55 protein-coding genes and 1 riboswitch (2 of these 56 running past the window's edge) are annotated in these 55,591 nt (G+C 65.2%); of the genes, 31 read left to right on the top strand and 24 right to left on the bottom strand.

Annotation, left to right across the window (positions count from 1 at the left end; all coding sequences use genetic code 11):
- A protein-coding gene (locus tag PSEEN_RS14105) for a LysR substrate-binding domain-containing protein (protein WP_011534204.1) crosses the window boundary here: on the bottom strand, nt 1–750 show its 5' portion. The gene continues 132 nt to the left of window position 1, outside the view; 750 of the gene's 882 nt are visible here — the first part of the coding sequence; it begins with the start codon at nt 748–750; its stop codon lies off the left edge, out of view.
- A 156-nt stretch (nt 751–906) separates the two neighbouring features.
- On the opposite strand from PSEEN_RS14105, the gene PSEEN_RS14110 reads away from it, so the two are divergent.
- Entirely contained in the window at nt 907–2,163 is a 1,257-nt protein-coding gene (locus tag PSEEN_RS14110) for a patatin-like phospholipase family protein (protein WP_011534205.1), read from the top strand.
- A 78-nt stretch (nt 2,164–2,241) separates the two neighbouring features.
- Here PSEEN_RS14110 and pobA read toward each other — a convergent pair whose 3' ends face one another.
- Nucleotides 2,242–3,429, bottom strand: a complete 1,188-nt coding sequence (gene pobA / locus PSEEN_RS14115) for a 4-hydroxybenzoate 3-monooxygenase (RefSeq protein WP_011534206.1) — start codon at nt 3,427–3,429, stop codon at nt 2,242–2,244.
- A gap of 157 nt (nt 3,430–3,586) precedes the next feature.
- On the opposite strand from pobA, the gene PSEEN_RS14120 reads away from it, so the two are divergent.
- Nucleotides 3,587–4,462 carry a helix-turn-helix domain-containing protein gene (locus PSEEN_RS14120; RefSeq protein ID WP_011534207.1) on the top strand — a complete coding sequence of 292 codons (876 nt, stop codon included), beginning with the start codon at nt 3,587–3,589 and terminating at the stop codon, nt 4,460–4,462.
- Between the two features lie 85 nt (nt 4,463–4,547).
- Nucleotides 4,548–5,603 (top strand): tetratricopeptide repeat protein, encoded by a 1,056-nt coding sequence (locus tag PSEEN_RS14125; protein ID WP_011534208.1) that lies wholly within the window; start codon nt 4,548–4,550, stop codon nt 5,601–5,603.
- Nucleotides 5,604–5,625: 22 nt separating this feature from the next.
- Here the strand turns inward: PSEEN_RS14125 and PSEEN_RS14130 are convergent, their stop codons facing one another.
- Nucleotides 5,626–7,605 (bottom strand): hybrid sensor histidine kinase/response regulator, encoded by a 1,980-nt coding sequence (locus PSEEN_RS14130; protein WP_011534209.1) that lies wholly within the window; start codon nt 7,603–7,605, stop codon nt 5,626–5,628.
- Nucleotides 7,606–7,672: 67 nt separating this feature from the next.
- Nucleotides 7,673–8,122 (bottom strand): nucleoside deaminase, encoded by a 450-nt coding sequence (locus PSEEN_RS14135; protein ID WP_044488171.1) that lies wholly within the window; start codon nt 8,120–8,122, stop codon nt 7,673–7,675.
- A gap of 143 nt (nt 8,123–8,265) precedes the next feature.
- Here PSEEN_RS14135 and PSEEN_RS14140 point away from each other — a divergent pair, with 143 nt between their 5' ends.
- Nucleotides 8,266–8,955 carry a type 1 glutamine amidotransferase domain-containing protein gene (locus tag PSEEN_RS14140; protein WP_011534211.1) on the top strand — a complete coding sequence of 230 codons (690 nt, stop codon included), beginning with the start codon at nt 8,266–8,268 and terminating at the stop codon, nt 8,953–8,955.
- A gap of 89 nt (nt 8,956–9,044) precedes the next feature.
- Here PSEEN_RS14140 and hppD read toward each other — a convergent pair whose 3' ends face one another.
- Nucleotides 9,045–10,118 carry a 4-hydroxyphenylpyruvate dioxygenase gene (gene hppD / locus PSEEN_RS14145; RefSeq protein ID WP_011534212.1) on the bottom strand — a complete coding sequence of 358 codons (1,074 nt, stop codon included), beginning with the start codon at nt 10,116–10,118 and terminating at the stop codon, nt 9,045–9,047.
- A 314-nt stretch (nt 10,119–10,432) separates the two neighbouring features.
- Between hppD and PSEEN_RS14150 the strand changes: the two genes are divergently transcribed.
- Together PSEEN_RS14150 and rarD are read left to right on the top strand one after the other, a co-directional pair.
- Nucleotides 10,433–12,019, top strand: coding sequence for an EAL domain-containing protein (locus PSEEN_RS14150; RefSeq protein ID WP_044488177.1), 1,587 nt, complete (start codon nt 10,433–10,435; stop codon nt 12,017–12,019).
- Between the two features lie 33 nt (nt 12,020–12,052).
- Nucleotides 12,053–12,940 carry an EamA family transporter RarD gene (rarD, locus tag PSEEN_RS14155; RefSeq protein WP_011534215.1) on the top strand — a complete coding sequence of 296 codons (888 nt, stop codon included), beginning with the start codon at nt 12,053–12,055 and terminating at the stop codon, nt 12,938–12,940.
- Here rarD and PSEEN_RS14160 read toward each other — a convergent pair.
- The gene (locus tag PSEEN_RS14160; RefSeq protein ID WP_011534216.1) at nt 12,903–14,474 is read right to left on the bottom strand and encodes a TerC family protein; all 1,572 of its coding nucleotides are present in this window, start codon (nt 14,472–14,474) and stop codon (nt 12,903–12,905) included. The genes rarD and PSEEN_RS14160 overlap by 38 nt on opposite strands.
- A 389-nt stretch (nt 14,475–14,863) precedes the next feature.
- On the opposite strand from PSEEN_RS14160, the gene PSEEN_RS14165 reads away from it, so the two are divergent.
- Both PSEEN_RS14165 and PSEEN_RS14170 read left to right on the top strand, forming a co-directional pair.
- Nucleotides 14,864–16,867 (top strand): peptidase U32 family protein, encoded by a 2,004-nt coding sequence (locus tag PSEEN_RS14165; protein WP_011534217.1) that lies wholly within the window; start codon nt 14,864–14,866, stop codon nt 16,865–16,867.
- A 223-nt stretch (nt 16,868–17,090) separates the two neighbouring features.
- Nucleotides 17,091–17,648, top strand: a complete 558-nt coding sequence (locus tag PSEEN_RS14170) for a TetR/AcrR family transcriptional regulator (RefSeq protein WP_011534218.1) — start codon at nt 17,091–17,093, stop codon at nt 17,646–17,648.
- A gap of 3 nt (nt 17,649–17,651) precedes the next feature.
- On the opposite strand, the gene PSEEN_RS14175 is transcribed toward PSEEN_RS14170, so the two are convergent.
- Entirely contained in the window at nt 17,652–18,530 is an 879-nt protein-coding gene (locus PSEEN_RS14175; RefSeq protein ID WP_011534219.1) for a LysR family transcriptional regulator, read from the bottom strand.
- Between the two features lie 107 nt (nt 18,531–18,637).
- Here PSEEN_RS14175 and PSEEN_RS14180 point away from each other — a divergent pair, with 107 nt between their 5' ends.
- Nucleotides 18,638–19,618 carry a polysaccharide deacetylase family protein gene (locus PSEEN_RS14180; RefSeq protein WP_011534220.1) on the top strand — a complete coding sequence of 327 codons (981 nt, stop codon included), beginning with the start codon at nt 18,638–18,640 and terminating at the stop codon, nt 19,616–19,618.
- A 6-nt stretch (nt 19,619–19,624) separates the two neighbouring features.
- Here the strand turns inward: PSEEN_RS14180 and PSEEN_RS14185 are convergent, their stop codons facing one another.
- Nucleotides 19,625–20,179, bottom strand: a complete 555-nt coding sequence (locus PSEEN_RS14185) for an ester cyclase (protein WP_011534221.1) — start codon at nt 20,177–20,179, stop codon at nt 19,625–19,627.
- 132 nt (nt 20,180–20,311) lie between these two features.
- Here PSEEN_RS14185 and PSEEN_RS14190 point away from each other — a divergent pair, with 132 nt between their 5' ends.
- The 4 genes from PSEEN_RS14190 (at nt 20,312) to PSEEN_RS14205 (ending at nt 23,802) form a co-directional block, all read left to right on the top strand.
- Nucleotides 20,312–20,707, top strand: coding sequence for a winged helix-turn-helix transcriptional regulator (locus tag PSEEN_RS14190; protein ID WP_011534222.1), 396 nt, complete (start codon nt 20,312–20,314; stop codon nt 20,705–20,707).
- Nucleotides 20,708–20,729: 22 nt separating this feature from the next.
- Nucleotides 20,730–20,935, top strand: a riboswitch (cobalamin riboswitch).
- A 109-nt stretch (nt 20,936–21,044) separates the two neighbouring features.
- Nucleotides 21,045–21,821: an ABC transporter ATP-binding protein gene (locus PSEEN_RS14195; RefSeq protein ID WP_011534223.1), complete on the top strand. Its 777-nt coding sequence runs from the start codon at nt 21,045–21,047 to the stop codon at nt 21,819–21,821.
- Nucleotides 21,818–22,780 carry an ABC transporter substrate-binding protein gene (locus PSEEN_RS14200; protein ID WP_011534224.1) on the top strand — a complete coding sequence of 321 codons (963 nt, stop codon included), beginning with the start codon at nt 21,818–21,820 and terminating at the stop codon, nt 22,778–22,780. The genes PSEEN_RS14195 and PSEEN_RS14200 overlap by 4 nt, the downstream gene beginning before the upstream one ends.
- Nucleotides 22,780–23,802: a FecCD family ABC transporter permease gene (locus tag PSEEN_RS14205; protein WP_011534225.1), complete on the top strand. Its 1,023-nt coding sequence runs from the start codon at nt 22,780–22,782 to the stop codon at nt 23,800–23,802. Before PSEEN_RS14200 ends, PSEEN_RS14205 begins: the two co-directional genes overlap by 1 nt.
- Here PSEEN_RS14205 and PSEEN_RS14210 read toward each other — a convergent pair.
- Nucleotides 23,774–25,411: an ATP-binding response regulator gene (locus tag PSEEN_RS14210; protein WP_011534226.1), complete on the bottom strand. Its 1,638-nt coding sequence runs from the start codon at nt 25,409–25,411 to the stop codon at nt 23,774–23,776. The two genes, PSEEN_RS14205 and PSEEN_RS14210, sit on opposite strands and share 29 nt — an antisense overlap.
- Before the next feature lie 106 nt (nt 25,412–25,517).
- On the opposite strand from PSEEN_RS14210, the gene PSEEN_RS14215 reads away from it, so the two are divergent.
- The 3 genes from PSEEN_RS14215 (at nt 25,518) to PSEEN_RS26185 (ending at nt 31,405) form a co-directional block, all read left to right on the top strand.
- Nucleotides 25,518–26,132, top strand: a complete 615-nt coding sequence (locus tag PSEEN_RS14215) for a LuxR C-terminal-related transcriptional regulator (protein WP_011534227.1) — start codon at nt 25,518–25,520, stop codon at nt 26,130–26,132.
- A gap of 477 nt (nt 26,133–26,609) precedes the next feature.
- Entirely contained in the window at nt 26,610–31,118 is a 4,509-nt protein-coding gene (locus tag PSEEN_RS14220) for an RHS repeat-associated core domain-containing protein (RefSeq protein ID WP_011534229.1), read from the top strand.
- Complete coding sequence (locus PSEEN_RS26185; protein ID WP_011534230.1) at nt 31,115–31,405, top strand: colicin immunity domain-containing protein; 291 nt, start codon at nt 31,115–31,117, stop codon at nt 31,403–31,405. The genes PSEEN_RS14220 and PSEEN_RS26185 overlap by 4 nt, the downstream gene beginning before the upstream one ends.
- A gap of 302 nt (nt 31,406–31,707) precedes the next feature.
- On the opposite strand, the gene PSEEN_RS14225 is transcribed toward PSEEN_RS26185, so the two are convergent.
- From PSEEN_RS14225 to PSEEN_RS14245, 5 genes are all read right to left on the bottom strand, one after another.
- Complete coding sequence (locus PSEEN_RS14225) at nt 31,708–31,977, bottom strand: DUF3077 domain-containing protein (protein WP_011534231.1); 270 nt, start codon at nt 31,975–31,977, stop codon at nt 31,708–31,710.
- Nucleotides 31,978–32,102: 125 nt separating this feature from the next.
- Complete coding sequence (locus tag PSEEN_RS14230) at nt 32,103–32,345, bottom strand: hypothetical protein (protein WP_011534232.1); 243 nt, start codon at nt 32,343–32,345, stop codon at nt 32,103–32,105.
- Nucleotides 32,346–32,752: 407 nt separating this feature from the next.
- Entirely contained in the window at nt 32,753–33,001 is a 249-nt protein-coding gene (locus tag PSEEN_RS14235) for a DUF6555 family protein (protein WP_011534233.1), read from the bottom strand.
- Between the two features lie 86 nt (nt 33,002–33,087).
- The gene (locus PSEEN_RS14240; protein ID WP_011534234.1) at nt 33,088–33,639 is read right to left on the bottom strand and encodes an ATP-dependent Clp protease proteolytic subunit; all 552 of its coding nucleotides are present in this window, start codon (nt 33,637–33,639) and stop codon (nt 33,088–33,090) included.
- Between the two features lie 14 nt (nt 33,640–33,653).
- Nucleotides 33,654–34,049, bottom strand: a complete 396-nt coding sequence (locus tag PSEEN_RS14245) for a low affinity iron permease family protein (RefSeq protein WP_011534235.1) — start codon at nt 34,047–34,049, stop codon at nt 33,654–33,656.
- 199 nt (nt 34,050–34,248) lie between these two features.
- Here PSEEN_RS14245 and PSEEN_RS14250 point away from each other — a divergent pair, with 199 nt between their 5' ends.
- Genes PSEEN_RS14250 through PSEEN_RS14265 form a run of 4 tightly spaced genes read left to right on the top strand, consistent with a single transcriptional unit; the run spans nt 34,249 to nt 37,584 of the window.
- A complete protein-coding gene (locus PSEEN_RS14250) occupies nt 34,249–35,016 on the top strand; it encodes an endonuclease/exonuclease/phosphatase family protein (protein WP_011534236.1) in 768 nt (255 codons plus the stop codon).
- Complete coding sequence (gene clsB / locus PSEEN_RS14255) at nt 35,013–36,215, top strand: cardiolipin synthase ClsB (protein WP_011534237.1); 1,203 nt, start codon at nt 35,013–35,015, stop codon at nt 36,213–36,215. Before PSEEN_RS14250 ends, clsB begins: the two co-directional genes overlap by 4 nt.
- A complete protein-coding gene (locus PSEEN_RS14260; RefSeq protein WP_011534238.1) occupies nt 36,215–37,174 on the top strand; it encodes a lysylphosphatidylglycerol synthase domain-containing protein in 960 nt (319 codons plus the stop codon). The genes clsB and PSEEN_RS14260 overlap by 1 nt, the downstream gene beginning before the upstream one ends.
- Before the next feature lie 17 nt (nt 37,175–37,191).
- Complete coding sequence (locus PSEEN_RS14265; protein ID WP_011534239.1) at nt 37,192–37,584, top strand: hypothetical protein; 393 nt, start codon at nt 37,192–37,194, stop codon at nt 37,582–37,584.
- Here the strand turns inward: PSEEN_RS14265 and PSEEN_RS27105 are convergent.
- From PSEEN_RS27105 to PSEEN_RS14285, 5 genes are all read right to left on the bottom strand, one after another.
- Nucleotides 37,581–37,709 (bottom strand): PSPA7_2676 family Cys-rich small protein, encoded by a 129-nt coding sequence (locus PSEEN_RS27105; RefSeq protein WP_269446427.1) that lies wholly within the window; start codon nt 37,707–37,709, stop codon nt 37,581–37,583. The two genes, PSEEN_RS14265 and PSEEN_RS27105, sit on opposite strands and share 4 nt — an antisense overlap.
- A 67-nt stretch (nt 37,710–37,776) precedes the next feature.
- The gene (locus tag PSEEN_RS14270) at nt 37,777–38,919 is read right to left on the bottom strand and encodes a carboxylate-amine ligase (protein ID WP_011534240.1); all 1,143 of its coding nucleotides are present in this window, start codon (nt 38,917–38,919) and stop codon (nt 37,777–37,779) included.
- 7 nt (nt 38,920–38,926) lie between these two features.
- Nucleotides 38,927–39,880 carry a methyltransferase gene (locus PSEEN_RS14275; protein WP_011534241.1) on the bottom strand — a complete coding sequence of 318 codons (954 nt, stop codon included), beginning with the start codon at nt 39,878–39,880 and terminating at the stop codon, nt 38,927–38,929.
- On the bottom strand, nt 39,880–41,217 hold the full coding sequence (locus tag PSEEN_RS14280) for an iron-containing redox enzyme family protein (protein WP_011534242.1): 1,338 nt from the start codon (nt 41,215–41,217) through the stop codon (nt 39,880–39,882). The genes PSEEN_RS14275 and PSEEN_RS14280 overlap by 1 nt, the downstream gene beginning before the upstream one ends.
- 121 nt (nt 41,218–41,338) lie before the next feature.
- The gene (locus tag PSEEN_RS14285) at nt 41,339–41,530 is read right to left on the bottom strand and encodes a con-10 family general stress protein (protein ID WP_011534243.1); all 192 of its coding nucleotides are present in this window, start codon (nt 41,528–41,530) and stop codon (nt 41,339–41,341) included.
- Nucleotides 41,531–41,785: 255 nt separating this feature from the next.
- Between PSEEN_RS14285 and PSEEN_RS14290 the strand changes: the two genes are divergently transcribed.
- Complete coding sequence (locus PSEEN_RS14290) at nt 41,786–42,994, top strand: Bcr/CflA family efflux MFS transporter (RefSeq protein ID WP_011534244.1); 1,209 nt, start codon at nt 41,786–41,788, stop codon at nt 42,992–42,994.
- A 5-nt stretch (nt 42,995–42,999) separates the two neighbouring features.
- A complete protein-coding gene (locus PSEEN_RS14295) occupies nt 43,000–43,620 on the top strand; it encodes a TetR/AcrR family transcriptional regulator (RefSeq protein WP_044488179.1) in 621 nt (206 codons plus the stop codon).
- Nucleotides 43,621–43,714: 94 nt separating this feature from the next.
- Here the strand turns inward: PSEEN_RS14295 and hpaR are convergent, their stop codons facing one another.
- Nucleotides 43,715–44,137, bottom strand: a complete 423-nt coding sequence (hpaR, locus tag PSEEN_RS14300; protein ID WP_011534246.1) for a homoprotocatechuate degradation operon regulator HpaR — start codon at nt 44,135–44,137, stop codon at nt 43,715–43,717.
- A gap of 182 nt (nt 44,138–44,319) precedes the next feature.
- Nucleotides 44,320–45,222, bottom strand: a complete 903-nt coding sequence (gene hpaA, locus PSEEN_RS14305) for a 4-hydroxyphenylacetate catabolism regulatory protein HpaA (RefSeq protein ID WP_011534247.1) — start codon at nt 45,220–45,222, stop codon at nt 44,320–44,322.
- 161 nt (nt 45,223–45,383) lie between these two features.
- On the opposite strand from hpaA, the gene PSEEN_RS14310 reads away from it, so the two are divergent.
- The 9 genes from PSEEN_RS14310 to PSEEN_RS14350 all read left to right on the top strand — a co-directional run bounded on the left by PSEEN_RS14310 (nt 45,384) and on the right by PSEEN_RS14350 (nt 53,436).
- Nucleotides 45,384–46,058: a fumarylacetoacetate hydrolase family protein gene (locus PSEEN_RS14310; RefSeq protein ID WP_011534248.1), complete on the top strand. Its 675-nt coding sequence runs from the start codon at nt 45,384–45,386 to the stop codon at nt 46,056–46,058.
- Entirely contained in the window at nt 46,055–46,834 is a 780-nt protein-coding gene (locus PSEEN_RS14315) for a fumarylacetoacetate hydrolase family protein (protein WP_011534249.1), read from the top strand. The genes PSEEN_RS14310 and PSEEN_RS14315 overlap by 4 nt, the downstream gene beginning before the upstream one ends.
- Entirely contained in the window at nt 46,831–48,291 is a 1,461-nt protein-coding gene (hpaE, locus tag PSEEN_RS14320) for a 5-carboxymethyl-2-hydroxymuconate semialdehyde dehydrogenase (RefSeq protein ID WP_011534250.1), read from the top strand. The genes PSEEN_RS14315 and hpaE overlap by 4 nt, the downstream gene beginning before the upstream one ends.
- 77 nt (nt 48,292–48,368) lie before the next feature.
- Nucleotides 48,369–49,292: a 3,4-dihydroxyphenylacetate 2,3-dioxygenase gene (hpaD, locus tag PSEEN_RS14325; protein ID WP_011534251.1), complete on the top strand. Its 924-nt coding sequence runs from the start codon at nt 48,369–48,371 to the stop codon at nt 49,290–49,292.
- A gap of 11 nt (nt 49,293–49,303) precedes the next feature.
- Nucleotides 49,304–49,714 carry a 5-carboxymethyl-2-hydroxymuconate Delta-isomerase gene (locus PSEEN_RS14330; protein ID WP_011534252.1) on the top strand — a complete coding sequence of 137 codons (411 nt, stop codon included), beginning with the start codon at nt 49,304–49,306 and terminating at the stop codon, nt 49,712–49,714.
- 7 nt (nt 49,715–49,721) lie between these two features.
- On the top strand, nt 49,722–50,525 hold the full coding sequence (hpaH, locus tag PSEEN_RS14335; RefSeq protein WP_011534253.1) for a 2-oxo-hept-4-ene-1,7-dioate hydratase: 804 nt from the start codon (nt 49,722–49,724) through the stop codon (nt 50,523–50,525).
- 180 nt (nt 50,526–50,705) lie between these two features.
- Entirely contained in the window at nt 50,706–51,506 is an 801-nt protein-coding gene (hpaI, locus tag PSEEN_RS14340) for a 4-hydroxy-2-oxoheptanedioate aldolase (RefSeq protein ID WP_011534254.1), read from the top strand.
- 235 nt (nt 51,507–51,741) lie between these two features.
- Complete coding sequence (locus PSEEN_RS14345; protein WP_011534255.1) at nt 51,742–53,040, top strand: NAD(P)/FAD-dependent oxidoreductase; 1,299 nt, start codon at nt 51,742–51,744, stop codon at nt 53,038–53,040.
- Between the two features lie 30 nt (nt 53,041–53,070).
- Complete coding sequence (locus PSEEN_RS14350; protein WP_011534256.1) at nt 53,071–53,436, top strand: cupin domain-containing protein; 366 nt, start codon at nt 53,071–53,073, stop codon at nt 53,434–53,436.
- Between the two features lie 161 nt (nt 53,437–53,597).
- Here PSEEN_RS14350 and feaR read toward each other — a convergent pair whose 3' ends face one another.
- From feaR to PSEEN_RS14365, 3 genes are all read right to left on the bottom strand, one after another.
- Nucleotides 53,598–54,569: a transcriptional regulator FeaR gene (gene feaR, locus PSEEN_RS14355; protein WP_083789180.1), complete on the bottom strand. Its 972-nt coding sequence runs from the start codon at nt 54,567–54,569 to the stop codon at nt 53,598–53,600.
- 178 nt (nt 54,570–54,747) lie between these two features.
- Complete coding sequence (locus tag PSEEN_RS14360; protein ID WP_044488182.1) at nt 54,748–55,311, bottom strand: DUF3156 family protein; 564 nt, start codon at nt 55,309–55,311, stop codon at nt 54,748–54,750.
- On the bottom strand, nt 55,292–55,591 hold the end of the coding sequence (locus PSEEN_RS14365; RefSeq protein WP_011534259.1) for an APC family permease. It continues 1,200 nt past the right edge of the window; only the last 300 of its 1,500 coding nucleotides appear in the window; its start codon lies off the right edge, out of view — the gene reads right to left on this strand; the stop codon is at nt 55,292–55,294. Before PSEEN_RS14365 ends, PSEEN_RS14360 begins: the two co-directional genes overlap by 20 nt.

Here is a 55,591-nt window from a genome sequence, read left to right on the forward strand (position 1 = left end):
CACCCGGTGTTCGACGGTTGCCGCCCGCGGCGGCAACAAGCTGATACCCATGCCATCGGCCACCGCAGCCTGGATGCCACTGAGGCTCGAACTGGTGAAACTGATGCGCCAACGCCGCCCCATGCTTTCGATCGCGCTGATCATGTCGTCGCGGTAAAGGCCTCGTGGCGGAAAGGTCACCAGGGGCACCGGGTCGAGGTCAAAGGAGGGGGCTTGCGCGCTGTCGATCCACTGCAGCCGCTCAGGCCAGCAAGCCACGCCTTCCCGGCTGTTGCGTCGCTGCTTGAGCAGCACCAGGTCCAGCTCGCCATTGTCATAGGCCTGGCTCAGGTCGCGGCACAGGCCGCTGGTGACTTCCAGCTTGACCTGCGGGTGACGCCTACTGAACGCCGCCAAGGCGTTGGTGGTACGCCCACCCACGAAATCCTCGGGCACGCCGAGGCGCACGGTGACGCCAACCATCGCCCCGGCCAGGGCCTCGAGCATCTGGTCGTTCAAGGCCAGCATATGGCGGGCGTAACCCAGCAACGTCTGGCCGGCATCGGTGGGCAATACGTCGCGATTGCCACGTACCAGCAAGCGATGCCCGACCATGTCTTCCAGGCGCCGGACCTTCTGGCTGATGGTGGACTGGGTGGAGTGCAGGCGCGCGGCCGCGGTGGTGAAGCTGCCGCAATCGGCGACCACGACGATGGCGCGGAGCAGATCGAGGTCGAACAGCGATCTATTCGGTTTTGCGCTGACGGACATCTCGGTATTCAAGTTCTGAATGACAAGACGGTTTTCTATCACGGCCTCTCGCGCCCGGCAACTGCCGATGCGCCAGGTGATGCTTCCTTGTTACCCAGCGGCTTGAGCACCTTCAACATGCCCTGAACCCATGAACCACTGGATACCGATCGCACCATGGAAATCGAAGATCTCATAGACAACCCGACGCTGCTCGACCTGCTCGCCCGCGTCAAAGAGGACTGCAAAGACAAAGCCTTCAGCGACATCGTCGATGCACAGGGCAACCAATATGTCGACCTGGTCATGGAAGGCGGGGGCATGCTGGGCATTGCCTTGGTGGGCTATACCTATGTCCTCGAACAGGCGGGTATTCGTTTTCTGGGCGTGGGCGGCACCTCGGCCGGCTCGATCAATGCGCTGTTGCTCGCCTCGCTCGACGAGCCGGGGAAACCCAAAGGTGAGAAGTTGCTGGCGGAACTGGCGAACACCAACCTGCGTGACTTTGTCGACGGCGATGCCGATGTGCAGGACTTCATCGAGAGCTGGCTGGGGGGCGCAGGGAAATTCAAGCTGGCCTTCAAGGCCGCGCAAGTCATCGACAATCTGCAGAATGATCTGGGACTGAACCCAGGCACGGCCTTCAGCGTATGGCTAGAGCAGCTAATGGCAAGGGAAGGCGTCCACGATTTCGCCAGCTTGGCGAAACGGATGCAGACCATGCCGGATGGCTTGCGCCTGAGGTCGGGCGTGCCGATCGACAAACCGGTCGAGGCGTTGTTTCGCCTTGCCATCATCGCGACCGATGTCACGACGCAAACCAAAGTCGAGTTCCCACGCATGGCCAGCCTCTACTGGGATGACGTCGACAGTGTCCATCCGGCCATGTTCGCCAGGGCCTCGATGTCGATCCCCTATTTCTTCCACCCGTTGAAGGTCGGAAACATCCCCAGCGACCAGGCGGCAGAAGCACGCTGGCAGGCGTGGGCAGGCTATCACACGGTGGACGAGGGTCGGCTACCGGATGAAGTGCTCTTCATCGACGGAGGGATCATGTCGAATTTCCCCATCGATGTGTTCCATGATTCGAACAAGGTCCCCAACAACCCGACGTTTGGCGTCAAGCTCGGCCTGGACAAACGCCTGAATGACATCAAGGGGCCTTTGAACATGCTGGTCACCCTCTTCAACACCGCACGCAACAGCCGCGACCTCGACTTCATCCAGCGCAACCCCGATTACAGCAAGCTGGTGACCTGGATCCCCACGGAAGGTTTCAATGGCCTCGACTTCAGCATGTCGGACGAAGACAAGATCAGCCTGTTCCTCGAGGGCGCGCGCTGTGCAGCCGAGTTCCTGAGCAACTTCGACTGGCCTGGGTACAAGGCGCTTCGGGCCCGCACCGCGCAGCAAGCCGCCGCCGCAGGGGCATGACTGCCCAACGCGCCCCGGCCAACCTTCAGTGCATCCGCACGTGGTTGGCCGGGGTTGCCTCGGCGCCAATCACCCGGACTACTCCACGGCCTCGAACGGTAACCCCACATAGTTCTCGGCAATGTTCGCCAACCCCGCCGCCGAACTCAGGAAGTACTCGCGGTCAGCCTCCTGCATCTTGCGGTCCCAGTCATCCTGCTGGTCGCCAAAGTCATGCAATAGCTGAGTCATGAACCAGCTGAAGCGCTCCCCCTTCCATACCCGACGCAGGGCCAGGGGTGAGTACTGGGCCAGCAGCTCGGTGCGCCCTTCGCGATACACCTTGACCAGGATCCGGTACAGGTAGTTGACGTCCGAGGCGGCGAGGTTCAGCCCCTTGGCCCCCGTGGGCGGGACGATATGGGCGGCATCGCCGACCAGGAACAGCCGGCCATGCTGCATCGGTTCGACCACCTGGCTGCGCAATGGCGCGATGCTCTTCTCCAGCGCAGGGCCGGTCACCAGGCGCTCTGCCACGTCCTGCGGCAGACGCGCCTTGAGTTCCTCCCAGAAACGCGCATCCGGCCAGTTCTCCACCCGCTCCTCGAGCGGCACCTGCAGGTAATAGCGGCTGCGTGTGTGCGAACGCTGGCTGCACAACACGAAGCCACGGTCATGGTGGGCGTAGATCAGCTCGTGACTGACCGGCGGCGTGTCGGCCAGCAACCCCAGCCAACCGAACGGGTAGACCCGTTCGTACACCTTGAGCACGCCTGGCGGAATGCTCTGCCGGGAGACGCCGTGAAAGCCGTCGCACCCAGCGATGTAGTCGCAGTCGACCCGCTGCGTTCGACCCTCCTTCTCGAAGGTCAGGTACGGCCGCGTCGTGTCGATGTCATGGGGCTGGACCCTGCTGGCCGAGTAGATGATCGGGGCGCCGCTCTGTTCACGGGCCTGCATCAGGTCACGGGTGACCTCGGTCTGGCCGTACACCATGACGCTCTTGCCGCCCGTCAGCGCCTTGAGATCCAGGCGTTGCCGACGGCCAGCCAGCACCAGTTCGACACCTTCATGCACCAGGCCCTCGCGGTCCATGCGCGCTGCCACCCCCGCTTCGCGCAGCAGCTCGACGGTCCCCTGTTCCAGGACCCCTGCGCGAATCCGCCCAAGCACATAGTCCGGCGCCTGGCGTTCGACGATCAAGGTGTCGATACCGGCCTTGTGCAGCAGTTGGCCGAGCAGCAAGCCGGAAGGACCGGCGCCGATGATTGCAACTTGAGTTTTCATTGTTGTTGTCTCTTGCTGTCGATGCCGGCCCTCGCCTGGCATCTGCCATTTGGGTTTCCTCCGCATTTTTAATGGCTTAGCACCTGGAAAAAGTGTGATTTACACTGTAAAAACTGCACTTTTACAAAAAACGTTCGATTAACGAACAGGCTACCCCATGTCGACAGCCCTTCCCGGCGTCCCGCTGTTCCAGCTTTATGGCGAATGCCATAGTCGAGCCGACACCGACCTGCTGCACTGCGAGTCGATTTCCGCGCGCAGTCGCCTGCACCATTGGGAAATCAAGCCGCACCGGCACGCCGAGCTGTTCCAGCTGCTCTATGTGCAACAGGGTGAAGCGCAGGTGGAAATCGAGGGCGCGCACAGCGTCATACGGCAACCGGCCATCCAGGTGGTCCCGCCCCTGACCGTGCATGGCTTTCGCTTCAATGAAGCGATCCAGGGCCATGTGCTGACCTTCGGCATGGCGCTGGTGGCGGAGCTCGAACAGCGCCTCGGCGCGCCATTGAGCGTGCTGGCCGCGCCGGGTTGCTATGCGCTGGGCCAGGCGAGTCGGCGACTGCGCACGCTGGTCGACACCTTGCAGCAGGAATACCAGGGCAACGCCCCGGCGCGCACAGCCATGCTGCAGGCATTGGTCACCACGCTGATGGTGTGGATCAGCCGCCAGCAACCCGACCAACCCCCGCGCAACCGTGGTGAACGTGACCGCCAGTTGCTCAGCCTGTACTTGCGCCAGGTCGAGGCGCATTACCGTGAACACCTGCCTGTCGAGACCTTCGCCACTCGCCTGGGCATCACCAGCCCCCAGCTTAACCAACTGTGCCGTGAACTGACCGGGCAGACCGCGCTGCAGGTCATCCACCAGCGGCTGCTGCTCGAGGCCCGGCGCAACCTGGTGTACACCCGCATGAGCATCGGGCAGCTATCGGACAACCTGGGTTTCAGCGACCCGACCTACTTCGCCCGTTTCTTCAAGCGCCTGAGCGGTCAGACCCCCAACGGCTTCCGGCGCTCGGCGCCCTGCGCATGAGCGCAGGGGTCGCGCAAGCCCGTGTGGTTGCAATTCACGCCGGGCTGTCCCAAGCTCTGCCCTCCCCCACGCCGCAGAACGTCCGATGCCCAGACGCCAGCTCATCTTGATCGCCCTGCTGCTCCTGATCCTGGTGCCAGGCGTGCTCGTCTATTGGTGGCATGCACCGCAACCCTCGCCGCCCAACGTGCCCCCACACAGCTACGCCAAGGCCTTGCGCCAGGCCCATGATGGCCAACCAGGCGCCGCGCGCGTGCTGTACCAGCAACTGCAACGTGACGACCTGGCGCCGATCCGCCGTGCCGCACTGTACGCCGAACTGCCCAACTATCCCTCGCCCCAGGCGCTGAAGCTGGCCCAGCAGGATCTCGAACACGCCGACCCCATGGTCCGCCGAGCCGCTATCGCCAGCATTCGTCGATTGCTGCCTGCGGCCCAGCGCAGCCTGGTGCTCGGGCCACTGTTGGAGGATGACGAGCAAAGTGTGCGCTTCGCCGCGGTCGATGCCCTGCTCGGTCTCGACCCGGATGCCATCGGCCTGTATTTCGGTCCGCTGCAGGATGCGCTGGAACAGTACGAGCAGACACTGGAGCAGCAGCCCGACGATGCTGGCGCGCAGGTTCACCTGGCCAGGCTGTACATGCATGAGCAAGCCTTCGAACCTGCAACCCGAGCCCTGCAACGCAGTCTCGGCCTGGCCCCCGAGGGGTTGGATGCCCTGGCCACCCAGGTGCGCCTGCTCGAGCGTCAAGGCCAGCATGACGCCTCACGCCAGGTGCTGGCCAAGGCCCTGGCCTTGCGCCCGGACTCGGCGTTCCTGCAGTACGAACTGGGGCTGTGGCTCACGCGCCACGAACAACCAGAATATGCCCTGCTGGCACTTGCCAGGGCCGTCGAGTTGGAACCGGACAACAGCGACTACCGCTATACCCTCGCCGTCACCCTGCACCAGCTCGAGCAAATCGATGCTGCGCAAAAGCAACTGGAGGCGGTGCTGAACCACGAACCGGCCAATCGCCGAGCACGAATTCTGCTGATCAAATACTGGAAAGAAACTGGCCAGTTGCAGAACGTCCAGGTACTGCTCGCCGAACTGGAGCGGCAGAACCCGGACGACCCTTACCTGCAGCAAGGCCTGTGAGGTTGAATGCGCGCCCCTGGCTTCACCCCTTCAGAATGCGGTGAACCTGCCCGACCAGGGTCTCCAGGGAAAACGGCTTGAACAGCAGGGCCGTGCCTGGCTCGTCGAGCATGGCCTGCTCCACAGGCTGCTCTGTAAAACCGGTGATGAAAAGGATCTTCTGCTCCGGCCTGATCAGCCGCAACGCCCTGGCGACCTGGCTACCGCTGAAGCCTCCCGGCAAACCGATATCGGTGATCACCAGGTCGAACGGCCCGGCATGACGGAATTGTCCCAATGCGGCGTTGGCGTCGGTCACGTCGCACACCTCGAAGCCGCGCTCCACCAGCACTTCCTTCATCAACGTGCGCAGATTGACTTCATCATCGACCAACAACACCCGCTCGCCCTGCCCCTGCCCAATCTCCAGCGGCAAGGGCTCGGGCAGCGTCCCCTGAAACCTGGGAAACATCAGTACTACCCGGGTACCTTTGTCCTTGGTGGACTCGATCCAGGCCTGCCCCCCCGACTGGCGTACGAAGCCATGGACCATGGGCAAGCCGAGCCCTGCCCCCTGGCCCAGTGGCTTGGTGGTGAAAAACGGTTCGAAAGCGTGCTCCAGGTCCTCTTGCGACATGCCATGGCCGTCATCTTCGACCTGAACCAGCACATAGTCGCCAGCCGGGACCCCGGCCGCCCCTTCAGTGGCGACGACAAGCCGTTCATTGACGGTACGGATCGACAGATTGCCACGGCCCAGGCACGCATCACGCGCATTGGCGCACAGGTGCAGCAGCGCATTGCGCAGTTGGTCAGGGTCGAGCTGGACGGGCCAGGGGGCTGCGTCCAACTGCCACTCCAGGCTCATCTGACCGCCCAGGGCCTGTTGCAGGAAGGGTTGAGCCTCGCGCAGCACACGATTGACATCCATCGCCACGGGGGCAAGTGGCTGGCTGCGGGCAAACGCCAGCAGGTTGTGGGTCAGGCCTATGGCGCGCTGGGCACATTCACGGGCCATCCGCACGTAGCTGTCCAACCGCTCCAGGCGCCCTTGGGAGATACGTCGTTCCAGCAGTTCCAGGCTGCTGCCAACCCCGGACAGCACGTTGTTCATCTCGTGTGCCAGGCCGCCGGCCACGCTGACCACCGACTCCATGCGCTGGCTATCACGCAAGGCCGCCTCGGCAAGGCGCTGGACGGCCTGCCGCTCATGGGTGATATCCCGCCCCACGAGAATCGGGAATTCCTGACCGGGTGTCGCGCTCCACCGAAACGAGCAGTAATGACCTTCACGGTGGCGCATCCGGGCTTCGAAGGCGTTCGTGACAATCCCCTGCTCAAGTGCCATGAGCGCCAGCTGCACCTCGCTGCGATCAGCTGGGTGGAACAGCTCCAGCAAGGGCCCCTCGACCTGCGCTGCCTGCTCCCAGCCCAGCAACCGGGACCAGGCAGGGTTGGCCGTGCGCAAGCGCAGCTCCCCGTCGAGTATCAGCATCACATCCGGAGACAATTGCCAGGTATGTTCAGTATCGGCCAGGTAATGCGCCAGTTGCCCTTCGAAGGACTGCGCCAGATCGCGCCACTCTCGCGTGCTCTGCACGCTCGCCGTAGTGTCGAGCAACGCGTGCAGAAAACCGGCGACTGACCCTTGATCATTGCGGATCGGCGAATAGCAGCAAGTGAACCACGCCTGTGTTTGCTTGCCGCCACGCAATACTGTCAGCGCCGTGTTCTCCACCAGGCTGCCTTGCCCTTCCAGGGCCTTGAACACGACGCCCCCCATGTGGTCCCAGGCGTTGTGCCAAAGCTGGTCGAAGCTGTCACCCTGAGCGGCGCTTTTCTGCCCCAGCAACGCCAGGTAGGCATCGTTGTGGATCACTGTCAGATCCGTCCCCCACACCAGTGCCTTGGGGAAAGGTGACAGCAACAACATGTCGACGGCGATACGCAAGGTCGGTGGCCACTGCGCCACAGGCCCCAGCGGCGTGCGCCCCCAGTCGAAACGGGTAATCGCTTCGCTCATCCGCGCCGCGACCGGGGACGCGGGCGCCAGGTGTATCACCTGGATACCCCCGGGCAGAGACGCTGCATCAGCGGCCAATATCTTCATTCCACAGTTGCGGTTTTTTCTCGATGAACTGCTGCATCAAGGTGCGGCAGGTGTGGTCGTGGCGAACGTCGAGCGCCACGCCTCGGTTTTTGAGCAGTTGCTCTTCGCCCAGGAATGTTTCGTTCTCGCCGATGACCACGCGCTTGATGCCGTAGAGAAGAATCGCGCCACTGCACATGGCACAGGGCGACAAGGTGGTGTATAGCGTCGCCTGCTGGTAGACACTGGCCGGCTGGCGCCCGGCATTTTCCAAGGCGTCCATTTCTCCATGGAGGATGGCGCTGCCCTTCTGCACCCGACGATTATGCCCCCGGCCGATGATCTTGCCGTCGTGCACCAGCACCGAGCCGATGGGGATTCCCCCTTCTTCCAGCCCCTTGCGGGCTTCGTCGATGGCCGCCTGCATGAATGCGGAGGTGTCCTGTTCCATGGTATCGCCCCGAGCTGTGTCTGATGTGCAGCAGCCTAGCACAGCGTCGGGCCACCATGGCGCCTTGCCAATCGACAGCTATGCTCAATAGGCTTTTCTTTCGCCGGTTAATGATTCTCACTGGGCTCAACGGGCATGCGAACATGAACAAGAAGATCCTGATCGTGCTGACCAATACCGCCAAGTACCCCGATCTCAAGCGGGCCACAGGGTTGTGGCTGGGTGAGGCCGTGCACTTCGTCGACAAGGTGCAACAGGCCGGCTATACGGTCGACTATGTCAGCCCGGCGGGTGGCTATGTGCCCATCGACCCGCACAGCCTGCAGATGGCACCAGAACTGGACTGGCAGTGGTACAACGACAAGGCCTTCATGAACCGCCTGGGGGCAACCCTTAATCCCGCTCAGGTAAAGGCCGAGACCTACAGTGCGATCTACTATACCGGCGGGCACGGCGTGATCTGGGATTTTCCCAATAGCCAACCATTGCAGGAGCTGGCACGCCGCATTTATGAGCGCGGTGGCGTGGTCGCCTCGGTGTGCCATGGCGCGGTGGGGTTGCTGAACATCAAGCTCAGCGATAACACCCTGCTGCTAAGAGGACGGGCGGTGACGGGTTTCTCCAACACCGAGGAGAAACTGGCCGAACTGGACAACGTGGTGCCCTTCCTGACCGAGAACGAACTCGGCGCACGCGGCGGCGAGTACAGCAAGGCAGATGATCCGTGGGTCCCCTTCGTGGTCGAAGACGACAGGTTGATCACCGGGCAGAACCCGGCCTCTACCGCTGGAGTGGCCGAGGCGGTCCTGCGCTACCTGGGCGCCAGCAAATAGCCAAAAACATCGCGGGGCCAGCCCGCTCCCACACCCTGAAGGGCGTGAGAGCGGGCTGGCCCCGCGATGGGTATTGCAGGTGAAGCGTCTTACTCGACGTTCAGCACGCCACGGCGTACCTGGTCACGCTCGATCGACTCGAACAGCGCCTTGAAGTTGCCCTCGCCGAAGCCATCGTCGCCCTTGCGCTGGATGAACTCGAAGAACACCGGGCCCAACAAGGTCTCGGAGAAGATCTGCAGCAGCAGGCGCTTGTCACCCGCCTCGGACGCGCCATCCAGCAGGATGCCACGGCTCTTGAGCTGGTCGACCGGCTCGCCATGGCCCGGCAGGCGCTCCTCGAGCATCTCGTAGTAGGTTTGCGGCGGCGGGGTCATGAAGCGCATGCCAAAGCCCTTGAGCGCATCCCAGGTCTTGAGCAGGTCGTCGGTGAGGAAGGCCACGTGCTGGATGCCTTCGCCGTTGAACTGCATCAGGAACTCTTCGATCTGCCCCGAGCCCTTCGACGATTCCTCGTTGAGCGGGATGCGGATCATGCCGTCCGGCGCGGTCATGGCGCGGGAGGTCAGGCCGGTGTACTCGCCCTTGATGTCGAAGTAACGGATCTCGCGGAAGTTGAACAGCTTCTCGTAGAAGCCCGCCCAGTACGACATGCGCCCGCGATAGACGTTGTGGGTCAGGTGGTCGATGATCTTCAGGCCGGCTCCGACCGGGTTACGGTCGACGCCTTCGATGAACTTGAAGTCGATGTCGTAGATCGAGCTGCCTTCCTCATAGCGGTCGATCAGGTACAGCGGCGCGCCACCGATACCCTTGATCGCCGGCAGGCGCAGCTCCATCGGGCCGGTTTCGATTTCCACCGGCTGCGCGCCCAGTTCCAGGGCACGAGCGTAGGCTTCGTGGGCGTTACGCACGCGGAAGGCCATGCCACACACCGACGGGCCGTGCTCGGCGGCGAAGTACGAGGCGATGCCCGGTTCGTTGTTCAGGATCAGGTTGATGCCACCCTGGCGATACAGGTGCACATCCTTGGAGCGGTGGGTCGCCACCTTGGTGAAACCGAGCATCTGGAACACCGGTTCCAGCACGCCAGGGGTCGGCGAGGCGAGCTCGATGAATTCGAAGCCTTCCAGGCCCATCGGGTTGTCGAAGATATCTGCCATTTCTATGTCCTCATCTGCAGCGAAAAACGATTGATCAGTTGCTTTCGATGTAGAACTGGCGTGGTGGTGAACACGGTATCCCGCGCACGCTGCGGGCGAGGAAGTCACCAATGATCAGCTTGAACCCATGGTATGTCATATGGACCCATTCTCGGCGGGTTTGATTCCCCGGGGAGCGGAGAACCTTATTCTTGTATTCGTAACCGGATTCTATAGTGCGTAAATCGGTTTGTCGCGCTTTAGTTCGCAGGGCCGCGCGACAAGCGGCTATCCTCTGCATAAATCACGTCCGTCCGTCCGAAGGTCCCCCGCGCATGCCCCTGACACCTAAACGCCCTGCCCGCTGGAGCTGGCGCATGTTGCTACCCTGGTGCGTGGGCGTGCTGCCGCTGCTGTGCGGGGTGGCGGTGATGCGCTGGCAGACCGAGCGCGAGCTACAGGCCAGCAGCGCGGCTACCGCCCGTGAAGTGGTAAAACACCTCGAGACTGTGCTCGACAGCCTCTCCATCGCCGCCCGTCACCTGCTGCCGAAGGCCGGCCAACCCTGCCAGGACGCGCAACTGGCGCTACGCATCGAGGTAACCCGCAACGCCTTCGTGCGCTCCACCAACCTGTTCGAACGCGACACGCTGTATTGCTCCTCCCTGTTCGGCGATTTCGACGAGCCAGTGGACGCCAGTGACTACACCGGCGGGCAACTGTGGCTGATGGACGGCAACTCGGTCACGCCTGGCCAGCCGCTACTGGCCTACCGCGTCAGCGAGGGTGACCGCGGCGCCATCACCACGGTGGATGGCAATCATCTGCTCACCGCCTTGCGCTTGATCGGCGAGGACGAAGAACTGCAGGTGCAGGTGGGCAACCACTGGATGGGCCGGGACGGCTTGGTACGCAACGGCACCCCGCCCGTCGCGGCCAGTGCGGCGGTAACCTTCTCCTCGACCCGCTACCCGATCAGCGTGCATGGCGGCTATGGGCCGGCCAAGCCAGGCGAACTGATGCGTTCACGCTACCCGGCCCTGCTCAGCCTGCTGCTGGTGCTGGGGATACTGGCCGGCGCCACCTGCCGCTGGCAGATCCGCCGCGCCTCCTCGCCCCGCGCCGAACTGCACCGGGCACTGGAGGCCGGCGAGTTCCTGCCCTACTTCCAGCCGGTGGTGCGCAAGGGCGACTACCACTGGGCCGGCGTCGAAGTGCTGATGCGCTGGCAACATCCGCGCGAAGGCCTGGTGCGCCCCGACCTGTTCATCCCCTACGCCGAGCACAGCGGGCAGATCGTCGCCATGACCCGCAGCCTGATGCTCAACACCGCGCAGGCCCTGGCCCCACACGCCGAGCTGCTGGAGGACGGGTTCCACATCGGCATCAACATCACCGCCGACCATTGCCGCGACCTGGGCCTGCTCGACGACTGCCAGACCTTCCTCCAGCACTTCCCGCCCGGGCGCGTGGTGCTGACCCTGGAGCTGACCGAGCGCAAGCTGATCGAGCCGACCCCCGTCACCCTGGAATTGTTCGAAAAGCTTCACGCGATGGGGGTGATGATCGCCCTCGACGACTTCGGCACCGGCCAGTCCAGCCTCAATTACCTGCGCCAGTTCAAGGTCGACTACCTGAAGATCGACCAGAGCTTCGTTGCCATGATCGGTGGCGATGCGCTCTCCCAGCACATCCTCGACACCATCATCGAACTGTCCGCCAAGCTGGGGCTGGGCATCGTCGCCGAAGGGGTCGAGACCGACATCCAGCGCGATTACCTGGCCCGCCACGGCGTGGACTTCCAGCAGGGCTACCTGTTCGCCCGGCCGATGCCGATCGCCGAGCTGCTCCTGGCCCTGGCCGCGCGCCCCGGCGGCCCGAGGTTGCCGCAAGGCGCGGCCCCTGAGATCATGCGCGGCTGATCCCACCGCTCACTTCCCGTTTTCGAGGCATTCGTGTCAAAAGGCATTGTTTCGTCGGTCATGGCGTCCTGTCTGTTCGCCGTGATGTACTTCTATACCTCCTTCCTCACGCCCCTGGACGGTGAAGAGATCTTCGGCTGGCGAACCTTGCTGACCCTGCCCTGCCTTACCTTGTTCATGCTCGTTTCCAAGGACTGGAAGCGCGTCGGCGAGCTGCTGGGGCGTGTCCGACGCACGCCGCTCCTGCTGCTGGGCATGGTCGGCACTTCCTGGCTGATGGGCGTGCAGCTATGGCTGTTCCTTTGGGCGCCGTTGCACGGGCGCAGCCTGGAAGTTTCGATGGGCTATTTCCTGCTGCCGCTGGCCATGGTCCTGACCGGGCGGCTGGTGTATGGCGAGCGCCTGTCACGCCTGCAGAAAGTGGCGGTGAGCTGCGCGGCCCTGGGCGTGGGCCACGAGCTGTACCAGCATGGCAGCTTCGCCTGGGAGACGCTGCTGGTGATGATCGGCTACCCGATCTATTTCGTCCTGCGCCGCCGCTGCCGCACCGACCACCTCGGTGGCCTGTGGTGCGACATGTGCCTGCTGCTGCCCTGGGCCCTGTACTTCGTGATCCAGGGCCCGCTGTCGGCGGCCGACCTTGCCGAACACCCCGGCCTGTACGGGCTGATCCCAATGCTCGGGGCGATCAGTGCCTGCGCCCTGATCGCCTACGTGCTGGCCAGCCGCCTGTTGCCGTTCAGCCTGTTCGGCCTGCTCAGCTACGTCGAGCCGGTGCTGCTGGTGGGTGTCGCCCTGCTGCTGGGCGAGACCATCGGCCCGGACCAGTGGCTCACCTACCTGCCGATCTGGGCCGCCGTGCTGGTGCTGGTGCTCGAAGGTTTCAAGCACCTGCTGCGCCAGCGTCGGCGCTCGGTGTAAGGCGCACCTGGCGCACCCGCCGCTCCTCCACCGCGACCACGGTCAGGGTCCAGCCGTTCCAGGCCAGCCGGTCGCCGACCACCGGCAAGCGATCCAGCAAGCTCATCACCAGGCCCGCGAGGGTCTGGTAGTCCTCGGTGGCGCGGGCGGCGAAGCCTGTCCGTGCCTGGATCTGGGCCAGGTTGAGGGCGCCACTGACCACGAAGCCGCCGTCCTCCTCGACCACGCCCGGCCCCTCGACCTCGCTGGCATCCGGCAGCTCGCCGGCAATCGACTCGAGGATGTCGGTCATGGTCAGCACGCCGGTGAAATCACCGAACTCGTTGACCACGAAAGCGATGTGCGTGGACTGCCCGCGCATCTGCTCCAGGGCGTTGAGGATACTGAAGCTCTCCAGCAGGTTGAGCGGTGCCCGCGCCAGGCTTTCCAGGTCCGGCTGATTGCCGGCCAGCAGTTCCCTGAGCAGCTCTTTCTTGTGCACGAAGCCCAGCGGCTCTTCGACCCGGCCATCGCGGATCAGCGGCAGGCGCGAGTACGACGAGTTGACCAGCACCTGGGTGATGGCCTCGGCGGGCTGCGACAGGTCGACCATGTCGACCTTGGCGCGCACGGTCATCAGCGTGCGGATCGGCCGCTCGGCCAGGTTCAGCACGCCACTGATCATCACCCGCTCGCGGCGGTCGAAGACCACCTGCTCGTCGCCACCGTCCACCAGGTCGGCGATTTCCTCGCCCAGCTCGTCGGCTTCCACCCGGCGCCCGCCCATCAGGCGCAACACGGCATGGGCGGTGCGCTCACGCAGCGGCCGGTGCTGCTGCAGGCTGCGCTTGCGGCGGGCACGGGCCAGTTGGTTGAACAGTTCGATCAGCAGCGAGAAGCCGATGGCCGCGTACAGGTAGCCTTTCGGGATATGGAAGCCCAGGCCCTCGGCGGTCAGGCTGAAGCCGATCATCATCAGGAAGCCCAGGCACAGCATGATCACCGTCGGGTGGGCGTTGACGAAGCGGGTCAGCGGCTTGCTGGCGACGATCATGATGCCGATGGAGAAGATCACCGCGATCATCATCACCGACAGCTGTTCGACCATGCCCACCGCGGTGATCACCGCATCCAGCGAGAACACCGCGTCGAGCACCACGATCTGCGCCACGATCGGCCAGAACGCGGCATGGCGCGTCACGCCACCGGACTGGGCGACATGCCCTTCCAGGCGCTCGTGCAGCTCCATGGTGGCCTTGAACAACAGGAACACGCCACCGAACAGCATGATCAGGTCACGGCCGGAGAAGGTCTTGCCGAAGATGTCGATCAACGGCGCGGTCAGGGTCACCATCCACGAGATGCTGGCCAGCAAGCCCAGGCGCATGATCAGCGCCAGGGACAGGCCGATCACCCGCGCGCGGTCGCGCTGATGCGGCGGCAGCTTGTCCGCCAGGATGGCAATGAACACCAGGTTGTCGATACCCAGCACCAGCTCGAGGACGATCAGCGTCAACAGGCCCAGCCAGGCCGTGGGGTCGGCTAGCCATTCCATCAGCGGGTACTCACAGGGGATGCGTCACGGGGACGGCGGAAGGTTGGCCGGGACGGCCGGGGACTGGGGGGCTCCGCGAAGGTGCTCATATAGACCTTGTTCGAAAAATGGGATGTCGATCCTACAATCGAAGCAGATTTTTCCGATAGCGCGAAACTATTACAAAAGCTGTAACAACCCTGGGTACGCTGAACCCTGTAGGAGCGGCTTCAGCCGCGATGCAGGCGACGCGGGCTGCCACCCGCTGCGCGGGTGATCGCGGCTAAAGCCGCTCCTACAGAGGTCGTGCCAGATCATCGAGAACCGGCCTCCCGGCAGAGCAAGGATGCTCCCGCGTCAAATCACCGCTACAATGCCCGCCTTACCGTGACAGCCCGACCTATAACGACATGTCCCTTCCAAAGAACCACCTGGAACTGCTCAGCCCTGCCCGTGACGTGAGCATCGCCCGCGAGGCGATCCTGCACGGCGCTGATGCCATCTACATCGGCGGCCCGAGCTTCGGCGCGCGCCACAACGCCTGCAACGACGTCAGCGATATCGCCGAGCTGGTGGAATTCGCCCGCCGCTACCACGCGCGCGTGTTCACCACCATCAACACCATCCTCCACGACAACGAATTGGAGCCCGCGCGCAAGCTGATCCACCAGCTGTACGACGCCGGTGTCGACGCGCTGATCGTCCAGGACCTGGGGGTGATGGAGCTGGATATCCCGCCCATCGAGCTGCACGCCAGCACCCAGACCGACATCCGCACCCTGGAGCGCGCCAGGTTCCTCGACCAGGCCGGTTTCTCGCAGCTGGTGCTGGCCCGCGAGCTGAACCTGCAGCAGATCCGCGCCATCGCCGCCGAAACCGACGCGGCCATCGAGTTCTTCATCCACGGCGCGCTGTGCGTGGCCTTCTCCGGCCAGTGCAACATCTCCCACGCCCAGACCGGGCGCAGCGCCAACCGCGGCGACTGCTCCCAGGCCTGCCGCCTGCCGTACACCCTCAAGGACGACCAGGGCCGCGTGGTGGCCTTCGAGAAACACCTGCTGTCGATGAAGGACAACAACCAGACCGCCAACCTGCGCGACCTGGTCGATGCCGGCGTGCGCTCGTTCAAGATCGAGGGCCGCTACAAGGATGTGGGCTATGTGAAGAACATCACCGCCCACTACCGCAAGGAGCTCGACGCGATTCTCGAAGACCGCCCGGCGCTGGCCCGTGCCTCCAGCGGGCGCACCGAGCACTTCTTCGTGCCGGACCCGGACAAGACCTTCCACCGCGGCAGCACCGACTACTTCGTCAGTGATCGCAAGATCGACATCGGCGCCTTCGACTCCCCCACTTTCACCGGCCTGCCGGTGGGCGTGGTCGAGAAAGTCGGCAAGCGCGACCTGCTGGTAGCCACCGATGTGCCGCTGACCAACGGTGACGGCCTCAACGTGCTGGTCAAGCGCGAAGTGGTCGGCTTCCGCGCCAACATCGCCGAGCTCAAGAGCGAGTCCGAGGAAGACGGCCAGAAGCGCTACCGCTACCGCGTCGAGCCCAACGAGATGCCCGAGGGCCTGCACAAGCTGCGCCCCAACCACCCGTTGTCGCGCAACCTCGACCATAACTGGCAGCAAGCCCTGCAGCGCACCTCCGCCGAGCGCCGCGTCGGTGTCGAGTGGCATGCGGTACTGCGTGAACAGCGCCTGATGCTCACCCTCAGCAGTGAAGAGGGAGTCAGTGTGCAAGTGGCCCTCGATGGGCCATTCGGTGCCGCCAACAAGCCACAGCAGGCGTTGGACCAACTGCACGACCTGCTTGGCCAGCTGGGCACCACGATGTACCACGCCACGGCCATCGAGCTCGACGCGCCGCAGGCCTACTTCATCCCCAACTCGCAGCTCAAGGCATTGCGCCGCGAAGCCATCGAGGCGCTGACCGAAGCGCGGGTCAAGGCGCACCCGCGTGGCGGGCGCAAGGCCGAGACCACGCCGCCGCCGGTGTACCCCGAGTCGCACCTGTCGTTCCTGGCCAACGTCTACAACCAGAAGGCCCGCGACTTCTACCACCGCCATGGCGTGCAGCTGATCGACGCGGCCTACGAGGCCCACGAAGAACATGGCGAAGTGCCAGTGATGATCACCAAGCACTGCCTGCGCTTCTCCTTCAACCTGTGCCCCAAGCAGGCCAAGGGCGTCACCGGCGTGCGTACCAAGGTCGCGCCGATGCAGCTGATCCAGGGCGACGAGGTGCTGACCCTGAAGTTCGACTGCAAGCCGTGCGAGATGCATGTAGTCGGCAAGATGAAGGGCCATATCATCGACCTGCCGCCCCCAGGTAGCGCGGCGGTGGCACAGGTGGTCGGGCATATCAGCCCGGAAGACCTGCTCAAGACCATCCCCCGCGCCCCTCACTAAGCGGGTTGCCCCCTCTGTAGGAGCCGGCTTGCCGGCGAACACCGGCGCAGCCGGTGCCAGACACCGCGTTGTCCGGTTCGCCGGCAAGCCGGCTCCTACAGGTCAATAGAATTAAGAATGGCTCATATGAGCTAATTTCGTCTCATATGTTATAGTCCACGATCTTTCGTCAACCTTCGCCCGCCATCGGAACCTGCGGGCGATCATCGACTCGAGGTCATTCATGCGTAGATCCCTCCAAGAAGAACGCCTGCTCAAGGCGCTGGCCCACGCCATCGTGATCCAGCCGCGCGCCACCCTCAAGGAACTGGCGGAAACCGCCGGCGTCAGCAAGGCCACCCTGCACCGCTTCTGCGGCACCCGTGAAAACCTGGTGAACCTGCTCGAAGACCACGGCGAGCACGTGCTCAACCTGGTCATCCAGGAGGCCGACCTGGAACGCGCCGAACCCCTGGACGCCCTGCGCCACCTGATCGCCGAACACCTCAAGCATCGTGAAATGCTGGTGTTCCTGATGTTCCAGTACCGCCCCGACACGCTGCTCGGCAACGCCGAAGACCGCCGTTGGGAGGCCTACACCCAGGCCATGGATGCGTTCTTCCTGCGCGCCCAGCAGATGGGCGTGCTGCGTATCGACATCAGCGCGGCGGTGTTCACCGAGATGTTCATGACCATGATCTACGGCATGGTCGACGCCGAGCGCCGCGGGCGCGCGGCCAGCGCCAACACCGCCCAGGCGCTGGAGCAACTGTTCCTGAACGGGGCGCGTACGCCTGCCTGAACGTCAGGCCAGCTGTGCCACGATCACCTCGGCGAGCGCCCGCACCCGCCGTGGCTGCACCCGGGTCGGCGGGTAGACGATCTGCAGCGCGATCTCGCCCGCGCCATAGGCCGCCAGCACTTCCACCAACCGGCCGCTGTCCAGGTCGGCCTGCACATCGCGGATCGACTTCAGGCACAGGCCATGCCCGGCCAACGCCCAGCGGCGCACCTGCTCGCCATTGTTGGCCACCCGCCGCCCGCTGACCCGCACGGGGTACGCTTTGCCCTCCAGGCGAAATGGCCAGGTGCGTTCGGCATGGATGCCAAAGCGCATCACAATGCAGTCGTGGCCCGCTAGCTCATCGGGATGGGCCGGAATGCCATGGCGTTGCAGGTACTCCGGCGCGGCACACACCACCCTGCGGTTGTTCCCCAGCGCCCGCGCGCGCAACGAGCTATCGGCCAGGGTGCCGTAGCGAATGGCGAAATCGATGCCCTGCCCCACCAGGTCGATGTAGCCGTCGGTAAGGTCGAGGTCGATGGCCACCTGCGGGTGGTCCGCCAGGAACCGGTCAAGGATCGGCGCGATGACGTTCTGCCCCAGGTCGACCGGCGCGCTCAGGCGGATCAACCCGGCGATGTTCTCGCTGCCATGCCGGATACGCCCCTCCAACTCGTCGGCCTCCGCCAGCAGGCGCCGCGCGCCATCGGCCAATACGCGGCCTTCATCGGTGAGGTTGAGCGAACGCGTGGTACGGGTGAGCAGCGCCACGCCGTAATGGGCCTCCAGGGCCGCCAGGCGTTCGGACACCGTCGCCGGCGACAGCCCCCGTTCACGGCCTGCGGCCGACAGGCTGCCTTTCTCGATGATGGCCAGGAACAGCGCCAGGTTATCCAGCATGGTCTTCGATTTTTCCGAAATATGTATTTGGTTATCGCCTGATTATTGGCGATTTCACCACTAATTACACTGGCGCCTCCCAAACCCACACCATCGGGAGACCATCGATGACCAGCAGAAGAGACTTCGTCAAAGGCACCCTCGTCGGCGGCATCGCCGCAGCGGCCGCAGGCGCGGTGCTGACCAGTGGCGCCGCCACGTCACCGCGCAACAGCCCCGCCCCGGCGGGCGGTGGCGGGCCGTTCTGGCCCAACGGCGCGCAACTGGTGATCTCGATCTCGTTGCAGTTCGAGTCGGGCAGCCAGCCCGCCCACGCCGAAAGCCCGTTCCCGCCACTGGACGCACGCTACCCGGACACCATTGCCCCCAGCTGGTACCGCTATGGCCCGCAGGAAGGCGTGCCACGCCTGCTCGACCTGTTCGACCGGCATGGCATCAAGGTCACCTCGCACATGGTCGGCAAGGCCGTCGAAGCCTACCCGGAGCTTGCCGCCGAAGTGGTGCGTCGCGGCCACGAAGCCGCGGCCCATGGCTTGTACTGGGCACCGCAATACAGCCTGACGCCCGCCGAGGAACGCCGTCACTACGAACAGGCCTCGGCCATCGTCGAACGGGTGACCGGCCAGCGCCCGGTGGGCTTCAACGCGTTCTGGATGCGCCACTCCCGGGACACCCTGAACATCCTCCAGGACCTGGGCTTCCTGTACCACATCGACGACCTGTCGCGGGACGAACCGTCGATTACCCCGGTGCGCGGCAAACCCTTCGTCGTGGTGCCCTACACCCTGCGCAACAACGATATCGGCCGCATCGCCGGTTCCACCGCGATGACCGGCGCCGCCCTGCTGCAGGAGCTCAAGGACGAGTTCGACGTGCTGTATGCCGAAGGCCGCCAACGGCGCCGGCTGATGTCGCTGTCGGCCCACGACCGCATCGGCGGCACGCCAACCGTGGCGCGCGCCCTCGACCAGTTCATCGCCTACGCCAAATCCCATCCAGGCGTGGCCTTCCTGCGCAAGGACGAGATCGCCCGTTGGACCCTGGCCCAGGGCAATGCGCCGCTCAACCCGGCCAGGGTCTTCGATTGATTGAACTCAGTGGGCAGCCAGCCCGGCCTGCTGCAGGAAGGTCAGGTTGTCTTCCAGGTGCCAGTCCTCGGCAATGCGGCCATCGGCAATGCGATAGATGTCCATCGCGATGAAGTCGATGGCTTCGCCCTGCCCCTGGCGCTCGCCCAGCTTGCCGGTGAAATGCCCGGTAAAGCGCAGGGCCGCGGTAACCCGGTCACCGGCGACAATCATCTGCAGCACCTCGCAGCGCAGGTCCGGCACCGCCCCACGGAAGGACTTCGAGGCTTTCAGCGGACCTTCGACACCCTGCGGCCGTCCCGCCGGCAGGGTGTTGTCGCGAAAGTCCACGGCCAGCGCGGCGCGGGCCAGGGCTTCGTCGCCGGTGTTCCAGAACGTGTCGTAGCGCCGGGCGGCGAGGATCTGCTGCTCAAGCTGGGCCTTGGGCAGGCTGTGGTCGACCACCAACACGGCTGGCGCAACCAGTTCGCCGGCATTGGCCAGGTTTGCCGTCGCAGCCAATGCCAGGGCGGTCAACCAACGGCCGGCACGCAGCCCCGAAGCCTTGGATTCGGTGTTCATGTTCATTTCCTTAATGTGTCGTCAGAGAAGGCATGGCGCGGCCGCGAACCATGCAGACAAGCCTATCCAGTCGGCGCCAAGCCCTCAAGAAGGCACTTTTCACTCACCTGGTCACCCTGGAGTAACCCCCGTATGGCCCACTACCGGGAATGCCCCGCCTACGACGTATTCGCCCCCGCCTGCCCCGCGCGGTTGCTGCTCGACCGCCTGGCGGACAAATGGGCACTGCTGCTGATCGACCGCCTCAGCGCCGGTGAACGCATCCGCTTCAACCAACTGCGCCGGGACATGGCCGGGATCTCGCAGAAAATGCTGGCGCAAACCCTGAAGCGCCTGGAGCGCGATGGGCTGATCGAACGTGAAGTACATCCCACCGTGCCGCCCACGGTCGAGTACGCGCTGACCGAACTGGGCGCGACCCTGGGCGACACGGTCGAGCGCCTGGCACGCTGGGCGGAGGCGAACATGCCCGCGATACAGCTGGCCCAGCAGCAATACGACCGCCAGGCTGCGCGTCACCTTGATTGACTCGCCCGCGCATAAATGCTCAGATGCGCCCCTTGTTTCAGGTGTCCCTGGCCGCCGTGCCAGGGGTTAAACGGGAAGCCGGTGCCTCGCTCCACGCGAGAAGTCCGGCGCTGCCCCCGCAACGGTAAGCGAGCAAGGCATTCGACAGACCACTGTGCCGCCGGCATGGGAAGGTGGATGCCCGCCCCTCTCGCAAGCCCGGAGACCGGCCTGCAACCTCTGTTTGGCAACTCCCGCGGTGGGCGGGCGCGTGCCGGTCTTGGGGCGGCCCGCTGCCTGCAATGCCTTCATGCGTCCACCTCGCCGGGCTTCACTTTCTCGCTACGGGCGCGTTTGCATGTCTTCACCCCTCCTGCGCATCGAGCGCCTGCACTGGTCACCGGCTGCCGGCGAGCCGCGCCTGCTCGACGATGTCACGCTCGAAGTGCGCCCCGGCGAGTTCGTCGGCCTGATCGGCCCCAACGGCAGCGGCAAGACCAGCCTGCTGCGCTGCGCCTACCGCTTCAACCGCCCGCAGGCCGGGCGTGTGCTGCTCGATGGCGAGGATGTCTGGCAACGCCCGCCGCGCTGGGTGGCCCAGCGTATCGCGGTGATGCTGCAGGAGTTCCCCGAGGACTTCGGCCTCAGTGTGCGCGACGTCGTCGCCATGGGCCGCACGCCGCACTTGGGCTGGCTCGATGGCGATGGCGACCCGGCGCCCATCGACGCCGCCTTGCGCCAGTTGGGCCTGGAAGACCGCGCCGAGCAAGGCTTCGCCCACCTGTCCGGCGGCGAAAAGCAGCGCGTGCTGCTGGCCCGGGCCCTGGCCCAGCAACCGCGCCTGCTGGTGCTGGACGAGCCGACCAACCACCTTGACCCACGTTACCAGCTGGCGCTGCTGCAGCACCTGCGCGGCACCGGCCTGGGCCTGCTGGCAAGCTTCCACGACCTGAACCTGGCCGCCGCCTTCTGCGACCGCCTGTACGTCATCGAGCAAGGCCGCATCAAAGCCGGCGGCACACCCGCCGAGGTGCTGACCGAGCAGTGCCTGGCCGAGGTCTTCGGCACCCGCGCCCTGGTCGACCGCCACCCCCTGGCCCATCACCCGCGCATCACCTGGATCAGCCCCGCATGAAGCGATCGCTACTTACCCTGCTCGCCGCCCTGCCCCTTATGGCGGCGGCCAGCGACTACCCCGTGAATGTGCGCAGCTGCGACCGCACGGTGACCTTCCAGCAGTCACCGCAACGGGCGGTCAGCCACGACATCAACCTGACCGGCATGCTCCTGGCCCTCGGCCTGCGCGAGCGGATGATCGGCTACAGCGGCATCAGCGGCTGGAAGACCCTCGACCCTACCTTGAGCCAGGCGTTGACGGGCCTGCCGGAACTGGCGCCACGCTACCCATCGGTGGAGAACCTGCTGGACGTGGACGCCGACTTCCTGTTCGCCGGCTGGGGCTATGGCATGGAGGTTGGCGGGACACTCACCCCGCAGCGCCTGGCATCGTTCGGTATCCCGGTGTACGAGCTGAGCGAGTCGTGCTCGCGGATCATGCCCCGGCACCCGGCGAGCCTTGACGACCTCTACACCGACCTCGACAACCTCGGGCGCATCTTCGACGTGGCCCCACGGGCACAAGCGCTGATTACCGAGCTGCGCCAGCGTGTCGCCGGGGTTGCCAAGACCCTCGCCAACGTCCATGAGCGCCCCAAGGTGTTCCTCTACGACAGCGGCGAAGACCGCCCCACCACTTCCGGCAGCCTGGGCATGCCCCAGGCGCTGATCGCGGCGGCCGGTGGCGACAACGTGATGGCCGACGTGCAGGCCAGCTGGACCGAGGTCAGTTGGGAAAGCGTCGTCGAGCGCGACCCCGAGGTCATCGCGATCGTCGACTATGGGCCGACCACCTGGCAGCAGAAGCGCGACTTCCTGCTCCAGCTCCCGGCACTGGCCGACGTCAAAGCCATCCGCGAGCGCCGCTTCGTGGTGCTGTCCTACCTGCAGGTGACGCCCTCGGTGGACAACGCCGATGCCATCGAACGGCTGGCCGGCGCCTTGCACCCGCAACTGTTCGCGCAGGCACGGCCGTGATGCCGCTGCGCAGCCCCTCGGCCTACCGGCTGCTGCTCGTCGGGCTGGTGGCCGCCCTGCTGCTGTCCTGCCTGGTTTCGCTCGGTTTCGGCGCGGCCCAGGTGCCGCTGGCCAACGTGCTGGACATCGCCCTGAAACAGGCAGGGCTCGCCGACGCTGGCGGCTTCAGCCGTGGCCAGGAGCAGATCGTCTGGCAGATCCGCGCGCCACGGGTGCTGCTTGGCGCGCTGGTGGGCGCCGGGCTGGCCATGGTAGGCGCCGCCTTGCAGGCGGTGACGCGCAATCCGCTGGCCGACCCGCATTTGCTGGGGGTCAGCTCCGGGGCCGTGCTCGGCGCCGTGCTGGTGGTGCTGTTCCTCGGCCCCTTCGCCGGCGTGCTGAGCCTGCCGCTGGCGGCGTTCCTCGGCGCCCTGGGCTGCATGCTGCTGGTGCTGGGCGTGGCCAGCCGCCGTGGCCGCCTGGACAGCGAACGGCTGCTGCTGGCCGGCGTGGCGGTGTCGTTCGTGGTGATGGCGCTGGCCAACCTGTTGCTCTACACCGGCGACCCCCATGCCGCCAGTTCGGTGATGTTCTGGATGCTCGGCGGCCTGGGCCTGGCGCAGTGGTCGCTGCTGTGGCTGCCGGCCCTGGCGGTGCTCGCCGGGTTCCTCCTGCTGATGAGCCTGGCCCGGGCGCTCAATGCCCTGATGAGCGGCGAGCAGACCGCCGTGAGCCTGGGCTTCGACACCCGCCGCGTGCGCGCCCAGGTGTTCGTCGGCACCGCGCTGCTCACCGGGGTGCTGGTGTCGCTGTCCGGCGCCATCGGCTTCGTCGGCCTGATGCTGCCGCACATGGCCCGGCGCCTGGTCGGTGCCGAGCATCGCCGGCTGCTGCCGACCTGCGCGTTACTGGGGGCGCTGTTCATGGTCTGGGTCGACATGGGCGCGCGCACTTTGATCGCCCCTCAGGACCTGCCGATCGGCATCGCCACGGCGGCCATCGGCGGGCTGTTCTTCATCGCGCTGCTGCGCCGTCGCGGCTAGGCTCGGGCGTCACCCCTCGCAGCCCGCGCAGCGCCGCGCGCAGCTCGGCGGGGCGCACCGGCTTGGCCAGCACCGCGATGCCCCGCGCCTGCAACGCCGCCTGCAACCGGTCGATATCGTGCCCGGTCATGATCAACGCCGGCACCGCCCAGCCGCGCTGGGCGCGCAGGTAGTCGATGCAATCGATGCCGGTGGCCTTCGGCCCAAGGTCGTAGTCGGCGACGATCACGTCACAGTCACTGGCCAGCCCCTCGGCCGAATCATGCGCCTGCACCGCGCAGCCCCAACGCTGCAACAGCGCGCAGGTGGCCTGCAGGACATTGTGGTCATCCTCCACCAGGCACACGCGCAAGCCGGTGAGCAACCCCGCCTGCAAAGCCGGGTCGATGGCCGGCTTCGGCACTTGCGCCACAGCCCTGGGTAAGCCACTCAGGCAAACGGTGGTGCCGTGGCCAGGCCGTGAACGCAGGCTCACCGTCATCCCCATCAGGCGGCCCAGGCGCTGGACGATGGACAGCCCCAGGCCGACGCCCTCGACGTCCTTGTCGCGGTCCTCGCGCACCCGGTAGAACTCCTCGAACACCTTGCCCTGGTGCTCCTCTGCGATTCCCCGGCCCTGGTCGCAGATAACGATGGCCAGCCCCTCGCCACTGGGCCGTACCCCCACCAGCAACGGCCGACCGGCGGCGTACTTGAAGCTGTTGGACAGCACGTTCTGCACCATGGTCGCCAGCATCCCCGGGTCGGCGCGGGTCCAGTGCCGGCTGGCCACCTGGCGCATCTCCACCCCCGCCCAGCGCGCCGCCTCGGCGTTCTGGCGCAGCAGCTCGCGCAAGAAGCCATCTACCGCAAACGTCTCGAACTTTGGTTGCACCCGGCCGTTGTCCAGCGTGTAGAGGTCGAGGATCGAGCGGAACAGCTGCGAGACGTTGAGCAGCGAGCGGTCGATGCTGTCCACCAGACGCCGCTCTTCGTCGCCCAGGCGCGCCTCGCGCAGGCAGGCGGTGAACAGACCGATGGAGTGGATCGGCTGGCGCAGGTCATGGCTGGCCTGGGCCAGGAAGCGGGATTTCTCGCGGGTGGCGGCCTCGGCCAGGGCCGTGGCCTTGCGCGTGCGCTCCAGCAGCAGGTGGGCGTAGAACGGGATCAGCGTGCTGGTGGTCAGCAGCATCGGCAGCAGGAACGGCTGCTGCTGCCAGTAGGGCGTGAACCACCACACCGCCACCAGCGCGCCCAGGGCCAGCACGGTGGCGATGGCCAGGTAGCGCGAGCCGAAGCGCATGCCGTTGCCCAGGTTGATCCACACCATCACCGCATACAACGGCAATGCGGTCTCGCCACCGACCACCAAACCGAAACAGGTGCCGGTGTAGTCGCCCAGCATGCCGAAGATCCGCCGCGCCGGGTAATGCCCGGGCCAGCGCTTGATGGCCTGGCGCATGGCGACCGAGACCACCACGAAGGCCGCGTAGTAGAGCAGTACCGGCAGGTAGGTGGCGAGCGAGCGGCCCGGCAGGAAGCCCAGCAGGGCCACGTAGCTGATTGCGCATGAGGCGACGATGATGCGCAGGTTGGCCTGGTCCAGTTCGTTGTTCTTCTCGAACTTCATGGGTAACGTCCTTGTGCGCCAGTCGGCATCTTCGCGAACAGCCGGGGGAAACGGCGGTCCAACCCTGCTAAGTTAACATGTGTCGCAAGACAGGGAGTTTCACGACGTGAGTTGCCGCATCATCGTGGCGGATGATCATCCGCTGTTCAGGGACGCCATGGCCAGCACCGTGCGGCGCCTGCTGCCCGAAGCCGAGGTCGAGCAGGCCGGCACCCTCCAGGACGTGCTCCGCCTCGTCGCCCAGGGCGAAGCGCCCGACACCCTGATCCTCGACCTGCGCTTTCCCGGCCTGACCTGCATCGCCCGCCTCGCCGAGTTGCGCCAGCAGCTGCCGCGCACGGCACTGGTGGTGCTCTCCATGGTCGACGATCCCGAGGTCATCAACGCCGTCATGACCGCCGGGGCCGACGGTTTTATCGGCAAGAGCCTCACCCCCGAGGAGATCGGCGCCGCCCTGCTCGCCGTGCGCGAAGGCGAGGTGGTGGTCAGGTATGCGCCGTCGGGCCTGCTGCATCAGGAGGGGGCCGACAGCGAGCTGGAACAGCTGACCCACCGCCAGCACGACGTGCTGCGCCTGATTGCCCAGGGCAAGACCAACAAGGAAATCGCCCGCGAGCTGGATATCTCGCCGTTTACCGTGCGCATCCATGTGTCGTCGCTGCTCAAGACCCTCAACGTACCGACCCGTACGGCGGCGGCCGTGAAATATTCAGGTAACTGAAGTACCTGTAGGAGCCAGCCTTGCTGGCGAAGGCCGCACCACGGTCCCGCGTCGGACCCGGTTCGCCGGCAAGCCGGCTCCTACGCGCGTTCCCCTGTAGGAGCGGCTTCAGCCGCGATCACCCGCGCAGCGGGTGCCGGGCACCGCGTCGCCTGCATCGCGGCTGAAGCCGCTCCTACAGAGACCTCAGGGTTTCCCCCATGGCCGATCCACCCCCGCCTTAGTATCATTTCGCCCTCACGGACCACCCGGGACCTCAAGGTCCCCCGCCTAGGAAGGCCCTTTCACGATGTCTGCCGCACCCGTCGTTGCCGCGCCCACCACGCGCGAAATCCAGATCGCCATTGCCCCCTCGACACCCTCCTCAGCGAAGACCTCGGCGCCACCGCCGCGTCCGTAGACCACTGGCTGCGGGAAATCAGCTACGGCCTGGTCGACCTGCAACTGCTGCGCCAGGCCGCCGAAAGCGTGCCGGTGATGGCCAACGCCCTGTCCTGCATGGACGCGCTGATCGACATCCTCGAACTGGTCGAAAGCCCTTCCCCCGACCCGCTGGTGTGGGTCAGCCTGGGCATCAACCTGATCGGCATCGTCCCCTATCCACCCGGCCTGTCCCGCGCCCGCACGGTGCTGCGCCCGGTGCTGCAACTGACCCGCCAGACCCTGCGTCGCCGCCCCGGCGCGCACATCGGCGCGGTGATCCTGGAAATCATCGACGGCCACCTGCACGCCAATATCCGCGGCGCCCTGGAGCACTACGTGCGCGAGGCCCTGGCCCAGTTGCCGGCCATGCTCAGCGCCGCTGCCGACACCGCGCGCCAGTTGTTCACCAGCCTGGCAAAGACTATTAGCGCCGCCGCCCGTGGCGACCTGGATGCCGCCAGCAGCCACCGCCTGGCCCGCGCGCAGATGGCCCAGGTGGCGCTGTACGACTCGGCCCTGGAGACCGACGCCTGGCGCCTGGCCTTGTCGGCCCTGGCCAATGCCACCGAGGGCAGCCTCAAGGACGGCTACAACAGCGTCGCCCGCCACTTCAGCGGCGAGCTGGACACCCTGCTCGGGCCGCTGGTGCGCACCCTCGAGGACCTGGCCAAAGTCGTGCCCCGGCGCCTGGAAGCGCTGGGCAGCGCGGGTATGGAAAACAGCATCGCCTGGTTGCTGACCCGCCTGCTCGAGACCGTGTTGGCCAACCCGCGCCGCCCGGGCATGGCCGTCGCCATCCGTCCCGGCGTCACTCATCAGGCCCGGCATATCCACCCCGAAGGGCCGACCGAGGTGGTGCGCAGCCAGGTCCGCGCCAACAAGCAGCCCAAGCCCGGAAAGAACGGGCCCTGCGCCTGCACCGGGTTCAGCATCGGCCATGTGCTTGGCGACGAGACGCTGGCCCATCAGGATTTCAGTCTGTCCGGGCCGTTCCCGGTCAACTGGACGCGGGTGTACAACTCGCGGCTGGCGGCCCTCGATCAAGGTTCGCTCGGCGCTCGCTGGATCACCGAATTCACCACCTGCCTCGATGTCGTGGAAAAAGGCGTGGTGTTCCACGACAGCGACGGCCGCAGCCACGATTACCCGCTGCCCAAGGTCGGCAAGCCGCACTACGACCCGATCGAGTACGTCAGCCTGGTGCGCACTGCCGAGCAGCAACTGGTGTTGTTGCGTGGCCTGGACCGTCGCGAAACCTATGCCCGCCAGGGTGACCGCTTCTACCTGACGCACATCCATCTGCGCAGCGGCGCCGGGGCAATGCTGCACTACGAGCACCAGTTCCAGGGCCGGCCAGTGCTGTCGGACATCAACACCTATTCCGACAACGATCCCGAAAAGGTCCACCTGCAACTGGGCACCTTGCTCGACGACCATGGGCATATCCAGGGCCTGTGGCAAGTGGTCGATGGCACGCCATTGCGCCAGCTGTGCGCCTATCACTACGACACCCACGGCGACCTGATCGCCGCCCAGGACGAACACGGCGCCGCCTGGCAGTACCAGTACCGCCAGCACCTGATCACCCGCTACACCGACCGCACCGGGCGCGGCATCAACCTGGAATGGGACGGCAGCGGCCCGCAGGCCAAGGCCATCCACGAGTGGGCCGACGACGGCAGCTTCGAGACCCGCCTGGCCTGGGACCCGAACATCCGCCTGACCTATGTCACCGACGCCCACGGCCAGGAAACCTGGCACTACTACGACGCCCTGGGCTACACCTACCGCCTGATCCACCCGGACGGCCGTGAGGAATGGCTGTTCCGCGATGAACGCAAGAACGTCATCCGCCACGTCCACCCCGACGGCAGCCAGGACCGCTACACCTACGATGAGCGCAGCAACCTGCTGCAGCACATCCGCGCCGACCACAGCACGGTGCACTACGCCTACGACGATCACGACCAGCCGATCAAGCTGCGTGATGCCGAGGGCGGGCTGTGGCTACGCGACTACGACGAGCGCGGCAACCTGGTCGAGAGCATCGATCCGCTGGGCCACAAGACCGAGTTCGCCTACACCCCGGCCGGGTTGGTCAAGGCGATCAAGGATGCGTTGGGCAACGAGAAGACACTCGCCTACAACGCTGCCGGACAACTGCTTGAGTACACCGACTGCTCGGGCAAGACCAGCCAGTGGACGTACAACGCTTTCGGCCAGCTGATCGCCTTCGCCGATGCGGCCGGCCACACGACCGCCTATGAGTACCAGACCGGGCAACTGGCCAAAGTCACCCACCCGGACAAGACCGAGGAGCGTTTCAACTACGACGCCGAAGGGCGTCTGCTGGCGCATGTCGATGCGCTTGATCGCTGTACCACCTGGACCTACAACGCGGTCGGCCTGCTGAGCGAACGCGTCGACGCCAACGAGCACACCCTGCGCTACCGCTGGGACAAGCTCGGCCGCTTGATCGGGCTGGAAAACGAGAACACCAGCAAGGCCACCTTCCTCTACGACCCGGTCGGTCGGCTGCTGCAAGAAACTGGCTTCGATGGCCTGGTCACGCGCTACCAGTACGACCCGTATAGCGGCCGCCTCGCCTCGACCCAAGTCGGCCAGCGCCGTATCGAGCTGACCTTCGACCCGATGGGCCGCCTCGCTGAGCGTACCGCCCGTCTAGGGAACCAAAGCCAGAGCGAAAGCTTCGCCTATGACGGCAACGGCCAACTGATCCAGGCGGTCAACGCCGCCAGCAAGCTGCAATGGTTCCACGACGAAGCCGGCAACCTGACCCGCGAGCACCAGCACTACCTGGCCACGGGCACGCCGATGGTTGCGGTGTGGCAGCACGAATACGATGCGCTCAACCAGCGGGTCAGCACGATTCGCCCGGACGGCCACAAGGTCAGCTGGCTGACCTACGGCAACGGCCACTTGCTCGGCATGACCCTCGACCAGCATGAGATGCTGGCCTACGAGCGCGATGACCTGCACCGCGAGGTGGTGCGGCATCAGGGCAACAAGCTGATGCAGACCCAGGCCTGGGACCCGGCCGGGCGTTTGCAGGAACAACTGCTCGGCAGCCATGACAGCCAGTCCACGCTGCTCAAGCGCCAGTACCGTTATGACGCCGCAGGGCAATTGAGCAACATCCACGACAGCCGTCGGGGGCAGCTGGAGTACCAGTACGATCCCGTCGGTCGCCTGCTCAAGGCCACCAGCCGCCTGGGCGTGGAAACCTTTGCCTTCGACCCAGCCGGCAACCTGCTGGACCAGAAAACCCAGGAACTGAACCGTCCGCTGGAAGCCGATGCACGGCGTAACAAGCTGATGGACAACCTGCTGCGCGAGTACGCCGGCACCCATTACCGCTACGACGAACGCGGCAACCTGATTCACCGCCTGCACAACGGTTCGCACGCGCATTTTACCTGGGACTTGTTCGACCGGCTGGCCAGCTACAACGATGACAAACTCAAGGTCGACTACAGCTACGACGCCTTGGGCCGGCGCCTGCACAAGCATTCGGTGGCGCACTTCTGGGACCGCCCGGAAGCAGGCACCGGCTGGAACCAGCTGCAACGGGCCAAGCGTCAACGCGAACTCGGCTGTGGCTTCACCCTGTTCGGCTGGGATGGCGACACCTTGGCCTGGGAAAGCTCACCGCCACGCGACGAGGGCGACACCGGGCGCACCGTGCATTACCTGTACGAGCCAAACAGCTTTGTGCCGGTCGCCCAGGCTCTGCGCAAGAGTCCGATCCGCCTGCACAAGCAACCAGACTGGAGCCAGCGCGAGTACGACTTCGATCAGGATCCGCTGTGGCACACCGAGGTGAAACCACAGCCGTTCGAGGCGATCGCCTGGTACCACTGCGATCACCTCGGTACGCCGATGGAGCTGACCGATGAACAGGGCAATGTCGCTTGGGCGGGGCAGTACAAGGCCTGGGGTGAAGTCCGTGAAGAGCGCTCGGCGTGGGCCAAACAGCAGGGCCTGGGCAACCCGATTCGCTTCCAGGGTCAATACCACGATCAGGAAACTGGGCTGCACTACAACCGGCATCGATACTACGACCCGAATGTAGGGAGATTTGTTAGCCAAGACCCAATCAGCTACAGAGGCGGCCTCAACCTATTCACGTACACACCCAATCCAACATATTGGGTAGATCCTTATGGACTAAGCCCTACAGAAAACTGCAATAAGTGCGCCTCTAAATCCACAAGCAACAACAACGAGCCCGAAACACTTAGCATAAGCCGTAGACAACTGGATAAAAAATTCAAACACGCACCAGACTTCGGGGTAGTAACAACAAAGAAAAACCCGGAGACTCTCAGCCAGTTTGAATCAGCCATTAACGAGCACATGACCTCAAAATCTACAGTACAGATGGGTACATATGGCTTTGTGAAAGATTCAAAAGTATACTTCAACCCTTCAACAAACAATGCGGTCATAGTTGATAACGGCGGGAGCTTTGTCACCGGATTCAAGCTTGTACCAGGAACGCAGCAATACGACAATTTCTTTAAGAACGGAGTCCTGCGATGAGCCTCACACTACTAGAGTTCGCAAGATCATTTATACACGACCGGCTATCCGCCACAGTATTTTCCGAAGCATATATGGAGCTATGGAAAATCGAAAGAGACAACCAAACTCTTCTAGGAGACGCCTCGGCACTGAGCGAATGCTTATCCAGTATCTTTTGCGCAGCCGATATGTATTGTGAAGACGTCGATTTACGCGAAGACTATGAATATGACCAGGAACAACTAAAGCGTGAAGTAGAAAGGCTTATGGAAGAGCTAAATTCCACAACAACAGACAACCATTAACTGCAAAGATCGCACACCTGTCATGCACTATACCGCATGGAGCGAAAAGGGGACGGATTTGAATGGCACTTACTTAGCAACCAACTCTTTGATCCATAAGAAAAAATGAAGAAGGGCTGATCTTGGTCTACGGTGATAGTTGCGAACACACATCATTAAGCCAAGTACGCAGCCCAGAATGGAGCGTAGGCTCAAGTCCTTCAGCGTCCGGCGTCAGTTGCAACAGGTCAAGCAAAACGACAGTGGGGGCGACGCCTGCCGCCCCGTGAGGTATCGCGTCTTAGGGTAGAGCTGTTCTGGCCTTAGAGCCTCATACCAAGCTCCGCATCATCCATCAGTGCCTTGGCCAGCGCGCTCAGGTAATACGACGCCCAGAGCAGTTGCGGCTTTTCTTCCATGATTCCGGCAATGGTCAGGTCACGCACGCAGCCCATCAGTTCCGAGGCCTGTTCGCGGGCGTGCTGGCAGGGGATGCCGGGTTCGATGCAGAACAGCGGGGCGGTCTGGCCTTCGCCTTGGTAGAACTTGGTTTTGCCTGCTGTGGTGCTGGGGGTGGTGTCGTCTGTGGTCATTGTTTTTCTCCCTGAAGTGGTGGGGGCCTGGGCGGGCCCTGTTCGCCGGCAAGCCGGCTCCTACAGGTGGAGCGTGGCGTTTTTCGTAGGAGCCGGCCTTGCCGGCGAACAGGGCCGGCAAGGGCCTAGTGCAGCGCCTGCGGCTGTGCCGACATCTGCACCTGGATCAACGCCGATTCGAGCAGCACACGCAGCGATTCGACTTCGTGGATCGACGCCATCATCAGAATCGTGGCTGGTGACCTGGGCTGGGCGTGCACGGCCTGATGGGCCACGGTCAGTGCGCACAGGGCGTACTCGGTGGCCTGGATAAGGGTGTCTTCGAGGGAGTGAGGGTGATGGGGTGGATCGGGAACAATCTTCAGCATGGTCATAGCCCTGTTCGTGAATGAGGACTACCACAGCCTGCTGTCAAACAAGAAGGTGGCAGCTGTACATGGGTTGACAGACCGGTGAACAAGACCAGAAACCGGCGCACACGAGGTGCCCCACGCACAGCTGCCATAACGGCAAGGCCATGCGGTCTGTTCAGAGCGGCCTGTCAAAGCCGGTCGCTGATTCAAGCGACCCGCCGAGACTAGAGCCGTGGCAGAACGACCGCAACGGAAAAAAGGCGGCGGGAGTATGTTTGGGAAAGGGAGTACAGGAAAGGGGTTAAATCTTATTTCCAGGCCAGAAAGGCAATCCCATCCAGGATTGCCTGGTTCGATCCAGGGCATTTGCGGTGCCTATGTTCGCCGGCAAGCCGGCTCCTACAGAGCGGCTTGCAAGCGTGCTACAACGCCCCCGCCGGCTTGCTGCCCGACACCCGCCAGCGCACCTCGGTAATGCCATAGCGCTCGGCCATCGGCCGGCTCATTTTCCTGATCTTCTCGCGCCCGAACTTCGGGATGATGCCGATGCCCGCATCGCAACTGGCCCAGTGCCAGGCCTCGGCGTTGTCCAGATGCTCCAGGCGGATGACGAAACTGCGCGGCTGGCTGTGCAGCAAATATTCGATGACGTACAGCTGGGGACTTGGCATTGCTCGCGGCCCTCCTCTTCTCCTTGGATGACGCCTTCATTGATCATCGGTCGCCGGTAAAAATTCAAAAAAATTGTCCGACACGTTCAGGCATGCACGCTCCACTGAGTGGCGTCCGCCTCGATGGGCACGTCGTCGATGGCATGGATCAGCCCGCAAGCCAAGGCTTCCTGCGGGTCGAGGATGCGGGGATGGGCCATCAGGTAGCGCGGCACATCCAGTGCCTCGACGGCGCCTGCGGTGCGCTCGGCGACGATCTGCGCATACAGGCGCAGGTCGTAGTCCAGGCTCATGGCGTACTCCGCCATGCGCGCATGGTCCACCGAGCCGTGCAGGGTCCAGTGGAACGGATGGAACAGGAACTTGCTGCAGGCGCAGGCCGTGCGGTGCGAACCGGCCAGGAACAGGATATTGCCCATCGACTCGACCGTGCCGAGGTTGTGGGTGTGCACCGGCACGGGCAACGACAGCAGGAAGTTGTACAGGGTGAAGCCGTAGCTGCATTCGCCGCCCATGGTGGCAATGTTCAGCTGCAGCAGGTCCGCGCCCTGTTGCAGGGCCCGCGAACAGGTGTTGATCAGGTTGCCGCAGGTCGATGAATTGATCGGGCCGGTGTAGTGGATGATGTGCCTGGCCATGCCGTTCTCCAGAGTCAGTCCTTCGAGGGGTCGTCCACGGACGCGCTGCCGGGTGCCTGCGCACCGTGCTCCCCCATCCGTTGGTACTGCTTGCGCAAGGCATGCAACGCGGCGGGGTCAAGGTCTTCGAGGTCGAGCAAGGCCTTGTGGGCGCGCTGGGTGGTGCGCAACAGCTCGTCGATCTTGATGTGCAGCTCGTCGTTATCGCGGTTCTGGGTGTTCTGGATGAGGAACACCATCAGGAAGGTGATGATGGTGGTCGAGGTGTTGATCACCAGCTGCCAGGTGTCGTTGAAACCGAACAGCGGCCCGCTGACACCCCAGGCCAGGATCAGCGAAACGGCGACGGCGAAGGTCAGCGGGCGCCCGCTCCAGTTGGCCAGCCATTGGGCGAAACGGTCGAATCTCATGGTGTGCCCTCTCTCCATCCCAGCCGACAGCAGGGAGACGGTAAACCCGTGCTCCGTCCTGCGGTGGAGGGGCAATGGCGGGACAAAGTTCCAACCAGCCTGTCGCCCCGTGATGCCGCCCGCTTGTCCGTCACCCTGAACCCGGCCGCCGACCATCGGGTCGCAACCCAAGACACCTGGAAAAATTCGGGAAGACTGCGTGAACAAACCCTTGGCCACCCCCTGCCCCATCGACGACACCCAGGTGCGACGCCTGACGGTGATGACCCTCAACGTGCACAAGGGCTTCACGCCGTTCAATCGGCGCTTCATCCTCCCCGAGCTGCGCGAGGCCGTGCGCGCCACCGGGGCCGACCTGGTGTTCCTCCAGGAAGTGCATGGCAGCCACCAGCGGCATGCCTCGCGCCACCCTGGCTGGCCCGAGGCGCCGCAGTACGAGTTCCTCGCCGACAGCATGTGGCCGCAGTTCGCCTACGGCCGCAACGCGGTCTACCCCCATGGCGACCATGGCAACGCGCTGCTGTCGAAGTTTCCCATCCGCGACCATGTCAACCTGGACGTGTCGGTCCACGGCAACGAGGAGCGTGGCCTGCTGCACTGCGAGCTTGACGTGCCAGACCATGGGCCGGTACACGCGATCTGCGTGCACCTGGGACTGCGCGAAGACCATCGCCAGCGCCAGGTCGGCCTGCTGCTGGCGTTGCTCGACAACCTGCCGCCGGATGAGCCGGTCATCGTCGCCGGCGACTTCAATGACTGGCGTCTGAAAGCGGATGCGCGGCTGTCGGGGCATCTGCTCGAAGCCTTCGGCACGCCGCCGCGCAGCTTCCCGGCCCGCCTGCCGCTGCTGCGCCTGGACCGCATCTACCTGCGCAATGCGTGCGCCGAACAAGCCCGGGTGCTGTCCCGCTACCCGTGGACACATTTGTCCGACCATGCCCCCCTGGTGGCGGAGGTGACCCTGTGAAGCAGGCCTGGAGCGAAGGCAACCATGTCGAACTGCTGATCAACGGCGAGCAGTACTACCCGCGGGTGTTCGAGGCCATGGCCCGGGCGCGCCAGGAAATCCTCCTGGAAACCTTCATCATCTACGACGACAAGGTCGGCCAGGGCTTGCGCCAGGCCCTGATCGACGCCGCCCGGCGCGGGGTGCGGGTCGAGGTGGCGGTGGACGGCTACGGCACCGCGGACCTGCCCGACACTTTCATCGCCTCGATGACCGAGGCCGGGGTGCGCTTTCACGCGTTCGACCCGCAACCACGGCTGGCCGGCATGCGCACCAACCTGTTCCGCCGCCTGCACCGCAAGATCCTGGTGATCGACGGGCAACGCGCGTTCATCGGCGGCCTCAACTACAGCGCCGACCACCTTGCCGACTTCGGCCCGCAGGCCAAGCAGGACTACGCGGTGGAGGTGGTCGGCCCGGTGGTGGCCCAGATGCACGCTTGCTCCTGCCGGCTGCTCGCAGCGGTACTGGATGCCGCCAGCCGGGTCCCGCCGCCCCCCATCGCAGCAGGCCCGGCCAGCGCCATGCTGGTGGAACGCGACAACCGGCGCCATCGCAACGATATCGAGGTCTGTTACCTGCAGGTCATCCGGGAGGCCAAGCAGCGTATCGTCGTGGCCAACGCCTACTTCTTCCCCGGCTACCGGCTGCTGCGCGAACTGCGCAACGCCGCTCGGCGCGGGGTCGAGGTGACCCTGATCCTCCAGGGCCAACCGGACATGCGCTGGGTACGCGCGCTCTCGCGGCTGCTCTACAACTACCTGTTGCGCGACAACGTACGCATCCACGAGTACTGCCAGCGTCCGCTGCACGGCAAGGTGGCGTTGGTGGACGATGACTGGTCCACGGTGGGCTCGAGCAACCTGGACCCACTGAGCCTGTCGTTCAACCTCGAAGCCAACCTGGTGATCCGCGACCGAGCGTTCAACCAAAACCTGCACCGTCACTTGAGCGAACTGACCCGGCAGCACTGCAAGGCCGTGACGCTGGAGCGCATGGTGCGGGGCTACTGGTGGCGGGCACCGTTGATCTTCCTGGGCTTCCACATCACCCGCTATTTCCCGCGTATCGCCGGCTGGTTCCCGGCGCACCGGCAACGCCTGCAATCGCTGCAACCCGAAAGCGAGGCCCCGGCCAACTATCACGGGGGCAAGACCTGATGGCCACGCCACGCTGGAAGACCTGGGGCAAACGCCTGCTGACCGTGCTGTTCCTGGTGCTGATCCCGGTGCTGCTGTTCACCCTGGCCCGTAACCTGGACTGGAACGAAGTGCACCAGTCGCTGCTGGCCTACCGGCCCTCGACCCTGGCCCTGGGGTTGCTGCTGGCCCTGTGCAGCTACCTGGTGTTCGCCAGCTACGACCTGCTGGCCCGCGTCTACACCGGCCATCGCTTGCCGGCGCGCCAGGTACTGCCGGTGGCGTTCGTCTGCTACGCGTTCAACCTCAACTTCACCACCTGGGTTGGCGGCGTGGCCCTGCGTTATCGCTTGTACGGCAGGCTGGGCCTGGATACCGCGACCATCACCCGCATCCTGACCCTGGGCCTGTTGACCAACTGGATGGGCTACCTGCTGCTGGCCGGCACGGTGTTCGCCTTTGGCTTGGTCAGGCTGCCGGAAAGCTGGGCAGTGGGCGCCGGCGGCCTGCGCCTGATCGGCGTACTGATGGTGGCAGTCGCATTGGCTTACCTGTTCGCCTGTGCCTTCGCCAAGCGGCGCACCTGGGACCTGCACGGGCACGAAGTCACCTTGCCAAGCCTACGCCTGGCGTTGTGCCAGGTGGCCCTGGGCGCAAGCAACTGGGCGCTGATGGCGGCGCTGATCCACCTGTTACTCCCCCCTGCGCTGTTCTACCCGTCCGTGCTGGGCGTGTTGCTGATCAGTTGCGTGGCGGGCGTGGTCGCCCATATTCCCGCAGGGCTCGGCGTGCTGGAGGCCGTGTTCCTCGCCCTGCTTCACGGCAAGCTTGGCCAGGGCACGCTGGTCGCCGCGCTGCTGGGCTATCGAACGCTGTACTACCTGATCCCGCTGCTGTTGGCGGTGGTGACCTACCTGATCCTCGAGAAGCGCGCCAGGGCTTTGCGCCGACAAGCCGGGCCGGCCCTCGACAAACACTGACGCAAAGGAGAACCGCCATGGCCCGTGGAGACAAAGACAAATACACCGAAAAGCAGAAACGCAAAGCCGAACATATCGAGCAGAGCTACGAAGCCAAGGGTGTTCCCGAGGACGAAGCCCAAGCACGCGCCTGGGCGACCGTGAACAAGCAGTCAGGCGGTGGCGAGCGCAAGGGTGGCTCGGGGCAACGGAAAAGCCCGGCTGCCAAGGCAAAGGCACGGCAGTCATCGGCGCGCAGGGCTGTGGCGACCCGACACGGCGTGCCCCGACCCGAACAGCGGTTGGAAGACATGACCAAGCGTGAGTTGATGGACCTGGCGCGCAAGCAGGGTATCGCAGGGCGCTCCACCCTGGCCAAGAATGCGTTGCTCGACGCCGTGCGCAAGGGGTGTGAAAGGCTCGATGCCTAGGCATCGAACGGCTGATGGTAGCGCAGGGCGCCACAGCGCTCGCAGCATTGGCATTCAAGCCCGGTGAACTCATGGGTCGAGACACTGCGCCACACACAGCCACGCACCAGACAGACGAGTTTCATCAGGCACCTCCCTGGCCCACGTGAACGGGGGCTCTTACAAGGACTGACTGCGCGGCGCAACGAAGGTTTACTCGATTTCACCCTGTGGCAACCCGGCACCCGGAAAATGCTCGGCCATGACCTGCCTGGCCACCGCTCGCAGCGCCTCGCGGCCGGCTAGCCCGTTCTCCCGCGCCAGCGCATACGCCTCGCGCTGGCGATCGGCACTGGTGCCCTCGCGCAGGATGCGCCGAGCCTGCATGAACGAGCGTTCGGCCTCTGCGCTGTCGGCCGGCAGCCAGGACTGCAATTGCGCCAGCCAGCCCTCGGCGCTCACCGGTTGCTGGTCGACGGCACCGATGAACGTCCCTCGACGGCCGTACCGTGCTGCGCGCCAGTAGTTCTCCTGGGTGATCCAGCGTATTTCGCGGCTGACGGCCATGCCGTCATGGCGCGCCAGGGCATGCTGCACCAGGTGGCGGTACAGGCCTGCGATGGCCAACCCATCCTCCAGCCGCGGGCAGCCATCGCAGATGCGCAGCTCCACCGTCGGGAAACGCCGCGACGGCCGTATCGCCCACCAGAAGTCGCCGTCCTCGGCCAACGCGCCGGTGCGCTGCAACAGCCCCCGGTAGCGCTGGTACGCATGCCAGTCGGCCAGGGGTTCCGGCAGGCCCATGTGCGGCCACTCGCCACAGATCACCCGTCGATAGCTCATGTAGCCGGTGTCCTGCCCGCCCCACAGGGGTGAAGAGGTGCTCAGCACCAGGAACAAGGGCAGCCAGTACAGCACGCGGTTGATCAGTTGCATGCGGTCGGTGCCGGCCGGCACGCCGACGTGCACGTGCAGGCCATTCACAAGGCTGCGGCGGGCGACCAGCCGGTAGTCGTCGAACAGTTGCCTGAAATGCGCGGTACCACGCGGATGCTGGCGCAGCCACTGGGCGCAAGGATGGCTGGCTGCGCCGTACAGGCCGACACCGAAGTCGCCAAGGGCCTCGCCCAGGCGTTGGCGGTTTTCGCCCAGGAAGCTTCGCGCCTGGTGCAGGCTATCGAATACCGGCGAAACCACCTCGATCTGGCTGAGGAACATCTCTTCGGCGAACGTGGCCCCCAGCATCTCCCGGCAACGTCGCGTCACTGCCGGCGAAGGGCTGGCCAGCACTTGCCCGCTGGTCGTGTCGGCCAACAGGTACTCCTCCTCGATGCCGAACGTCCAGGGCCGCGCCATGGCGACATCAACCGTTGCGGGTGACCGTCAGGGCCACCGCCGCGATACGTTCGACCTGCTCGTAGCCAGGCTCGAGCAATTGTTCGCCAAACACATCAGGGTCGAGCTCTTCGTAGACCCAGTTGAACGCAGGCCCCGCCAGGCGCAGGCGGAGCGCGTCGAGCAATGCATCCCGGGCGTCGACAACGGCGACGCCCGTATAGAGCAGCAAGGTGCCACCGGGCACCAGGCGTTCGCAGGCCTGCTCGACGATGCGCAGCGACAGCCCGGCGCCCAACCTGCCGCCGCCATGGCGATAGACGCGCTCGCTGGCGTCAAGCATATAGGGCGGGTTGGCCACTATCAGGTCGAAGTGGCCACTGACGCCGTTCAGCAGGTCGCTGGCTTGCGGCGAGACATTGGCGACGCCGGCCAATGCGGCGTTGACCGCCGTGTAGCGCAAGGCGAGCGGATTGATGTCCACGGCAGTGACCTGGGCCTGCGGGGCCGCCCGGGCAATCGACAAGGCCCCGACACCCGTGCCGCAGCCGATGTCCACGGCATGCCGTAACGGGTGAGGACAGTGTTGAAGATGGCCATGGATGGCCCGGACGAACCGGTAGCTGTCCGGGCCGAAGAACACCGCGTCGTGGCTATCGGTGGGCCAGGCCGAATGAACCAGCAGCAGGTCGTCCAGGCTCGACCAACGCACCGTGCTGCGCAACAGGTCACCTTGCTTCAGCAGCACGCCCGCCGCCGTCGACAGTGCCAACTCGTCGGCACTGATCAGTGAGGGGGCGAACGGCCGGCTCCAGCCGAACACATCACGCAGGTTGCGTGCGTGCTGCGCCTCGGGTCGCCCATTGACCCGGGCCTGGGTGGCCGGGGTCACGCAGGTGAAGCGGTAGCCGTCGGCGCGCAGCCGCCGACCCAGTTGCAGCAAGGCCTGGTCAGCTTGGGCCTGATCCTGGTCGAGCGGCATCAGCCCTGCCCTCCACTGGCCAGTCCCGTGGCGAGGATGTAGGCGCGGGTGGCCTGCAAGCCTTGAGGCAAGGCATGGTGGTTGCCGGCCATCGCCTCGATGGACTGATCGATATCGAACCCTTGCTGTCCTGCAGGCTGCTCATCATCCAGGGCCAGGGCGTTCTCCCATTGGCCCGGCGGCACCCGGCGAATCTCGCGGCCCTGCCAGCTGCCGGCAATCCAGTCATGCCAAAGCTGCTTCTCATAGGCGTTGAACACCCCGAACATGGCGGCGGTGGGGCCCTCGATCAGCGTCCACAGCCGGCTTTGCGTGGGGTCTGCGTCACGCCTCACCCAGCCTTGCGCCTGCAGGGCATCGAGGAACGCGGGGATTGAACCCGGCTCGGCGAGCCACTGGTTGACGGTGCGGCCCTGGAGGCGACAGCGGTCCGAATGCATGAATTGGCCAAACACCCGCTTACGCTCCAAGGCCGCGAGCAGTTCGGCCTGAAGGTCGAACGAGGTGATCAACGTCGGCGTATCGATGCCAAGGTCGTTGAGCCGGTAGCCGTGGCGGACACGCCGGTAGAACGCGCCGTCATCCTCCTTGGGCAGCAGCAGGCGCAAGCTTTCCAGCGCGCGCCGGGCGTGGCCGCTGGCCGCGTTGTCGATGGTGACGTGAAGCTGGAAGTAATGGGCGTCGATACCCAGCTCGGCCAGTTCGTGCGTGGTGATGAGCAAATGCAGCGGCGGTTGCTCATAGCCCAGGTTGTAGCCGATCACTTCGGGCAGGAAGCGTTCGCAGTACTGCCCCAAGGCGAGCTGCACGGCACCTTGCAGGTAACGTTCGCAGGGCAATGGCAGCCCTTGCAGGCAACCCAGACGGCTGAGCAGGCGCTGGTAGACCAGCACATGGTTGCAACGCGCGTCTCCATCACCCAGCTCTTCGAGGTAAGTGCGGATCAGCCCGTGGAAGCGCGGGTCACGCCAATGGCGCAGGGTGCCGTGCAGCCAGGCGCCGTCGACCGCCTTGGTCGGCGCTACCTGCTGCAGGAACCACAAGGCTTGGGCGCGGGTGGCGAAGTAGCGCCGCCCCGCCCCCTGGCACCGCTGCCGCAGATAGGCCGCATGCTCGCGGGCGACTTGCGCGGCACGGGCAGTGGCCCATTCGGGAAACTGGTCGGGGTGCTCAGGCAGGTCGTCGTCCTGTGTGCTGACGTGGCGCAGCAGCGCTTCCAGCCTGGCCTCGGCCTGGGCGTCGTGCCCTTCCAGCAGTGCCTGGTATCGATGCGCCAGTCCATGGTTCGCGTTCGGGGCGGTCACCGTATGGTCGGTGTCGCGGGTCAGCGCCACCATGGCAGGCACCTCGCTTGTCGATTCTGTGGTGGGTCTTTCGGGTGAGGTTGATCAGCGCCAGGCGGCACGTCTTCTTCGGGACTACGCAGTGCCAGGCGAACCCGGCACTGCACGCCCTTGCTTACGAACGGCCGCCTTTGCGACCGGACTCAGTGTCGCGCTGGCCGCCACCCGTGCTCTGGCCGCCCTTGCGGCCTGCCTCGGCGGCTTTCTCGCGGTCGTTGGCGAAATTGCCAGGGTTCTTCGACCCACCCTGGCTGCCGGTTTTGTGGCTGTCCTCGCGACCGGTCATGTTGCTGTCTTTGTTGGCCATGGTTGCAAAAACCTCATATCGCTGAAGGGATGCACGGCGCTGTGCCGTACATGGGTTGGGAGTACGGCAAAAAGTACGGATTCGGTTTATTCCGCGCGGATCGGACCGGTGGCGCTAAACATGCGGCCACGCTGTATTTGGGGCGCAAGTGGACGCCGTCGCGACCGCGCCGGGATTGACCCTTGGAGAAAAGCACCTTACCCTGCACAACCTACCGATAGGTAGGCTGATATTTCGTTTAATGGATACCCTTCGATGCAGTCCTCCAACCTGCGCTTCGCCGCCTCCCTTGCCCTGATCGGCGCCCTCGGCCCCTCGGCCATCGACATGTACCTGGCCAGCCTGCCGGAGATGGCCCGCGACTTCGCCACCGGCTACCCCCAGGTGCAACTCACCCTCACCGTGTTCCTGCTGGCCATGGGCATCGGGCAACTGCTGTTCGGCCCGCTGGTGGACGCGCTGGGGCGCCGCCGGCCCCTGCTGGTCGGCCTGCTGCTGTTCAGTGTCACGGCCTTTGCCGCGGCGGCCGCCCCCACGCTCGAAGCGCTGCTGCTCGCTCGCCTGCTACAGGGCCTGGCCAGCGCCCTCACCCTGGTGGTGATCATGAGCATGGTGCGCGACGTCGCCGAGGGCGCAAGGGCGGCGCAGATCTTCGCCCTGCTGATGACCATCGAGGGCCTGGCGCCGATTCTCGCCCCGGCCCTGGGCGGGGTGGTCGATACCGTCTTTGGCTGGCGGGCGATCATGCTGGTGCTGGGTGCCCTGGGCGTGCTGACGCTGCTCAATTCCAGCCTGGCGCTGGGCGAAACCCTGCCTGCCGAGAAACGGGTACGCCTGGCACCTCGGCAGATCTGGCGTGCCTATGCGCGTATCGCTACCGATGGCGCGTTCCTGCGCCCTGCCCTGGCGCTGTCGGCGGTGTTCTTCTTCCTGTTCGCCTACATCGCAGGCTCTGCGTACGTCTATCAACAGCACTTCGGGCTTTCCAGCGCGCACTTCGGCCTGGTGTTCGGCGCCTGCGGCGTGGCCATCCTGCTGGGTGCGGCATTGTCCGGGCGCTGGGTGACGCGCCACGGCGTGGCCCGGGTGGCCTGGTGGGGCGCGCTGGCCATGGGCGGCGGCGCGCTGCTGGCGGTGGCCGGTGGCGTGGCGGGTGGCGGCCTGGCGCTGCTGCTGGCGGGGGTGGCGCTGGCGTTGTTCGGCTTGGGGATTTGCGAAGCCACGCTGATGGCCTTGGCGATGTCCTCGCAACAACGCGATGTAGGCTCCACGGCGGCGCTGCTGGGTGCCCTGCAGCTGGGCATCGCGTCAAGCGCCACGCCCCTGGCCGGTTACCTGGCGACCCTGGGGCCGTTGCCCTGGGCCTGGCTGCTGGCGGCCGCCGCAGTAGTCATCGTCGGTTTGACCCGCGCCGCCCTGGCACAGACAATCAGCGCCTCGCACTGCAGCGTCAACCCGGAGTGACCGCCTTGAAAACCCTTTCCCCTTCCGCCGCGCGCATCTGCGACCACGCCGTCGAGCATTTCGCCGCGCATGGCTACGACGGCTCGTCGCTGAACGAGATCGCGGCCCGGGCGGGCATGCGCAAGGCGTCGTTGTATGCCCATTTCGCCAACAAGGATGCGCTGTTCGTGCAGGCGTTCGAACGGGCGCTGGCCGATGAGACCGCCTACGTCGAGGCAGGCTTCGTGCACGAGACGGCCGGCAAGGAGGCGCCGGGGCACTGGCACCCGCTGCACCTGGCCGAGCGCTACGCCGCCTCGGCCAACCTGCGCTTCGTGCTGCGCACGGCGTTCCTGCCGCCCGCGTCGATCCACTCGATGGTCACCGGGGGCTTCGAGCAATACCTGGAGCGGATCCGCCTGGGTTTCTGCGAGGCGCTGCAAACGCGCCACGCCTGGGCGCGCAGCGATGGCAACAAGCTGGAGCTGTATGGCGATGCGTACCTGGGGATCATCGACAGCCTGCATGTGGAGTTGTTGTATGCGAACCCGGCGGTGTATGCGCGACGGGCGGCGTCGTTGCTGAAGATTCTCGATGATTCGCTGCAGCTCGCCGCGTGCCCCACGGATTGCGCGCCCCCTCTGTAGGAGCGGCTTCAGCCGCGATCACCAGCAACGCTGGTGCCAGACCGCGGTGTCTGCATCGCGGCTGAAGCCGCTCCTACAGGGGCTGTGCATGGCTTCAGGGCTTGACCTTCTTCAGCTCGTTCAACAACCCCATCAACTGCTCCAGCTTGTCGGCGCCGAACTGGCGCTGGATCTCCTGGTAGTTGCGCTCCATCTCCTCGCTCATCGCCAGGAACGCCTGCTGGCCGCGCACGGTCAGGCTGATGAAGATCCGCCGCTGGTCCTCCGGCGATTTGCGCCGCGCCACCAGGCCATCACGCTCCAGGCGCTTGAGCACGCCGCTCATGCTGGGCTTGAGGATGCAGGCCAGGTCCGCCACCTGGTGGCTTTCCAGCTCACCCTGCTGACGCAGGATACGGATCACCCGCCATTGCTGCTCGGTCAGGTCGTGGGCATTGAGCGCCGGGCGGAAGAACGCCATGGTCGCCTCGCGGGCTTGCAGGAGGGTCAAGGTCAGGGAAGGTCGTGGAGTCGTCATCGGGGCAGATCGAAAGGCCGTTTTATTAAGATATTAATAAAGTGAAAACCATTTCACCCCGCCCTGTCCAGCACCTGTGAAAAGTACAAGCGCCTCCCGCAAAACGCCATTTCCCCGCCTCCGCCACGGTCGCACGATTGGTTTCATGCCTCTGGCCTGGAGCCTGCCGCCCCATGCACCGCTCAACGCAAGGCCGCCTGGCGCTGGCGGTACTCACCCGGCGCCATGCCCGCATGGCGCTGGAAGAAACGGCTGAAGTAGGCCGGGTCCTTGAACCCCAGCTGGTAGCAGATCTCGTTGGCCGAACCGCCGGTGAACAGCAGCAGGCGCCGCGCCTCCTGCATCAGCCGCTCGAACACCAGGCGCTTGGACGGCAGGTCGGCGATACGTCGGCAAATGTCGTTGAGCCGCGCCTCGGTCACGCCCAGCGCGTCGGCGTAGGCCGGCAACGCCCAGTGCTCCAGGTAATGGTGTTCGATCAGCTCGTTGAAGCGGTGGAACACCTGCAGGTCTTCATGCCGCGCCGGCGTCGCCTCCAGCGAATTGGCACACAGGCGCAGCAGGCTGATCATCACCAGGCGCGCCAGGTCTTGTACCGCCGTGCCCTGCCCCGCCTGGCCATGGCCGATTTCGCTGCCCAACAGGTCGAACAGCTGCTCCAGGCGCCGCGCCTCGTCGCGTGCCTGGCCCTGCAAACGCCCCAAGGCGACGCAGGCCGGTGGCAGGCGCGGCCCGGCCATCAGCCCAGGCTCGGCCTGCAACAGTTGCCAGACCAATTGCTGGCGCACGGTGAGCACATGGCCGTCGGCGTCGGCCTCGGTGACGAAGGCATGGGGGACGGTCGGCGGCGTCAGGAAGAACATCGGGCCCGACTCGTGGTAGCGCTGCTCGTCCAGGAAGACCCGCACGCTGCCGGTCTTCACGTAATGCACCTGAAAGAAACGGTCGTGGCGGTGCACCGGCATGTTGCGGCCGAAGAAACCGGCCAGGTTGCCGAGCCGGTCGTAGTGCACCTCGCTGTCGCTGTAGCGCTGGTCGTAGACCTGACCGATGTTGATGTTGGGGATCGGCTGTCGCTCTTTCATTGTTGTTCTCACAGCGGTGAAACGTGCCGGGGAAACCATCGTAGCAGCACCGGACGATGGCGCACGCCTTGACGATCGTTAACATATTAAATATAACGTTAACACATTAACAAAAACACCGCGAAGCACCCCGAGCGCTTCGTCCATCGCAGGAGAAAAGCATGAGCCGTGCCTTGCACGAGGTCGCCAGCGGCAGCCTGTTCGGCGTCGCCCTGAACTATCAGGGCCTGCTGCAGCAGCACCTGGCGTCCTTCCACGAAGCGCCGTACAAGCAGCCACCGGTCAAGCCGGTGCTGTTCATCAAGACCCCGAATACCCGCAACAGCCACGGCCAGGCCGTCACCTACCCTGCGGCAGTCAAACGCCTGCAACCAGGCCCGGCGCTGGGTGTGGTGATGGGCAGGGACGCCAGCCGCGTCAGCGCCGAGAACGCCCTCGAGCACGTGGCCGGCTACACCATCGTCAACGAATTCAGCCTGCCGGAAGACAGCTACTACCGCCCGGCGGTCAAAGCCAAATGCCGCGATGGTTTCTGCCCGCTCGGGCCTCAACTGGTGCCAGCGGCGCAGGTAGCCAACCCCGATGCGCTGGGCATCCGCCTGTGGGTCAACGGTGAGCTGCGCCAGCACAACAACACCGCCAATTGCGTGCGCAGCGTGGCGCAATTGATCGCCGAGATCAGCGAGTTCATGACCCTGCATGCCGGCGACGTGCTGATCACCGGCACCCCGGAAGGCCGCATCGACGTGCTGCCCGGTGACCGGGTGACGGTCGAGATCGACGGCCTCGGCCAGCTGACCAACCCCATCGTCGCCGAACAAGGACTCGCCCCATGAAGCACGCCCGCATCCAGTTCGACGGCCAGGTCCACCCGGTCACTGTCGAAGACGATCATTACCTGCGCATGGCCGACGGCCGCCGTGTGCACGCCGACCAGGTCACCTGGTTGCCGCCCGCCACCGGCACCATGTTCGCCCTGGGCCTGAACTACGCCGACCACGCCGCCGAGCTGGCCTTCACCCCGCCCACCGAACCGCTGGCCTTCATCAAGTCGCCGGGTACCTACACCGGCCACGACCAGGTCACCTGGCGCCCGGACAACGTCCAGTACATGCACTACGAGTGCGAGCTGGTGGCGGTGATCGGCAAGCCCGCGCGCAACGTCAAGCGCGAGGACGCCCTCGACTACCTGGCCGGCTACACGGTGTGCAACGACTACGCCATCCGCGACTTTCTCGAGAACTACTACCGCCCCAACCTGCGGGTGAAGAACCGCGACGCCACCACCCCGGTCGGCCCATGGATCGTCGATGTCGCCGATGTGCCGGACCCGTCGAACCTGACCCTGCGCACCTGGATCAACGGCGAGCTGAAACAGCAAGGCAGCACCGCCGACATGATCTTCGACATCCCTTCTCTCATCGAATACTTCTCCAGCTTCATGACCCTGCAACCCGGCGACATGATCGCCACCGGCACCCCGGAAGGCCTGGCCGACGTGGTGCCGGGCGACGAAGTGGTGGTGGAAGTGGAAGGCGTCGGCCGCCTGGTCAACCGCATCGTCAGTGAAACCGCGTTCTTCGCCCGCAACGCACAAGAGGCAACAGCATGATCAAGCACTGGATCAACGGCCGCGAAGTCGAGAGCCGTGACACCTTCGTCAACTACAACCCGGCCACCGGCGAGGCCATCGGCGAAGTGGCCAGCGGCGGCGCCGATGAAGTCGCCCAGGCCGTGGCCGCGGCCAAGGATGCCTTCCCGAAATGGGCCAACACCCCCGCCAAGGAACGTGCGCGGCTGATGCGTCGCCTGGGCGAGCTGATCGACCAGAACGTGCCGCAACTGGCCGAGCTGGAGACCCTGGACACCGGCCTGCCGATCCACCAGACGCGCAACGTGCTGATCCCCCGCGCCTCGCACAACTTCGATTTCTTCGCCGAAGTGTGCACACGCATGGACGGCCACAGCTACCCGGTCGACGACCAGATGCTCAACTACACCCTGTACCAGCCGGTGGGCGTGTGCGGGCTGGTGTCGCCGTGGAACGTGCCGTTCATGACCGCCACCTGGAAGACCGCGCCGTGCCTGGCGCTGGGCAACACGGCGGTGCTGAAGATGAGCGAGCTGTCGCCGCTCACCGCCAACGAGCTGGGCCGCCTGGCGGTCGAGGCCGGCATCCCCAACGGTGTGCTGAACGTCATCCAGGGCTACGGCGCCACGGCCGGCGACGCGCTGGTGCGCCACCCGGACGTGCGGGCCATCTCCTTCACCGGCGGCACCGCCACCGGCAAGAAGATCATGCAGACCGCGGGCCTGAAGAAGTACTCCATGGAGCTGGGCGGCAAGTCGCCGGTGCTGATCTTCGAGGACGCCGACCTGGACCGCGCGCTGGACGCCGCGCTGTTCACCATCTTCTCGCTCAATGGCGAGCGCTGCACCGCCGGCAGCCGGATCTTCATCCAGCAGAGCGTGTACGCGCAGTTCGTCGCCGAGTTCGCCGCCCGCGCCAAGCGCCTGATCGTGGGCGACCCGACCGACCCGAAGACCCAGGTCGGCTCGATGATCACCCAGCAGCACTACGACAAGGTCACCGGCTACATCCGCATCGGCATCGAGGAAGGCGCGCGCCTGGTCGCGGGCGGCCTTGAGCGGCCCGCCGGCCTGCCGGCGCACCTGGCCAAGGGGCAGTTCATCCAGCCCACCGTGTTCGCCGACGTCGACAACCGCATGCGCATCGCCCAGGAGGAGATCTTCGGCCCGGTGGCCTGCCTGATTCCGTTCAAGGACGAAGCCGAGGCGCTACAGTTGGCCAACGACACCGAATACGGGCTGGCCTCGTACATCTGGACCCAGGACATCGGCAAGGCCCATCGCCTGGCCCGAGGCATCGAAGCCGGGATGGTGTTCATCAACAGCCAGAACGTGCGCGACCTGCGCCAGCCATTTGGAGGGGTGAAGGGCTCGGGCACCGGACGCGAAGGTGGGCAGTACAGCTTCGAGGTGTTCGCCGAGATCAAGAACGTGTGCCTGTCCATGGGCAGTCATCACATCCCGCGCTGGGGCATCTGACGCCGCTGCGACCGGATCGTGGGCGCGCCCCACGCCCCGGTCGCCTGGGACCACAACAACAATCACCGGAGATCCCCATGGGCAAACTCGCACTCGCCGCCAAGATCACCCACGTGCCCTCGATGTACCTGTCCGAACTGCCCGGCCCGCGCCAGGGCTTCCGCCAGGCGGCCATCGACGGCCACCATGAGATCGGCCGCCGCTGCCGCGCCCTGGGCGTGGACACCATCGTGGTGTTCGACACCCACTGGCTGGTCAACGCCAACTACCACATCAACTGCGCCGCGCATTTCGAAGGCCTGTACACCAGCAACGAGCTGCCGCACTTCATCGCCAACATGAACTACGGCTTCCCCGGCAACCCCGAGCTGGGGCGCCTCCTCGCCGAGCAATGCAACCGCCTGGGCGTCGAGACCATGGCCCACGACGCCACCACCCTCGCCCCGGAATACGGCACCCTGGTGCCGATGCGCTACATGAACGCCGACCAGCATTTCAAGGTGATTTCGGTCTCGGCCCTGTGCACTTCGCATTATCTGAACGACAGCGCTCGCCTGGGCTGGGCCATGCGCAAGGCGGTCGAGGAGCACTACGACGGCACCGTCGCCTTCCTCGCCAGTGGCTCGCTGTCGCACCGTTTCGCCCAGAACGGCCAGGCGCCGGATTTCGCCACCCAGGTGTGGAGCCCGTTCCTGGAAACCCTCGACCACCGGGTGGTGCAGATGTGGCAGGACGGCGACTGGGCCGACTTCTGCGCGATGCTGCCGGAGTACGCAGTCAAGGGCCACGGCGAAGGCTTCATGCACGACACCGCCATGCTGCTCGGTGCCCTGGGCTGGTCGAAGTACGACGGCAAGGCCGAAGTGGTCACGCCCTACTTCGGCTCGTCCGGCACCGGCCAGATCAACGCGATCTTCCCGGTCACCCCGCAGGATGGCGCCGCCATCCCCGCCGCCCAGGCCTCGAACCCGGCCGGCGTCGCCTCCACCAGCCGCCTGTAGGGAGCCACGCCATGCCCCATCTGGTTCTGCTCTACAGCCCGGACATCGAAGCCGACGCCGACCTGCCGGGCCTGTGCCGCGCCCTGGCCGACCGCATGCTCGAACAACACGACGAAAACGGCCGCCAGGTGTTCCCCACCGGCGGCACCCGGGTGCTGGCCTACCCTGCCGCCCATGCGGCAATCGCCGATGGCCAGGGTGACTACGGTTTCGTCTACGCCAACCTGCGCATGGGCAGCGGCCGCAGCGCCGCAGTGCACCAGCAAGTCGGCGACCAGTTGCTGGCGGTATTGCGCGCGTACCTGGACCCGCTGCTGGCCCGGCGCCCGGTCGGCGTCACGCTGCAAATCGACGAAAGCCGGGCCCAGGTATACGACGCCAAGCACAGCAGCCTGCACCCCCTGTTCACCCGTCAGCCCTGAGGTTTCCATGCTCGACGCACACATCATCCAGCAAGCCGCCGCCCGCCTCGACCAGGCCGAGCGCTCTCGCGAGCAGGTCGGCCAGTTCTCCCTGGAACACCCGTCGATCAGCATCGACGATGCCTATGCCATCCAGCGCGCCTGGGTGGCGCACAAGCTCAAGGCCGGCCGCCGCCTGGTCGGCCACAAGATCGGCCTGACCTCGCGGGCCATGCAGGTCTCCTCGAACATCACCGAGCCGGACTACGGCGCGCTGCTCGACGACATGTTCTTCGACGAAGGCAGCGACATCCCGTTCGAGCGTTTCATCGTGCCGCGCGTGGAAGTGGAGCTGGCCTTTATCCTCGGCAAGCCGCTCAAGGGCCCCGACGTGAGCCTGTTCGACGTGCTCGAGGCCACCGAGTGGGTGATCCCGGCGCTGGAGATCATCGACGCGCGCATCCAGCAGGTCGACCCGGTCAGCGGCGCCACCCGCAAGGTGTTCGACACCATTTCCGACAATGCCGCCAACGCCGGCGTGGTCCTGGGCGGGCGCGCCGTGCGCCCGGGCGACATCGACCTGCGCAAGGTGCCGGCGGTGCTCTACCGCAACGGTGTGATCGAGGAGTCCGGGGTATCCGCCGCCGTACTCAACCACCCGGCCAAGGGCGTGGCCTGGCTGGCCAACAAGCTGGCGCCTTATGACGTGGGCCTCGAAGCCGGCCAGGTGATCCTCGGTGGCTCGTTCACTCGCCCGGTGGCCGCGCGCCCGGGCGATACCTTCCATGTCGACTATGACCAGCTGGGCTCGATCGCCTGCCGGTTCGTCTGACACCTGCGCCGAGACAACAAAGCACCCTGTGGGAGCGGCCTTGTGTCGCGAAAGGGCCGCAAAGCGGCCCCAGCAACCATTGTATCGACACTGAAATCCTGGGGCCGCTACGCAGCCCTTTCGCGACACAAGGCCGCTCCCACATTTTTCCCGAATCCGCACGTTAAATGAGGCCCGCCCATGCACATGCCCATCAACACCTTCAAGCAACGCCTGCGCAGCGGCCAGGCGCAGATCGGCCTGTGGCTCGGCCTGGCCGACCCGTACTGCGCAGAGCTGGCGGCCAACGCCGGCTTCGACTGGCTGCTGCTCGACGGCGAACATGCGCCCAACGACCTGCGCAGCCTGCTCGGCCAGTTGCAGGCGGTGGCGCCCTACCCGGCCCAGCCGATCGTGCGCCCGGTGATCGGCGATACCGCGCTGATCAAGCAACTGCTCGACATCGGCACGCAGACGCTGCTGGTACCCATGGTCGAGAGCGCCGAGCAGGCGCGTGGGCTGGTGCGTGCCATGCGCTACCCGCCCGAAGGCGTGCGCGGAGTCGGCAGCGCCCTGGCCCGGGCGTCGCGCTGGAACAGCATTCCCGGCTATCTGGACCAGGCCGACGAGCAGATGTGCCTGCTGGTGCAGATCGAGAACCGCGAGGGGTTGGCCAACCTTGATGCGATCTGTGCCGTCGACGGCGTCGATGGCGTGTTCATCGGCCCGGCCGACCTCAGCGCGGCCATGGGGCACCGGGGCAACCCTGGGCATCCCGAGGTGCAGGCCGCCATCGAGGACGCCCTGGTGCGGATCCAGCGGGCCGGCAAGGCGGCGGGGATTCTCAGCGCCGACCAGCCGCTCGCCCGGCGTTATATCGAGCTGGGGGCGGCGTTCGTTGCCGTCGGCGTGGACACCACGGTGCTGATGCGCGGGTTGCAGACGTTGGCCGGGGTGTTCAAGGAAGGCGCGGGGGCAACCGTTCAAGGCGGGGTCTACTGACGGGCGCACCCTCTGTAGGAGCGGCTTCAGCCGCGATCACCCGCAAAGCGGGTGCCAGACACCGCGATCGCGGCTAAAGCCGCTCCTACAGGCGAACCGCCCACTGGCAGCCTCGGTCAAGATCGCGGCAGCCACAGGCAAGACACCTACCGCCCGTTAGGCGCCCAATACCCCGCAACAGCCAGCGCTTGTGCAAGCCCTGCTTTCCAACAATTCCAACTGTCCAGGCTGCGCCATGATCAACATCGAAACGCCCACGTACTACACCGCCACCAAGAAGTACAACCTCAGCTTCCCCACCCTGGAAAGCGACATCGACGCCGATGTCGTGGTGATCGGCGGCGGCTTCTCGGGCATCAACACCGCCCTGGAGCTGGCCGAGCAAGGCATCACCAATGTCGTCGTGCTCGAAGCCCGCTACCTGGGCTTCGGCGGCACCGGCCGCAACGGCGGGCAGATCATGGCCGGCATCGGCCACGACCTGGAGAAGATCAAGGGCAGCGTCGGCGAACAGGGCCTGCGCGAGATCTTCGAGATCAGCGAACTGGGCGCCGGCATCATCAAGGACCGCATCGCCCGTTATCAAATCGACGCCGACTTCTGCCACGGCTACGGCTACATGGGCTTCAACGCCCGCCAGGAAAAGACCCTGCGCGCCTGGGAGAAAGATTTCAAAGCGATCAACAACAAGGACGAAATCCGCTTCCTCGGCGGCTCGGAGGTCAAGCAGATCATCGGCTCCGACGCCTACAGCAGCGCCCTGCTGCACATGGGCGGCGGCCACGTGCATTCGCTGAACCTGCTGCTCGGCGAGGCCCAGGCCCTGGTCAGCCATGGCGCGCGGATCTTCGAGCACAGCCCGGCCCTGGAGGTGCACTACGGCGAGCGCATCACCGTGCGCACCGGGCGTGGTTCGGTCAAGGCCAGCAAGTTGCTGTGGGCCTGCGACAGCTTCCTCAACAAGCTCGAACCCGAACTGCACGCGCGCACCGTCAACACCTACGCCTTCCAGCTGATGACCGAGCCGTTGTCGGACGAGCTGATACAGCGCATCAGCCCGATCCGCGGCGCCTACAGCGATATCCGCCCGGTGATCGACTACTACCGTGTCACCCGCGAGAACCGCCTGCTGTTCGGCGCTGCCACGCCGTTCGTGGAGCACATCCCGAAAGACCTCAAGGCGTGGAACCGCAACCTGATGCTGAAGATCTTCCCCTACCTCAAGGATGTGCGCATCGACCTGGCCTGGGGCGGCCCGATGGCCACCAGCGCCAACCTGTTCCCGCAGATCGGCACCCTGAGCAACCGCCCCAATGCCTTCTACGTGCAGGGCTACTCGGGCTTCGGCGTCACCCCCAGCCACATCATTTGCAAGATCCTCGCCGAGGGCATGAGCGAAGGCTCCCGCCGCTACGACCTGATCAGTTCGGTCAAGCACGCGCGCATCCTCGGCAAGGACCATATCCGCCCGCTGCTGCTGACCGCCGGCAAGACCGTGCATCAGTTGTCGGGCTTCTTCAACGGCCGCCGTTGATTCCTTTTCCCACCAGACTGGAGAACCACCATGACCCTCACCGCCGTCCGCCAGGGTGTGCAACTGTCCGAACTCGACGCCTGGGGCACCGTTGCCGACCTGGGCTCGACCATCCTCGAAGGCGAGGTCAAGTGCTACGGCAAGATGACCCATGGCGCGCCGACCGATCCGGTCAGCAGTGCCTATTTCGGCACCACGCAAGGCAAGTTCCGCATGGTCTACCCGTTCAGCGAGCAGGCGGTGATCGTGACCGGCGAGATCCAGCTGACCGACGAGTCCACCGGGCAGGTGACGCGCTACAAGGCGGGGGATGCCTGGTTCGTGACCAAGGGCACGCCGGTGTTGTGGGAGGTGTTGAGCGAGACGTTCGTCAAGCATTACCTCGCGGTTGCCTGATACCACGTACACGTTGAGCGCCGCTTGCGCGGCGCATCGCGGATGAATCCGCTCCTACAGGTACGACGCGGATTATCGGTTCGCCCGCCAGCCTGTAGGAGCGGATTCATCCGCGATGCGTCGCGCAAGCGGCGCTTGATCCCCATACCGCCCAACCACTGCTAACGCCCCGCCATCAACGCCATTGCCCGAAAGTCCTTCGGCGACTGCTCGAACTGTTTCTTGAACGCCCGGCTGAAATGCGCAGAATCGGTAAACCCCCATTTGTAGGCGATGGAGGTGATCGATTCACGCTTGAGGAACGGGTTGGACAGATCGTCCGCACTGCGCTTGAGCCGCGAACGCTGGATATACCGGCAGACGCTGTCACCCTCCTCCTCGAACAACCGGTACAGATGCCGCACCGAAATGCTCAGGCGTTCGGCCAGGTTGGCTGGTGTCAGGCCGGGCTGGCCCAGTGACTCGTCGATGACCTTCTGCACGTAGCCGCGCAGGTTGCCGCCACTGAGGCCCGACAGCGCGCCGGGGTTGTCGTCGACCCGTTCGAAGCCCGGCTCCAACAGGGCGATGAAGGCCGCCTGCAGGGCCTCGCCTTGCGTGCCACCGGTATCGTCCCCTTCGCGGCACAGCTGGTCCATCAGCAGGTGCAGCATGCGCCCGCAGGCGTTGGTCGAGGAGATCTTGCCGAAGGTCGCCCCCGGCCCGGTCACGTGCTTGCGCACCTGCTCGCGGGACAGCGCCAGCGAGACATGCTCGATCAACCCGAACGGGGTGATTTCACAAGGCCCCACCGAGTCCATCAGCAGCAGCTCGCCGGGCGACAGCTGGATGCTGACGCCGCCCTGGGTGATCTGCGAATAGCCCATGCGCTGGCTGACCAGGAAACAGTGCTGGTCGTCGTCGCGGTCGGGGTTGTCGCCCAGGCGGCGGATATTGCCGGCGTTGGTGCGCAGGTTGGCCAGGGCCAAGCCGGCGCGGTTGAAGGTCGAGACCTCGCCGATGAACAGCGAGCGGTTGAAGGCCAGTTCGGTCTGGAACTGGCCACAGACCCGCTGCATGGCCGTGGTCCAGCGCTCCAGGCCGTCGTGGGCCGGGCTTGCGCGGTGCACTGAAGCGGGCTGGGGCAAGGACATGACAACCTCCACTCGCAACGATTGTTGTTATGGAGGCAATTGTTAACATGTTATCAATGAACGTACAACTGTCATCTCTTGTAGGAGCGGCTTTAGCCGCGATGCAGGTATCGCGGTGCCTGGCACCCGCTTTGCGGGTGATCGCGGCTGAAGCCGCTCCTACCAAGAGAGGTTGGATTCAGAGACCGCGCAGGGCGTTCGCCAGGGCGTCGAAGGCCTGCCAGAGGTGACAGCACTGCTCGCCAGCGAGGGGGATGTATCGACGGAAGGCTGGCATGCGATTGACCACCTCACTGGCGCCCATGTGCTCCAGGGTCACCTGCCATTGGCCATCGTGGCACTCGATGGCCAGGCGCTTGAAGTCCAAGGGCATCAAGGTGGCGTGAACCTCTTCGAGGCGTGACTCGAGCGCCTCGAACAATTCCTGGTCGCCGCCACGCAGACGGCACGTCAGGCCAGTGCGGCGCAGCGCACCCGTATGATGCAGCTCGGCCCGCAGCGTGCCCTGCCTCAAGGCAGGCACGCGCAGGATGAACTCGCACATCACCAGATGCATCAGCAGATGACGCTCGGTACGCTCGCGCACTTCGATCCGCGGGCCATCCTCGCGGTAGGTAAACGATGCTGCGGATTGCAAATCCGTCAATCCCAGGTTTCGCCACACTCGCTGCAAGGTCGCCCCTGGCCGGTATCCAGCCGGGGCACGCGGCCCTGTCAGGCGCTCAAGCCAGCTTGCCGACATGCCGCACCTGCTCGCTGCGGGATTGGCCGGGCTCGGCGGCGAACTCTTTCTCCAGCACGTCCTCGACCCGCGCCGGCCTGAACGGGTTGACCTTCTGCACGCACAGCGTCCAGAACAGTGCATACACGGCAGTGGCGCCAAGCATCACGGCAAACGGCACGTACACATCGGCGGGGTTCATGCCCGGCGGGGTGATGAACCACATGCCCAGCAGGATACCGATGCTGGAGACGATCTGCGGCAACGGAAACAGCGGCGAACGGTAGGCGCGCGGCAGGTC

The organism is Pseudomonas entomophila L48 (assembly GCF_000026105.1).
In the GTDB taxonomy this organism is placed as follows: domain Bacteria; phylum Pseudomonadota; class Gammaproteobacteria; order Pseudomonadales; family Pseudomonadaceae; genus Aquipseudomonas; species Aquipseudomonas entomophila.

Bases quoted from the DNA above. Each gene is read 5' to 3' on its own strand.
- PSEEN_RS14110 (WP_011534205.1), top strand. From the start codon at position 907: ATGGAAATCGAAGATCTCATAGACAACCCGACGCTGCTCGACCTGCTC.
- pobA (WP_011534206.1), bottom strand. From the start codon at position 3,429: ATGAAAACTCAAGTTGCAATCATCGGCGCCGGTCCTTCCGGCTTGCTG.
- PSEEN_RS14120 (WP_011534207.1), top strand. From the start codon at position 3,587: ATGTCGACAGCCCTTCCCGGCGTCCCGCTGTTCCAGCTTTATGGCGAA.
- PSEEN_RS14125 (WP_011534208.1), top strand. From the start codon at position 4,548: ATGCCCAGACGCCAGCTCATCTTGATCGCCCTGCTGCTCCTGATCCTG.
- PSEEN_RS14130 (WP_011534209.1), bottom strand. From the start codon at position 7,605: ATGAGCGAAGCGATTACCCGTTTCGACTGGGGGCGCACGCCGCTGGGG.
- PSEEN_RS14135 (WP_044488171.1), bottom strand. From the start codon at position 8,122: ATGGAACAGGACACCTCCGCATTCATGCAGGCGGCCATCGACGAAGCC.
- PSEEN_RS14140 (WP_011534211.1), top strand. From the start codon at position 8,266: ATGAACAAGAAGATCCTGATCGTGCTGACCAATACCGCCAAGTACCCC.
- hppD (WP_011534212.1), bottom strand. From the start codon at position 10,118: ATGGCAGATATCTTCGACAACCCGATGGGCCTGGAAGGCTTCGAATTC.
- PSEEN_RS14150 (WP_044488177.1), top strand. From the start codon at position 10,433: ATGCCCCTGACACCTAAACGCCCTGCCCGCTGGAGCTGGCGCATGTTG.
- PSEEN_RS14160 (WP_011534216.1), bottom strand. From the start codon at position 14,474: ATGGAATGGCTAGCCGACCCCACGGCCTGGCTGGGCCTGTTGACGCTG.
- PSEEN_RS14165 (WP_011534217.1), top strand. From the start codon at position 14,864: ATGTCCCTTCCAAAGAACCACCTGGAACTGCTCAGCCCTGCCCGTGAC.
- PSEEN_RS14170 (WP_011534218.1), top strand. From the start codon at position 17,091: ATGCGTAGATCCCTCCAAGAAGAACGCCTGCTCAAGGCGCTGGCCCAC.
- PSEEN_RS14175 (WP_011534219.1), bottom strand. From the start codon at position 18,530: ATGCTGGATAACCTGGCGCTGTTCCTGGCCATCATCGAGAAAGGCAGC.
- PSEEN_RS14180 (WP_011534220.1), top strand. From the start codon at position 18,638: ATGACCAGCAGAAGAGACTTCGTCAAAGGCACCCTCGTCGGCGGCATC.
- PSEEN_RS14185 (WP_011534221.1), bottom strand. From the start codon at position 20,179: ATGAACACCGAATCCAAGGCTTCGGGGCTGCGTGCCGGCCGTTGGTTG.
- PSEEN_RS14190 (WP_011534222.1), top strand. From the start codon at position 20,312: ATGGCCCACTACCGGGAATGCCCCGCCTACGACGTATTCGCCCCCGCC.
- PSEEN_RS14195 (WP_011534223.1), top strand. From the start codon at position 21,045: ATGTCTTCACCCCTCCTGCGCATCGAGCGCCTGCACTGGTCACCGGCT.
- PSEEN_RS14200 (WP_011534224.1), top strand. From the start codon at position 21,818: ATGAAGCGATCGCTACTTACCCTGCTCGCCGCCCTGCCCCTTATGGCG.
- PSEEN_RS14205 (WP_011534225.1), top strand. From the start codon at position 22,780: ATGCCGCTGCGCAGCCCCTCGGCCTACCGGCTGCTGCTCGTCGGGCTG.
- PSEEN_RS14210 (WP_011534226.1), bottom strand. From the start codon at position 25,411: ATGAAGTTCGAGAAGAACAACGAACTGGACCAGGCCAACCTGCGCATC.
- PSEEN_RS14220 (WP_011534229.1), top strand. From the start codon at position 26,610: ATGGCCAACGCCCTGTCCTGCATGGACGCGCTGATCGACATCCTCGAA.
- PSEEN_RS26185 (WP_011534230.1), top strand. From the start codon at position 31,115: ATGAGCCTCACACTACTAGAGTTCGCAAGATCATTTATACACGACCGG.
- PSEEN_RS14225 (WP_011534231.1), bottom strand. From the start codon at position 31,977: ATGACCACAGACGACACCACCCCCAGCACCACAGCAGGCAAAACCAAG.
- PSEEN_RS14230 (WP_011534232.1), bottom strand. From the start codon at position 32,345: ATGCTGAAGATTGTTCCCGATCCACCCCATCACCCTCACTCCCTCGAA.
- PSEEN_RS14235 (WP_011534233.1), bottom strand. From the start codon at position 33,001: ATGCCAAGTCCCCAGCTGTACGTCATCGAATATTTGCTGCACAGCCAG.
- PSEEN_RS14240 (WP_011534234.1), bottom strand. From the start codon at position 33,639: ATGGCCAGGCACATCATCCACTACACCGGCCCGATCAATTCATCGACC.
- PSEEN_RS14245 (WP_011534235.1), bottom strand. From the start codon at position 34,049: ATGAGATTCGACCGTTTCGCCCAATGGCTGGCCAACTGGAGCGGGCGC.
- PSEEN_RS14260 (WP_011534238.1), top strand. From the start codon at position 36,215: ATGGCCACGCCACGCTGGAAGACCTGGGGCAAACGCCTGCTGACCGTG.
- PSEEN_RS14265 (WP_011534239.1), top strand. From the start codon at position 37,192: ATGGCCCGTGGAGACAAAGACAAATACACCGAAAAGCAGAAACGCAAA.
- PSEEN_RS27105 (WP_269446427.1), bottom strand. From the start codon at position 37,709: ATGAAACTCGTCTGTCTGGTGCGTGGCTGTGTGTGGCGCAGTGTCTCG.
- PSEEN_RS14270 (WP_011534240.1), bottom strand. From the start codon at position 38,919: ATGGCGCGGCCCTGGACGTTCGGCATCGAGGAGGAGTACCTGTTGGCC.
- PSEEN_RS14275 (WP_011534241.1), bottom strand. From the start codon at position 39,880: ATGCCGCTCGACCAGGATCAGGCCCAAGCTGACCAGGCCTTGCTGCAA.
- PSEEN_RS14280 (WP_011534242.1), bottom strand. From the start codon at position 41,217: ATGGTGGCGCTGACCCGCGACACCGACCATACGGTGACCGCCCCGAAC.
- PSEEN_RS14285 (WP_011534243.1), bottom strand. From the start codon at position 41,530: ATGGCCAACAAAGACAGCAACATGACCGGTCGCGAGGACAGCCACAAA.
- PSEEN_RS14290 (WP_011534244.1), top strand. From the start codon at position 41,786: ATGCAGTCCTCCAACCTGCGCTTCGCCGCCTCCCTTGCCCTGATCGGC.
- hpaR (WP_011534246.1), bottom strand. From the start codon at position 44,137: ATGACGACTCCACGACCTTCCCTGACCTTGACCCTCCTGCAAGCCCGC.
- hpaA (WP_011534247.1), bottom strand. From the start codon at position 45,222: ATGAAAGAGCGACAGCCGATCCCCAACATCAACATCGGTCAGGTCTAC.
- PSEEN_RS14310 (WP_011534248.1), top strand. From the start codon at position 45,384: ATGAGCCGTGCCTTGCACGAGGTCGCCAGCGGCAGCCTGTTCGGCGTC.
- PSEEN_RS14315 (WP_011534249.1), top strand. From the start codon at position 46,055: ATGAAGCACGCCCGCATCCAGTTCGACGGCCAGGTCCACCCGGTCACT.
- hpaE (WP_011534250.1), top strand. From the start codon at position 46,831: ATGATCAAGCACTGGATCAACGGCCGCGAAGTCGAGAGCCGTGACACC.
- hpaD (WP_011534251.1), top strand. From the start codon at position 48,369: ATGGGCAAACTCGCACTCGCCGCCAAGATCACCCACGTGCCCTCGATG.
- PSEEN_RS14330 (WP_011534252.1), top strand. From the start codon at position 49,304: ATGCCCCATCTGGTTCTGCTCTACAGCCCGGACATCGAAGCCGACGCC.
- hpaH (WP_011534253.1), top strand. From the start codon at position 49,722: ATGCTCGACGCACACATCATCCAGCAAGCCGCCGCCCGCCTCGACCAG.
- hpaI (WP_011534254.1), top strand. From the start codon at position 50,706: ATGCACATGCCCATCAACACCTTCAAGCAACGCCTGCGCAGCGGCCAG.
- PSEEN_RS14345 (WP_011534255.1), top strand. From the start codon at position 51,742: ATGATCAACATCGAAACGCCCACGTACTACACCGCCACCAAGAAGTAC.
- PSEEN_RS14350 (WP_011534256.1), top strand. From the start codon at position 53,071: ATGACCCTCACCGCCGTCCGCCAGGGTGTGCAACTGTCCGAACTCGAC.
- feaR (WP_083789180.1), bottom strand. From the start codon at position 54,569: ATGTCCTTGCCCCAGCCCGCTTCAGTGCACCGCGCAAGCCCGGCCCAC.
- PSEEN_RS14360 (WP_044488182.1), bottom strand. From the start codon at position 55,311: ATGTCGGCAAGCTGGCTTGAGCGCCTGACAGGGCCGCGTGCCCCGGCT.